This window comes from Paraburkholderia sp. NPDC080076 (genome assembly GCF_050281145.1).
Classification (GTDB): domain Bacteria; phylum Pseudomonadota; class Gammaproteobacteria; order Burkholderiales; family Burkholderiaceae; genus Paraburkholderia.
Genome location: NZ_JBNNWQ010000014.1, coordinates 115,344 through 172,306 on the forward strand (window position 1 = coordinate 115,344; position 56,963 = coordinate 172,306).

A 56,963-nucleotide genomic window follows, 5' to 3' on the forward strand; every position below is an offset into this window, starting at 1 on the left:
GGCATAGTTCGGATCTTCCTTGACGCCGGGGCCGCTGTTCGGATTCAGGATGGCGGTGGTCGGCACTTTGCGCGCCGAGGTCACGAGACTGTTCCAGTTCGCGACGCTGCCGGTGGCGTTGAAGTAGGACGGTACGACGAGACTGGTGGCCGTGCTGCCCGCCGCGAAGGCCGTGCCGTTGAGGCATCCCAGCAACAGACCTGCGATGAGTCCAACGCGTTTCAGACACCTGTCGGTGCGCCCCGCAAGGCGGATTCTTTCCGCCGATTCCAACGCGAAGACCGCACGCACACCCGCAACCGCACCCATTCCCCGATTTTCTTGCATGTAGCCTCCTGACGCGGTCTTTCGAAACCGCTGTCGATTGGCCCGCCGTGGACACGGCGGGCAACTGGCAAACTCCCGCAAGGGAGTCCCTGTAGTTTTGCGTCGCCGGATCGCTCCGGGTTTGCCCAAACTGCGCTAACGGCATCCCTTGAGTTTTCTTTAGGGGGCCGATTTATTTTTTTGTCGTTTGATTCGAACCCCATCCAGAGTAACCAAAAAAAATCGATTTCTTTTTGCGTTTCGGTATTTATTGCAGCATGCCGCGGTGAGCCGAGCTTGAACGCCGGTCGATTACGCCTGTTTGACGAGGATTAAAAATATTTGAAAGAGCGCAGAAAGAGTAGGGCAACGCCTCTGTCTCGCGCGATTTATTGATCGGAAGATTAAGAGCCAGCAAGATTGATCTGCCTGCTGCAGCGGTTTTCCAACACATTGCGGATCTCCTTGACGAATCGATTTTAAGCAGCCGCAACACTTCATATCGCTTGTGCTCAGGTGCGCAATCGTTTGCCTTTGAATTCAAGCGGATGCATTTACCACTATTTAACAATCCAGATTCCGCCGACGACATAAGCGAGCTTGAGACGCCACATGTCATGTGCTATCTTCCACCGCCTTACCAGTAATCAGACAAAAAGTCGGTATCGCATCCGGCGCAAAGTCAGTTTTGCGCGATGCAAATAATGCCGACGGGCCGGCTCGAAAATCCGCTAGCGGAAACATTCTCCCCACAAGGAGAATGCCGCTCGCGTTCAGACTGAACGGGGTAAAGATTTTGGCGATGAAGAAGCGGACCCGGGCATGCGCCGGCGGGGACTCTTGCGGGGTGGTCGGACGTGCGGGCGAACGATTTCTTACGCGCACCTTGATAGCGGTAATGCTTGGCGCGGCCGGTATTGCACCGCTTGCGACTCATGCAGTGACACAGACGGAGGCTGCACCGCTGCAGTCCGCTGCCGCGGCGACCAGCTCCAACTCTGCCGCGTCTGCCCCCAACCTCGCTTTCTTCTATGCCGCCAATCCGCCTGTCGGCGAATTGCAAGCATTCGATGCCGTCGTCGTCGATCCCGCCACGGGTTTCGACCCGGCCGCTCATCCGCTCGCGCATACCACCTGGATCGCCCGCACCACCGGTGCCGAGTCCGCCGGATCGGCCGACGCATTCCTCTCCAGCCAGATCGAACCGCTGTGGCAGCGTGGCTATCGTGGCTTCCTGCTCGACACGCCCGCGGCCGTGGCCGCCGCCGGCCGCATTCATGAAGCGCATCCGGACGCGCGCCTCGTGGCGGGCGGCGCCGACGTCATGCGCAACGCGCTGCCGGTTGCGAAGTCGCTCTACGCGGTAGTCGGCGATTCGCTGGTGCGTGGACTCGGCGACAGCGGCCAGCTTCTCGACGTCCCCGAATCGTTGCGCGCGCAACGCATTGCGGATGCGCGCGCATTCACGCAGCAAAGCGGCGTGCCGGTGGTGTCCGTGGAATATTGCGCGCGCAACGACCGGCAATGCGCCCGCGACACGGCGGCGCGCGTCGTGTCGGCCGGCATGCTGCCTTATGTGACGAGCAAGGCCCGCGACGTGGTCGGCATCGGCAAGATCGAAGTGCTGCCGCGCAAGATTCTCGTCGTGCAGGACCGCGACACCCAGGATCCGCTCGACCTGAGCGCGGGCGTGCGCGATCTGGCCACGCCGCTCAACTATATGGGCTACGACGTCGAGTACGCCGACTTCTCGTCGCGTCTGCCGGACGCCATCACGCCGGATCGCTACGCGGGCGTCGTCGCGTGGATCCAGCGCGGCGCGGTGCCCGATCCCGAAGCGTGGCAACGCTGGGTCGCGGCGCGCATGGCGGATCACGTTCCCGTCGCGTTCCTCGGCCAGTTCGGCTTCGACGCAGCCGGTTCGGCCGGCGCGGCGCTCGACCTGCAAGCCGTGGGGGGAACCCTGGCCGCGCCGGTCACGGTGGTCAAGAGCGATCCGATGGTCGGCTTCGAAATCAGCCCGAAGCCCGAGCCGCGCGATCTGCAAGGCGTGCGTGTGGGTTCGCGCAGCCAGCCGTTGCTGCGCGTCTCGGCCAACGGCGTGCTGCTCGATCAGGTCGCGCTGACGCCGTGGGGCGGCTATGCGCTCAGCCCATACACCGTGGCGTCGCTCGACAGCATCGAGCAGGAGCGTTGGGCGATTCAGCCGATGGCGTTCATGAAAGCGGCGCTGCATCTGCAGGACATGCCGTCGCCGAGCGTCACGACCGAAAACGGCCGGCGTCTGCTCATGTCACACGTGGACGGCGACGGCTTCGCCTCGCGCGCCGAATTTCCCGGCCCCGACTATTCCGGCGAAGCGTTGTATCAGCAGATCTTCACCCGCTATCAGGTGCCGATGACGCTCTCGGTGATCGAAGGCGAAGTCGGCCCCAAGGGCCTGCATCCGGATATCTCGCCGCGTCTCGAAGAGATCGCGCGCAAGATGTTCGCGCTGCCGCATGTCGAGATCGGCACGCACACGTATTCGCATCCGTTCCAATGGGAGCAGGTGGACAGCAAGACCGGCGCGCAGGTGGACCGCGGAGGCGGCGACGCGGCGTTCTCGCTGAACATTCCGGGTTATCACTTCAATATCGACCGTGAGATCACCGGTTCGATCGACTACATCAACACGCGGCTCGCGCCGCCCGGAAAGAAGACCGTGCTGCTGCAATGGTCCGGCGATTGCCGGCCGCCGGGTTTCGTCGTGCGCAAGGTGTACGAGGCCGGCGTCTACAACTTCAACGGCGGCGACACGGTAATCACCAGGTCAGCCAATAGCTGGACCAATATCGCGCCGATCGGCGTGGACAAGGGGCCGGGCGCGTATCAGGTGTATGCGCCGAATCAGGACGAGAACGTCTACACGAACGACTGGCAAGGTCCGTTCTATGGCTTTACGCGCGTGCTCGAAACCTTCTCGATGACCGACCGGCCACTGCGCTTCAAGCCGATCGACATTTACTACCACATGTATAGCGGGACCAAGGTCGCCTCGTTGCGCGCGCTCGACCAGATCTTTTCAACCGTGCTCAAGCAGCCGGTGATGCCGGTCTACGTGAGCGAGTACATCCGCAAGGTGCTCGACTGGCACACGTTCGCGGTGGCGAAAGAGGTGGGCCCGCAGGCGAGCGACTGGATCGTGCGCGGCAACGGCGAGGTGCGCGAGTTGCACTGGCCGCAAGCGGCCAAACCGTCGCTCGATAACGCGTCGGGCGTGACTGGCTTTGCAGCGGGACCTGACGGCACGTATATCCATATCGACGGCGGCAACGCCCGCTTTGCAATCGGCAGCGCGGCGGCCACACAGGCGGCGCCGTATATCGGCGAAGCCAACGGTTTCGTGCGCAACTTCCGGCGCACGGCGCAGGGCGTGCGTTTCGAATTCGCCGGTCACTACCAGCCATTCGTGAAACTGGCCAACGCGCAGCAGTGCAAGGTCAGCGTCAACAAGCAGGCTGTCGCCACGCGTCGCGACGGCGAGTTCCTGCGTTTCGATACGCCGGCTGACGTCGGACAGAAACTGAACTACCAGTCCGTCGAGGTCGCCTGTGGCCGCTAATCGCCCTCGCATCGCGCCCATGTGGCTCGTCCTGCTGCTCGCGGGCGTCGTGCTGATCACGCTGTATCTCGTGCATCCGCGCGGCGGCCTGCGTAGCCGGATGACGTCGACCGACGCGCCGAGCGATCTCAGCATCGCCTACCTCGAAGCATGGCTGCGCGTGCAGCCCGATAACACGGAAATCCTCTCGGTGCTCGGCACGCAGTATGTGCGGCTGGGCCGCAACGAGGACGCGCGCCGTATCGCCGCCCGCATGGAAGCGATTCCGAGCGATCACATGCGCCGCGCGGCGCAGTTGCTGCGTCTAACGGTCGATACGCGCGAGACGTTTGCGCTGCCCGCCAACGATCCGGGCCGTGATGCCGCGCTCGCCCGTTTGCGTACGCAGCTCACGAATGCGGCGGCGCTGACGTGGTCGAATGCCGACCTGCAGATGCTGGCGGAAGCAGCCGCCTCGGTGAACGCGCAACAGCTCGCCGGCCAACTCTATGCGCGCCTCGCTGAACAGGACCCGGCGCAGCAAACGCGCTGGAACCGCGAAGTGGTGCGCTTCGCCATGTACGGGGGCGACTATCGCGGCGCGGCCAACGGCTGGTTCCGACTGCAAGCGAGCGCTGCGACCTTCGATGCAAAGCGTCAGTGCTTTCTCGAAGGTATTCGGGCCTTGCAATCGGGCAATCTGCTAGATGAGGCGCTCGCGGCCGCCAACGAACACGGCGCCGCGTTCGCGCACGATCACGAAACGCTCGTCGTGTTGCTGAATCTGGCGCGCGCGGCGCATCGTCCGGATCTCGTCGACCGTTACGCGAAGGCGCTGGCCGGCTATGCGCGGGCTCAGCCTGATCAGGACGGCGCGCTGCGTCTCGTCGCCTTCATCCGCGAACGCTCGCGTGAAGACGGCTCGCAAGGGCAGTACGCGTATATGGATGGTCCGCAAGGCTGGGCCGGTGTAGCCATGCACACTCGCACGCACGGCTCGCGCGATGTGCGTCTCGTGCGCGTCGCGGTGTCCAGCGCTGCGTCTGCGTCGGCGGCCGCGGCGTCGAGTCCCGCAGCAGCTGCGCCTGCGGCGCCGTCTGCCGCATCGAACTCCGCAGCCGCATCGAACGACGTCCCGAGCCTCCTTTACCAGTCCTTCCTCGAATCGAGCGATCTGCCGAACGCACAGCGAGTCGCTACCGAGCAGGTCAGCAAGAACCCAGGCTCGCCACTCTGGACCAAGCGCCTTGCTCAGGTCGCCGAATGGAACCATGCGTCGCCGCTCGCCTTGCAGATGTGGCTCGCTTACGCACAGACCACGCACGATCCGGAAGGCTGGAAAAACGTCATGCGCCTCGCGCCCATGCTCAACGACGACAATGCCTATCTGGCGGCGTTGATCCAGGCATCGAATGCGGCGCCCGGCGATCTCAAGCTGGTCGACTCGGTGGTTGCGGCATACGAGCGTCTCGGCCGTCCGGACGACGCGCTGGCTTTCCTGCGCGGCCGCCAACGCAATTCGCCGGCTGAAGCAATCGATTCGCGCCTGGGTCAGCTCGCCGAGCGCTCCGGTCAGGACGACGAAGCGCTGACCTACTATCGCAAGCTGAATCAGCTCTATCCCTCGAACACGCAATACGCGCTGCGCACGGCGAGCCTTTTGTATCGCCACGGCGACTACAAGGGCGCGCTCGACACGCTGCTCGCCGCGCGCCGGGGCGCCAAGGACGACGACGTGCTGTTCTGGCGCAATGCCGCGCAACTCGCGCGTCTATTGCAGCGTGACGACATAGCGAACGACGCCTACAAGCATCTATTGGCGAGCGGCCAGGCCACACCCGAAGACCTGAGCGCGATGACGTACTTCTACGACGCGTATCCGGTCGACGCGGCTCGCACGTCCGAGTTGCAGTTCCGCCGCGACCACTCGCAGCGCGCGCTGCAGAGCGCGATTCACTATTACACGGATGCGGAGCAATACGACCGCGTCGACGCGTTGCTCAAGAGCCTGACGCCCGAACAACTGACGGCTGGCGAAGCCGACCCCGCGTTCCTGCGCGTGCGGGCCGAATACTATCGCCAGACCGATCGTCCGCTCGACGCACTGCACGATCTGCAGCACGCGGTGTCGCTGCCCGGCGCGACGCTCGACTTGCGCGCCGCGCTGCTCTGGACGCTGGTGGACTACGGCAGCGAAGCGCAATTGCGCGAGGCGGTCGCTGAATGGCGCGATGCGCCCGCGCAGGCGCCGGCCTTGTGGGGCCCGCTGGCCGCCGCGCTGATGCGTCTGAACCGGCCGGAAGCCGCGTTGAAATATCTGCGTCTGCAGTCGGCGTCGATGTCGCGCGATCCGTTGTGGCAACTCACCTACGCCGAAGCGCAGGAAATGGCGGGGCGCAGCGATCTCGCGTGGTCAATCCGTCGCAACGTCTGGCGTCAGATGCAGCAGGAAGAGGCCGAGGTTCGCGCCAACAGCGCGCAAGGGCAGATCGTGCTGCGCACGCGCGCTTCACAGGGCAGCGAAGTGCGCGAGCAGATGCTCGGCCGCCAGGTCACGCTCGCGTCGATCTTCGAAAACGCGGACGTGTCGAAGGCTTTCCTGATCGATCTGCTCGCCAGCGACGCAGGCCGCAACGACAACACCGAAGCGCGCCGCACGCTGCTCGGCGACGCGGCCGGCCTGCCGCCCGCGCAACCCGTGAAGGCGCACGTGGCTGCGAAGTCGCCGGATCAGGCGCAGTTGACTTCGTCGGTGGCGCGCGACGTGGCGCTCGCCTGGGCGATGTCGCATGAAGCGAATCCGTTGGCAAAGCGCTGGCTGGCTCGCCAGTACGCCAATGTGCTGGTGCAGCCTTCGGAGCAGTTGATCGCGATCGCGCTTGCTGAAAACGACAAGCCCGCGATGGAGCGTCTGCTCGACCAGCAAGGCGCGCGTTTGCCGCTCTACAACCGTATCGACGCATCGATCGCGGTGGATCGTCCGGGCGCGGCTGAAAACCTCGCGTTTCAAGGCCTGGAAGGCGCGCCCTACGATTCGGAACTGCATAGCCGGCTGGAGCAGACCGCGTTGACGTGGCCGCAATCGCTTGACGCGACGGTGAACAGCTTCGTCGAACATCCGCTCGATTACGTCGAGCAGACGTTAGCGGGCAGCATCAAGATTGCCGATTTCTACATGGTCGGCGTGAACGGTGTGCAGCGCTTCCAGCACTCGACGGACGAGTCGCAACTGACCAACGTGCCGTCGGTGGATCGGTCCGTGGAATTTTTCGCGCGGCGTCAAACGTACGACACGGCTTTCATGGTGACAGCCGGCCGCCGCGAAGCGCTCGACAGTTTCTATAGCGTGGCGGTGGCAGCGGAGTGGGGCAGGAACTCGCCGTTGTCGGTGGCCGTCAAGGCAGGCCGCAATCAGACGGCGCGTGAATCGCAGGCACTGCTGGTCGGCGGCATGAAGGACAACGTAATCGGTACGGTCACGTATCGCATGACGCAGAATCTATACGCCACGGGCAGCGTCGAAGCGGATCGTTTCTATAGCCAGGCACGCAATTACCTCGGCAGCGGCGTGCTGTCGACGGGCGAGATCGGCTATCGGATCCGCACGAACTATCCGGACTACACGTTCCGCCTGGTCGGCGCGCATGGCGACTACGGCGCGAGCGGCAACGCCGACGCCCTGATTTCAAGGCTGATCCCGGCGGCCGCCGGGCCGGTCACCGCGTCGACTTTCATCCCGCAGACATACTCGCAATACGGCTTTTTCTTCGGTTTCGGCAACGATCTGATCGACCAGTACACGCGCGCGTGGCGGCCGTTCCTCGACGTGGGCCTACAGCACGACTCGAATCAAGGCTGGGGGCCGGCGATCAGCCTGGGGCTCGCGGGCACGATCTTCGGCGGCGATCACGCGGCAATCTACTTCTCGCATCAGCGCGTGTCGCATCTCGGCACGCCCGTGACCCAGATCGGGGCACGGTATAGCTGGTTTTATTGAACCTGATTTCGAATACATATCCAAAGGAGCATTCTTCATGGTCGGCATTAAACGATTGGTTCGTACGAGCGCCTGGTGTGCTGCGGCAACCGCGCTGGCTCTGATGGTAAGCGCATGCGGCACGGTGCGTCAGACCTCGGGCCCGGCACTCTCGCGCGGCGACAAAGTGGCGGTCGTGTCGATCGCCAACTACACTGAAACGCCGGACGCGGGCCATAGCGCCGAGTCGATCGCGGCCAACACGCTGCGCGCGGGCGGTATCGCCGATGTGCGCATCGCGCCGGCCGATTCGAGCCGCAATGCGATGTTCGACACCACGCAGCGCGCCGACGGCGACAAGGCGCTGGAATGGGCGCGTTCGCAGAACGCCCGCTATGTGCTGTCCGGCGCTGTCGAAGAATGGCGCTACAAGACGGGCGTGGACGGCGAGCCGGTGGTCGGCGTGACCTTCGAATTGATCGACGTGTCGAACGGCGCCGTGGTGTGGAGCGCGACGGGTACGCATACGGGCTGGAGCCGCTCGGGTCTGTCGAGCGTGGCGACTTCGTTGATCGGCAAGGTTCTGTCGCCGTTGCAAGCGCGTCAATAAGGACGCCGGTAAGCATATCCCCAAGGTTGCGGCTTGCGCCCGAAGTGCGGGCCGCAAGCTGAAACCCGACATGTGAAAAGGAAATGGCCGTGAATACCGCAGCCGTGGAAAACAACCCGGGCGCCTCGAAGCCGCGCCATGCGCATCCGTTCGGCAATCTCGGACGCGTGCGCCGCTTGCTGGCGCCCGCGGTGGCACGGCCGTTCGCGATCGTTGAAACTGTCGTGCTCGTGCTGGTCGTGCTGGCCGTGGCCCGCTGGCTTCATCCTGAAGACCCGTTGCTGCTGCACGCCGGTTTTCCGTGGCTGTGGCTGGTGCCGTTGCTGGTGGCGTTGAGATATGGCAGCCTGCTCGGTCTGCTGAGCGGTGCTTTCATGCTCGGTGCATGGACGCTCTTTTATCAGCACGGCGATCCGTTCCCCACGCTATATTTCGCGGGCGGTTTGATCCAGACGATTCTCGCCGGGCATTTCGGCGATACGTGGGGCAGCCGCGCCGGGCGCGCGTCCTCGTTGAATGACTACCTGAACGACCGTCTCGTGGCGTTGACCAACAGTCACTATCTGATGCGGCTCTCGCACGAGCGGCTCGAAAAGGACCTGCTGTCCCGCCCGACCACGTTGCGCGATTCGATTACCGAGTTGCGCCGTCTCTCGGTCGCCACCGATACGGCGCTCGCCGTGCCGGCGGCGGGCAAGGAAAGCGACCCGCTGGGCGGCGCGAGCGGTCTGCTCGAATTCGTCGCGCAGGCCTGCCAGATTGAAGTCGCGGCGCTGTATCCGGTGCATCACGGCAAGCTCGGCACGCAGGCCATCGCGCAGATCGGCGACGCGTTCGAACTCGCCATGCACGACGAACTCATCACGCATGCGCTCAACACGCTGAGCGTCGCGCATCTGAAGAACGAAAACACGGTGGTGCCGGTCAGCCAGTACCTGGTCTGCGCGCCGCTGGTGTCCGCGGACGGTGAATTGCGCGCGCTGCTCGTCGTCAAGCGCATGCCGTTCCTGTCGCTCAATTTCGACAACCTGCAGCTGTTGCTGGTGTTGCTGGGCTATTACGCAGACGGCGTCGAGCATTCCGCGTTCGTGCAACGCATTCTCGACCGCGTGCCGAATTGCCCGTACGAATTCGCGCTCGACCTGAGCCGCCTCACGCGTCTCCAGCAGAAGGCGGGCGTGGCGTCGTCGCTCGTCGCACTGGCGTTTCCGCGCGATGAAGAGGGCGACTCGCTGTTCGAGCACGTCATGCGCCGCCGTCGTTCACTGGACGTGATGTGGCCGGTGCAGACCGCGAAGCAGTCGGTGCTGGTGAATCTGATGCCGGCCACCGACACGACCGGTATCGACGGTTATCTGGCGCGGATCGAAGCCAGCCTGACGGCCCAATTCAACACCGACCTCGAACACGCGCGCGTCGGCGTTCACACGCTCCACCTCGAGGGCGACGAGCCGGGCGCGGCGCTGATGCGTCTTCTCAAACGAAGCGGCCTCGATGTCTAAGACCCTTTCACTCATCGTCAGCATGCTCGCGGCCGTGGTGGCCGTGATCGTGCAGTATCTGGCGATCGCGAGCCTGCTGCAACCGGCCGGCGCGATCGATCCTTTGCTGCGCTTTCTCGCGCTGCAAGCGGTGGCGGGACTCGCCGAAGCGGTCGCGTTCCGCGCGTGGTTGCCGGCGAATTATCGCGAGCCCCGCGTGGTGTCGTTCGTGTTCCTGTGGCTCGCCTGCACCTTCGTGCCGCTGTTCGGCGGCCTCGTGGTGCTGATTAGCTGCCTCTGGGCAGCGCTCTTTCCGGGCGACAAGGACAGCGATCAACTCGCCGATGTACCGCGGCCGGAATTCGTCACCTACCTGGTGTCGCGTGTGTCGCACGGCGGCGGCGCGCGGCTGCAGGCGCGTCTTGCCAACACCCAGGTGTCGCCCACCGACCGGCTGTCCGCGCTGGTGGCGATCCAGAGCATGCCCACTCGCACGACGGGCACGTTGCTGCGCGAGTTGCTTGCCGACCCACTCGAAGACATTCGCCTGATCGCTTACGGCACGCTGGATCACGCCGAAAACGAAATCATGCAGAAGATCTTCCGGACCAGCAAAGCGCTCGAAGCGACCGACAGCGACGTCGAACGCCATGCGCTCAACCGCATGCTCGCCGAGCTCTATTTCGAACTCGTGTACCAGAATCTGGTGCAGGGCGCGGTCTATCGCCATACGCTGCAACAGGCCGACCGCTACGCGCAGGCAGCGCTCGAAACCGATCCGGGCGACGCCGCGCTGTGGCTGATTCGCGGCCGTCTCTCGCTGGCGAGCGGCTTGCCGAATGCCGCGCACGAATACATCGGGCGAGCGCTCGCACTCGGTTTCCCGCGCGAACGGCTGGTGCCGTGGCTGGCTGAAGCCGACTTCCTGCGCGGCGACTACGCTCGTGTCGAGCAGCTTCTCGCATCGCTGGGCAATGCCGCCGCGTTGCCCACACTCAAACCGGTTGTGAAGTACTGGTCATGATGAAAGAACTCCCGATCCGCCGTGCCGCCGATGCCGATGTCTGCCTGCTGCTCGAAGGCACGTTCCCGTTCGTGCGAGGCGGCGTGTCGAGCTGGGTCAATGAAATGATCCGCTCGTACCCGGCAACCCGTTTCGCGATTGTCTTCATTGGCAGCCGGGAACAGGACTACAACGGTGCTGCTTACGCGCTGCCGGACAACGTCGTGCATATCGAAACGCACTACCTGTACGAGCAGGCCGTTGCGGACTTCCAGCCGCGCGCCGTCGATGGCGACGCCGCGGCCTTTGCCCGCTCGCAGAAATTGCATGACGCTCTGCGCGATCCGCGCAACGGCCGGGACGTGAGTGCGCTGATGGCCGACGTGATTCCGATGCTCGGGACCAACGGCGCGCTGAGCGAGGAACAATTCCTGTCGAGCCGCGCCGCCTGGGACACGATCGTCGATCAGTATCAGAAGTACTGTACCGATCCTTCGTTCACCGATTACTTCTGGACCGTGCGCATCATGCACAAGCCGCTGTGGCAGCTCGCGCGCGTCGCTGAAAAGCTGTTGCCGGCGAAGGTGTACCACACGGTATCGACGGGATATGGCGGCTTTCTCGGCGCACTGGTGCATTACCGCACGGGGCGCCCGCTGCTGATCTCCGAGCACGGCATCTATACGAAAGAGCGCAAGATCGACCTGCTGCAGAGCCAGTGGATTCGCGACAACCGCGGGGTGTTCGAGCGCGATATCTCGCGCGTCAGCTATTTCCGCGAACTGTGGGTGCGTTTCTTCGAAGCGATCGGCAAGCTCGCGTACGACGCGGCGGATGAGATCGTCGCGTTGTACGAGGCGAACCGCCAGCGTCAGGTCACGGACGGCGCGCGCGCCGAGCGCACGCAATGCATTCCGAACGGCATCGACGTCGACGCGCTCGCGCCGCTGGTCGCCGAGCGCAAGCCGCGCTCGCACAAAGTGGTGGCGCTGATTGGGCGCGTGGTGCCGATCAAGGACATCAAGACCTTCATTCGCGCGATCTTCATTGCGTCGCGCACCATGCCGGATCTCGAAGGCTGGATCATCGGACCGGAAGAGGAAGATCCCGCTTACGCGCTCGAATGCCGCGCGTTGGTGGAGAGTCTCGGGCTGAGCCGCAACGTGAAATTCCTCGGCTTCCAGCGTATCGACGACATGATGCCGAAAATCGACGTGATCGCGCTGACCTCGATCAGCGAGGCGCTGCCGCTGGTGGTGCTGGAAGGTTTCGCGGCCGGCGTGCCGGCCATCACGACGGACGTGGGTTCGTGCCGTCAATTGATCGAAGGCGTGGATGAGGAAGATCGCGCGCTCGGCTCGGCGGGCATGGTGGTGCAGCTCGCGGACCCGGCGGCGTTCGCCCAGGCGGTGCTGTCGCTGCTCGCCGACGAAACCCGCTGGCAGGCCGCGCAGCAGGCCGGACTCGCGCGCGTGCGCCGCTACTACACCAAGAAGCAGATGATCGACCGCTATCGCACGCTGTATGAGCGCCTCGCCGCCATGCCGGACCGTGACCGTAACGGCACGGCCGCCGATGCGGCGCGCTGCCCGATGCACCACGGCACCCAATCCAAGGCGGACCCGCGCGTGCAGCCGGCGCAGCCCGTTCAATCGCAGGAGACACGCTGATGGCGGGTATCGGCTTCGAATTACGCAAGATCATGCGCCGCGACACGCTGACCGGCGTGGCGCGCGCCTATGCCTACGCGGGCCTGATCAGTTCCGGTCCGCTGATCCTGTCGATCTTTGGGATCCTGATCATCGGGCTGATCAGTCTCACCTCGGTGATTCCGACCTTCGCGATCGTGCAGTTTCAGGTGTCGGTCACGTATCTGATCGCGCTCAGCCTGATTCTGACCGGGCCGCTGCAACTATCGTTCACGCGCTTCATCTCAGACCGGCTATTCGAAAAGCGCGACGACCTCGTGCTGTCGAACTATAACGGCGTGGTGCTCGTGTCGTCGGTGCTGGCCAGCGTGGTCGCGGTGATCGCGATGCTGGTGGGTTTCCGCGAGGAACCGCTGATCTACCGCTTGCTGATGATTACGGGCTTCGTCGTGGTCAGCAACATCTGGATCGCCGTGATTTTTTTGTCGAGCGTGAAGCAGTATCGGCAGATCCTCGTTGTGTTCGCGGTGGGCTATGCGTGCGTGGTGTGCCTTGCACTCGCGTTGAACGGCTATGGACTGGTCGGCTTGCTTGGCGGCTTCGTGGCGGGGCACATCGTGCTGCTCGCCGGTCTGTCGGGCTTGATCTACCGTAACTACCGCAGCGAGCGTTTCGTTTCGTTCGAGGTGTTCGAGCGGCGCTTCGCCTACCCGAGCCTCGCGCTGGTCGGCCTGTTGTTCAACATCGGCGTGTGGCTCGACAAGTTCATGTTCTGGTATGCGCCGGGCACGGGCACGCACGTGATCGGACCGCTGAATGCGTCGGTGATTTACGACATTCCGATTTTTATCGCCTACGTGTGCGTGATGCCCGGCATGGCAACGTTTCTCGTGCGCATCGAAGCGGACTTCGTCGAGTACTACGACGCCTTCTACGACGCGGTGCGCAGCGGCGCGACGCTGCGCCATATCAACGAGATGCGCGACATGATGGTGGGCAGCGTGCGTGCCGGTCTGTACGAAATCATCAAGGTGCAGACGGTCGTGCTGCTGCTGATCATCGCCTTCGGCGAGCGCGTGCTGGGCTCGCTCGGCATTTCGCCGTTGTACATGCCGCTGCTCGTCGTCGACGTGGTGTCGGCGAGTCTGCAGGTGTTGCTGCTGGGTCTGCTCAACGTGTTCTTCTATCTCGACGGGCGGCGCGTGGTGCTGCGGCTCACCGGCGCATTCGTCGTGCTGAACGGACTCTTCACCGGCATCACGCTCAGGCTCGGGCCGGATTTTTACGGCTATGGTTTTGCGCTGGCGCTGCTGGTCGTGGTGGTGGCATCCGTGAAGGTGCTCGACCGCAAATTCATGTCTTTGGAATACGAAACGTATATGTTGCGGGGTTGAACCCAAGGCGTCGCTGTTTGCGACTCAAGATCGTGTTCGTGCTGCCGTTCTAAGGTGGCGACATCCCGGCGCGTTTGACGAGCGTGAATCGGCGCGCCGACACCCTTGGCCTCACACCGTTCGACTTCGGATTCCACCATGCATCAGTATGATCCTGGCTCGCTTCGGCGGCCCGCGCGCGCGCGCCTTGCCGCCGACGTCCGTTACGGCCGCCGCATCGCGCAACGCTGGATCGGTGCGGCTGCGATCGTCGCGTCCTGCAGTCTGCTGGCAGCCTGCGGAGGCGGCGGCAGCGGTACGGGCAGCACGAATGGCACAACGGTGTCGTCGACGAGTTCGGCCACCGGCAGCGCCACGAACTCCAGTAACGCCGGTAATTCCGGCAACTCGACGGGTTCGACGAACTCGTCCGGTTCGGGCAATTCATCGACGAATACCAATTCCGGCTCGAGCACCACGCCGACGATCTCGACGGCGCGCGCCTTGCCGGCGTCGCCGGTCTGGGCCGTCTATTACGGCCAGGGCAACGCGGTCAACATCGCCCACGCGGCGGCCACGTTCAAGCTGATCGTGATCGACGCGGATCCCGGCAACGGCGCGCCCGCCTTCTCGGCCGCGCAGATCGCCGCGTTGAAGGCGAATGGCGCGAAGGTGCTCAGCTACCTGAATTTCGGTGCCTGCGAGAAATCGCGCACTTACTGGAACACGGTCCCGTCCGGCTTCGTGTCGTGCGGCGCGAATACCTCGGCGCAAATCAGCAGATATTCGGGCTTCCAGGAATACTGGATGAATCCCGCCAACGCCGACTATCAGAACCTGATCGTCAACTACGTCGCGCCGCGTCTCGCGGCTACCGGTGTCGACGGATTCATGCTGGATAACTTCGAAATTGTCGGCCACGGCGCCAATGCGTCTACGGCCCCATGCGATGCAGCCTGCGCGCAAGGTGGCCTCGATCTCGTCAAGCGACTGCGCGACCGCTATCCGGATCTGGCGATGGTGCCGAATGCGGCGCCCGTGCAGGCCATCGGCGGGACGACGGGCGGTGTATCGTTTCCGTGGCTGATCGACGGTGTAATCGCGGAACAGGTGTTCTTGCCGTCGACGAGCACGTCAGTCGTGCAGTTGTTGAAGTCATGGCAAAGCACCGAGCAGAATCTCGGCCGCAGCGGTTTCTTCGTGGGATCGCTCGACTACACGCCGTCATGCACGGCGAGTTCGACCGCGCAAACCGCGTGGACGGCGGCGCAGCAAACGGGCTTCAGTGCTTCGATCTCGACTGTGTCGCTTGATAGTATCTGCTGGTGGTCGTTCCTGCCTGTGGGTAGTTAGGACGACAGCCAGAAACGGGCGACGTTGCCCGAACAACATGAAAGAGGAACCGGCTTTGTCCGAGCACGATCACGATCACGACCGACGTTTCACCTTGCGCGCGCTACTGCGTCGTGTCAGCCGGTTCGCGCGCATGGCCGCGCTCGGCGCGCTGGCTTCGGTGGCGCACGCGCAGAGCGCGGCGGACGCGCCGGCGGGACCGTCGGTGGCGCTGTACTACGGCGCGAATCCTCCCGTCGAAGAACTGGCCGCATTCGATGTCGTGGTGGTCGACCCCGACGCGCACTTCGATCCGCGCGCTCACGCGAAGGCGCATCAGGCGTGGTTCGCTTATGTGAGCGTCGGCGAGGTGAACCCGCACCGCGCGTATTACAGCGCCATGCCGTCCGCGTGGCTGCCGGGCGTCAACGAAGCGTGGGCCTCGCACGTGATCGATCAGACGGCCGCCGAATGGCCGACGTTTTTCGTCGACAAGGTGATCGCGCCGTTATGGAAAAAAGGCTATCGGGGCTTTTTCCTCGACACGCTCGACTCCTACCATCTGATCGCCAAAACCGATGCCGCGCGAGCCGCGCAGGAAGCTGGACTGGTGCGCGTCATCCGCGCGATCAAGAAGCGTTATCCGAAGGCGAAGCTGATCTTCAACCGCGGGTTCGAGGTATTGCCGCAGATCCATGATCTCGCCTACATGGTGGCGTTCGAATCGCTGTACCGCGGTTGGGATGCCGGCAAGCAGCGTTATACGGAAGTGCCGCAGGCCGATCGCGACTGGCTGCTGATGCAGGCGGCGACCATCCGCGATCAATACAAGCTGCCGGTGCTGTCCATCGACTATTGTCCGCCCGCCGACGACACGTGCGCAACCGCCACCGCGGCACGGATTACGCAAGCCGGCTTCGTGCCCTACGTCACCGACGGCGGACTCGCGACCGTCGGCGTGGGCGCGGCCGGGACCCGCAATGAGCGGCCGTGACACTCCAATTGAATAACTATAAAAGGGAATTTCGCATGGACTTGAAAGGCACGATTCTGGTAACCGGTGGCGCGGGCTTTATCGGTTCGCATACCTGTGTCGAATTGCTGAATGGCGGCTACGACGTGGTCGTGGTCGACAACCTGGTGAACAGCAACCGCGAGTCGCTCAAACGCGTCGAGCAGATCGCGCGCAAGCGCGTGGCGTTCTACGAAACGGATTCGCGCGATGAAGCGGCGTTGCAACGCATTTTCGACACGCACGCGGTGACTGGCGCGATTCACTTCGCGGCGCTCAAAGCGGTCGGCGAATCGGTCTCGAAGCCGATCGAGTATTACGACAACAACCTCGGCAGTCTGCTCACCCTGCTCTCGGTCATGCGCGCACGCGATGTGAAGCAGTTCGTGTTCAGTTCGTCGGCCACGGTGTACGGCGTGCCGAAGACCTCGCCGATCGACGAATCGTTTCCGCTGTCCGCCACCAATCCGTATGGACAAACGAAGCTGATCGCCGAACAGATCCTGCGCGATCTGGAAGTATCCGATCCGTCCTGGCGCATCGCCACGCTGCGTTATTTCAATCCGGTCGGCGCGCACGAGAGCGGTCTGATTGGCGAAGACCCGGGCGGCGTGCCGAACAACCTGATGCCGTATGTCGCGCAAGTCGCCGTCGGCAAGCTGGAGAAGCTGCGCGTGTTCGGAGGCGACTACGACACGCCGGATGGCACCGGCGTGCGTGACTACATCCACGTGGTGGATCTCGCGCGCGGACACCTTGCCGCGCTCGACGCGTTGGTCGAGCGGGATGCGAGCTTCGTCGTGAATCTCGGCACGGGGCAGGGCTATAGCGTGCTGGACGTGGTGCGCTCGTTCGAAAAGGCGTCGGGCAAGCCGGTGCCTTATGAAATCGTCGCGCGCCGTCCGGGCGACGTCGCGTCCTGTTTCGCCGATCCGGCCGCGGCGGACAAGCTGCTCGGCTGGCGCGCGCAATACGGCATCGAACGCATGTGCGCCGACCATTGGCGCTGGCAATCGACCAATCCCGCCGGTTACGCCTGAAGCTCGATTCGATTCGGGGCGGCTCGCCTCATCCGATACAACATCACGTGGGAAAGCAAATTTATGTGTGGCATTGTCGGCGCGGTAGCGCAACGTAACATCGTCCCGGTTCTGATCGAAGGACTGCGGCGTCTGGAGTATCGCGGCTACGACTCGTGCGGTGTCGCCGTGCTGGCCGAAGCCGGCCCGCGCCGCGCGCGCAGTACGGCGCGCGTCGCGGACCTCGACGCGCAGGCACGCGAGACGCATCTCGAAGGCGGCACGGGCGTCGCGCACACGCGTTGGGCGACGCACGGCGCGCCGGTCACGGACAACGCGCATCCGATTTTCTCGAAGGACGAGTTGGCGTTGGTGCATAACGGCATCATCGAAAACTACGAGCCGTTGCGCGAGATGTTGCGCGCAAAGGGCTACGTGTTCGTTTCGCAAACCGACACCGAAGTGGTCGCGCATCTCGTGCATAGCCTGTATCGCGGCGATCTGTTCGAGGCGGTTCGCGAAGCCGTGAAGCAGCTGGACGGCGCGTACGCGATCGCGGTCGAGCACAAGGCGCATCCGCATCTGGTGGTGGGCGCGCGGCAAGGCTCGCCGCTCGTCGTCGGCATCGGCGAAGGCGAGAATTTCCTCGCGTCGGATGCGCTGGCTTTGGCCGGCGAGACCGAGCGCTTCATCTTCCTGGAAGAGGGCGATGTGTGCGAGCTGACGCTCGAGCGCGTGCGGGTCGTGAGCCGCGACGGCGCGGACGTAGCGCGCGAAGTGCGCACGGTGGCCGCGTATGGCGGCGGCGTGGAACTCGGCCCATACCGGCATTTCATGCAGAAGGAAATCTTCGAGCAGCCGCGTGCGATCGCCGATACGGTGCCGCAAGGCGAGTCGCTCGATGCGTCGCTGTTCGGTGAAGCGGCCGCCGCCGTGTTTGCGGATATCGACAGTCTGTTGATTCTCGCGTGCGGCACCAGCTATTACTCGGGACTGACGGCCAAGTACTGGCTCGAATCGATCGCGAAGATTCCCACTCAGGTTGAAATTGCCAGCGAATACCGCTACCGCGATTCGGTGCCGAATCCGAAGGCGCTGGTGGTCGTGATTTCCCAGTCCGGCGAAACGGCCGACACGCTCGCTGCGTTGAAGCATGCGCAGTCGCTTGGGCATCAGCACACGCTGTCGGTCTGCAACGTGGCGACGAGCGCGATGGTGCGGCTGACGTCGCTGTCGTTTCACACGCACGCGGGCCGCGAGATCGGCGTGGCGTCGACCAAGGCGTTCACCACGCAACTGGTCGGCCTGTTCGTGCTTGCCGCGACGCTGGGCAAAATCCGCGGCACGGTGAGCCCGGAACAGGAAGCGGACTATGTGCGCCAGTTGCGCCATTTGCCGGCCGCATTGAACGCCGTGCTGGCGCTGGAGCCGCAGATCATCGCGTGGTCGGAGAAGTTCTCGGGCAAGGAAAGCGCGCTGTTCCTCGGACGCGGTTCGCACTATCCGATCGCACTCGAAGGCGCGCTCAAGCTCAAGGAGATTTCCTATATTCACGCGGAGGCTTATCCCGCCGGTGAGTTGAAACACGGCCCGCTGGCGCTCGTCACCGATGCGATGCCGGTCGTGACGATCGCGCCGAACGATGCGCTGCTCGAGAAGCTGAAGTCGAATCTCCAGGAAGTGAAGGCGCGCGGCGGCGAGCTTTATGTGTTTGCGGATGCGGACACGCGGATTGGCAGTGAGCCGGGGATTCACGTGATCAGAATGCCGGAGCACTATGGGCCGTTGTCGCCGCTTTTGCATGTGGTGCCGTTGCAATTGCTCGCTTACCACACGGCGTGCGCGCGTGGGACGGATGTCGATAAGCCGAGGAACCTGGCGAAGTCGGTTACGGTGGAGTGAAGGGTTAGCGGCGGGGCGGTCGGCGGCGGCGGCTCCCCGTCGGCTCTGCTGTTGAATGGTTGCCTGCCAAAGCTTGCTCAGAGCTTTGACCATTGTTCACGAACCGCAGGGCGACCGCATTCTCCTCTTCCTTACTCCTTGGCGTCATGACCCGAGCGCAAGCTGTTCGGTGCGACGATCATTGGATTGCGCAAAGACCTGTATGGATGTACAGTATCTTGCATGGGATTTCGTCGTGCCACCATGATTGTGGCGGCGTGATCGGTGGCGCATAGGGAGAGAACATGTTTCGATTTTTGGGCTTGGGCGCTCTGCTGTTCGCGGTGGCTTCGACGGCCATGGCCGGCGCACACTACGTCGAAGTCTGGAACCCGCCGGAAGCACGAGCGAGCATGCCGCATCGCGCGGTCGTTGCCCATCGACCTGCCGGTGGTCGGCACATCGTTCCTCGTGCCGTGAAAGCGCGCGCGCGGCCTGCATCGGCGCCAGTTGCCAGGCTCGTCGCGAAAACGGACCGGCGGGAAAACGTGCCTGTTCATGCGCCGGACATGTCGGAGATTCCGCGGCAGATCACGCCCGAGGGCAATGTGCTGCGGGTGGATTCGCGCGGCATGACGGCTGAGGTGACGCGCTGATGGAGTCCCAGACCTATCACGGCTACACCGTCTGGGGTCACGCCATCTTGCAGCAGGAGGACATCCTGCAGCCCGAACGCTACGCCGCTAGCGGGACCATTACGCTCGCCGGCAAGCTGATCGAAGCGTCGGGCATTCTCGCCCACTTCGATACTGAGGAAGAAGCGCAGCGCGCGGGCCTCGAGTGGGCGCGTGCCTGGATCGATAGCCACGGGTGAGCGGCAAAAAAAAGCCGGCGATAGCCGGCTTGAATGGTCCTGGTTTTCGGAGGCTTCCAGAGCCTGAGAGAAGGTGAGGGCTGCGTCTGACGGTCACTGAGACAACGTCCCAAACGCACGACGCACCCTCAAGTCAAGATGCTGCGACTGCTTCGATTAAGAGACGCTTAAGCAGGCGTGGAGCGGCTGCATGAGCGTTGAGGTTCCCGAACCGCTCGTGAGCCAGAATCTTCACTTCGCCGCACGAGCGGCCGTGATAATAGCCGCGGCAACTTCAGTCGGCTGCGACAGCATCGCAACGTGGCTCGCATTGACCTTGACCAGCGTGGCGCCGATCTGTTGCGCCATCGCGGCCTGCAAGGGCGCGGGGATCATGCGGTCCTTCTCAGTCAGCACGTACCACGACGGCTTGCTGTGCCACGCCGCGCTCGCCACCTTGTCGTCCGAGCAACCGGCAAACCAGGGGCCTTGTGTGGCCGCTACGATACGGGCCTGGGCCGGCGGGAGGTCCTGCGCGAAGTCTTTGATGATCCCGTCTGTCGACAGCGTCAGATAACCGGCGGAGTCCTTCTGCAACTCCGTCGCCCATGAAGGCGCGGGCTTGCCTTTGAGGATGTCGTTGATCGACTGACCGTTATCCGGCGCAAACGCCGCGACATAGACGAGGGCCTTGACCTTGTCGTCGTTGCCTGCCTGAGAGATCACCGCACCGGCCCACGAGTGGCCCACCAGAATGACGGGCCCGTTCTGTTGTTCAATGACGCGTTGCGTCGCCGCTGCATCGTCGTCGAGTGATTTGAGGGAGTTTTGCACCGCCACCACGTGCAGACCTTTTGCCTCCAGGAGCGGAATCACTTTGTTCCAGCTCGAACCGTCGGCGAATGCTCCGTGCACCAGGACGACGTTTTTGCCTTTCAGATCGCCGTTCGGCGCGGCGGCGCTTGCCGGCGTGACAGCGGCCAGCGACAGCAAGCCTCCCAGCATCAACGTGGCAGCCAGGCACTTTTTCAGCAAGGTATTCATAATGTTCATCCTCTTCGTCAATTTCGTTGGGTAAGAAACAACTTGCGGATTGGAGGATGCGCCGATCGGCCGATTTCCTGTATCGGTCGAATGACCGAGCCGACACAGTCCGGCTGGACGCGCGAGTACTGACAACAAGGTCGAAAGCTATGCATGACGTTTCTGCAATCCGGGTGCTGGACGCAGTCAAGGCCCTCGCGTTTATTGGCGACCTCAGCATGGGGCAGCCCACCGACCATTCGCCGCGCACCGCCTGGCTGGCGGCGCGACTCGCCGCCGAGGCCGGTCTGGACGGCACGCAATGCGACGTAGTCAAGGAAGTGTCTCTTCTGAGGTGGTCCGGCTGCACGGCAAACGCGGCCGGTTTTTCTGACTGGCTGGGCGACGACATCGGCGGCCGCGCGGCCATGCTTGCCATGCGGCCGGACTGGACCGGGACCGGCGAGTCGCCGACGCAAGTGGGCGCCGCGATCACGCCGCTCGCCCAGATACACTGCGAGGTCTCGGGCGAGGTGGCTCGTATGCTCGGGCTCACTCTTGCGACTCAGGAGGCGCTTCGACGTATTTTCGAAAGTTGGGACGGCGGAGGTTTCCCTGACCATCGGCCGGGGCGCGATGTACCCGCCGCGGTGTTCATCGTCGCCGTGGCCGGGGATCTCGAGATCCTGAGCCGGGTCTACGGTATCGAGCGCGCGCAGATGCTGATCGCGCAAAAGGCCGGCCGGCAATACCCGTCGGAATTGGCACAGCTCGCCTCGGCTCGGGCGGCCGCGTGGCTCGAGGAACTCGGGGATTCGATCGCGCGGCGGCGTGACGAGTCGGGCTGCACGCAAGCGCTGCAACTGGTCAGCGCGCCGGAGATCGTCGCCGACGTGATCGACCTGAAGCTGCCGTGGATGACCGGCTATTCGCGGCGAGTAGCGGAGACGGCTGGCGCCTGCTGCGCGCATTTAGGCCTGAGCGACGATGCGCGGCGCTGCACGTACACGGCGGGGCTGCTCCATGGCATGGGACGTATGGCGGTCCCCAACGCCATCTGGAATACGGCGGGCGAGCTTTCTCCGGCAGCATGGGAAAAGGTTCGCCTTGTGCCCTACTGGACCGCGCGTGCGGGCAAACAGATCGAGGGTCTTGCTCGCGAGTCGGAGATCGCTTCTTTCGCGTACGAGCGTCTCGATGGTTCGGGCTATTTCCGCAGCAGCGCCGGCGACGCAATTGGACGCGAAGCGCGGGTGCTTGCGGTTGCTGCCGCCTGGGTGGCGCTGCGCTCAGCGCGCCCCTGGAGGCCGGCATTTTCGCCGGAGCAGTCCGCGGCGCTGCTCAACGAGCAGGCGCGGGCGGGGCGTTTCGATACAGAGGCGGTCGAGGCAACCGTTTCCTCGGAACTCGGCGATGGTCCCGCATTCGGCGAACGTGCGCGCAATCCGAAAGCAGGGTTGCTGTCGCCGCGAGAAGCGGAAGTGCTAAAACACATCAGCCTGGGGGCGAGCAACAAGGAAGTCGCCCGCATTCTCGAACTGAGCCCCAGTACCGTGCGCACGCATGTGGAAAGCGTCTTTCGCAAGCTCGAATGTTCTACCCGTGCCGCGGCCACGTTGAAGGCCTCCGCGCTCGGGTGCATCTAGGCGGGTGCGCTGCGTACGGGTTTGCAGTGGCGCGGACACCCGTACTTTCTAAAGTTTTTGTGTTCCGGCAACACCACCTGACGGCAACCGCGCTGGCGGCGCTCACCGAAACTGCGTTACCGCGAGCAGCAGCACCATGCTGCCGATCGCGCCATCCAGCACGCGCCATGCTGTCGCCCGCTTGAAGAGCGGCGCGAGCGCCCGTGCGCCGTAGCCCAATCCGATAAACCAGATTCCGCTGACCGCCATCGCGCCCAGCGCAAAAGCGATCCGCGCGCCTTCGGGTTCGCGTGCGCCGGCCGTGCCGATCAACAGGAACGTGTCGAGATAGACGTGCGGATTGAGCCACGTGAAGGCGAGCGTCATCAGAATGATCGGCACGGCGCGCTGCACGGGCGCCGCGCTGACGTCCCCGCCTTCCAGCACCGCATGCCCAGGCCGCACCGCGCGGCGCAACGCGCTGATCCCGAACCACGCAAGATAGGCAAGCCCGACATACAGCATGGCGTGAACGAACACAGGATAGCGCTCGACCAATACCGATGCGCCGCCGACGCCCGCGCCGATCAGAAGGCAGTCCGACAATGCGCACAGCGCGACGATCTTGCCGACATGCGAGCGCATGATGCCCTGACGCAGCACGAAGGCGTTTTGCGCGCCGATCGTCACGATCAGGGAGGCGCACAAGGCGGCGCCGTGAGAAAAAGACAGCCAATTCATAATCGATCCAGTAGACGGGAGAAGCGAACGAGGCTAGTCTGCGGGTTTGCTGCTCATAAGAGAAGCTAATTCACTTAATGCCGATTAAGGAACGCTAATGCTCGACTATGCGTTGCTCGATGCGCTGGCCGCCGTGGTACGCCACGGTTCGTTCGACCGTGCCGCCAGCGAACTGAATGTGACACCGTCCGCGGTATCGCAACGGGTCAAACTGCTGGAAGAGCGCGTGGGCAGCGTGCTGGTGAAGCGCGGCCAGCCCTGTGTCGCGACCACCTCGGGCGCGCTGCTGTGCCGCCACACCGAACGCGTGCAATTGCTCGAAGCGGAGCTGACCGGCCGCCTGCCGGCGCTGCCCGGCGCGCTGGTCGAACCGTGGCCGGCGCTGCGCGTGGCCGTCAACGACGACAGCGTCGGCACCTGGTTTATCGACGCGGTCGCGCAATTTTGCGTCGAGCGGGAGATGCTGCTCGATCTGGTGATCGACGATCAGGACCACACCGCGCAGCGGATTCGCGACGGTAGCGTGCAAGGCGCCGTCACCACGCAAGCCGAGCCCGTGCAGGGTTGCCGCTCCACGCGTCTTGGGCGGATGCGTTATCTGGCGGTCTGTTCACCGGATTTTCTCGCACGTCACTTTGCCGACGGCGTCACGCGCGAGAGTTTGCGGCGTACGCCGTGCGTCGACTTCAATCCCAAGGACCAGTTGCAAAAGCGCTTCATGCGCCGCATCACGCGCGCGGACATTGATCCGCCGTTGCATTGGATTCCGCACGTCGCCGGTTTTTTGCGCGCCTGCGTCACGGGCCTCGGCTGGGGCATGTGTCCGGAACGCATGATCGCCCCGCATCTGGCCAGCGGCGAACTGGTGGAGATCGCGCCCGGCAAGCATATCGATGTCGATCTCTACTGGCAGAGCTGGCGTTTGTCGATCGACTGGCTCGACGACTTCGGCGCGGTGTTACGTAAGCGGGCAACCGAGTTTTTGGACTGAACATCCGCAATGCGTAATCAGGCAGTTGGCCCGTGCCGGTACTCGATCCGCACACTGCCGGTTCGCGCATCTGCCATGAAACTGTCGATCACGCGCCGCACGTCGTAGTCAATATAATCGGCCTGGGTCGCGTCGAGAATCAAGGTCGCGCCCGGCGGAATCTGCCCGAGATAACGTTTCAGTTGCGGCGTGCAGAAGAAGCTCGCGTTCTTGCGCAAGGTCAGCACGTAGTGATCGCCGTCGCGCGTGAAGCTCATCGCGCGATGCAGGTTGCGTTCGACAACAAGTACCACGCTCAGCGCGAAGCCGATTGCAATGCCGCTCAGCAGATCCGTCAACAGCACCCCGGCGATGGTGCCGATGAACGGCACGAACTGGCTGCGTCCGGCGCGGCCCATTGCGACGAACAGCTGCGGCTTCGCGAGTTTGTAGCCGGTGTGGATCAGAATCGCCGCGAGGCTGGCGAGCGGAATCATATTGATCACGCCGGTGAGCGTGAGCGTGGCGATCAGCAGCACGAGGCCGTGTGTCATGCACGAAACACGGCTGCGGGCACCCGCATGCACGTTGGCCGCGCTGCGCACGACCACGGCGGTGAGCGGCAGCGCGCCAATCAGACCGGCAAGCAGGTTGCCGACGCCTTGCGCCTTCAGTTCACGGTCGGGCGGCGCTCTGTGATGCGCGGGATCGATCTGTTCGAGCGCTTCGAGACTCAGCAAGGTTTCCAGACTCGCGACGATCGCGATCACCACGGCCACGCGCCACACAGCGGGGTCGAGCCAGTGCGCGAAGCCGGGAAACGTGAGCGCGTCGCGAAACGCATCCCATGATCCGATCGCGGGCATCGCCACACGTTGCACGGACGCGATCGCGTTGCCCGGTGCGAGAGAGTCGGCGAATCCCGCGACCGCGATGCCGATCAACACCACCACAAGCGGCGCGGGAGCCGCGCGTACGAGCCGCCAGCGCTGCAACGTTGGCGTGTTCCACGCCACGAGTATGGCGATCGACGCGATCGCGAGGAGCGGCATGACCACGGAGACGCCGTCGCCACCGATGCCCGCGGCCAGCGGCAACTGGTTGGCGATCAGCAGAATGCCGATCGAGGCGAGCATGCCGGTGATCACCGGCACCGGCACATAGCTCGCCAGCCGGCCGGCGCGCAGAAAGCCCAGCATGATCTGCAAGGCGCCCGCGATCACGAGTGCGCTCAGAAACGCGGCGAAGCTGCCGAGCGTGGCCAGCGCATCCACGACAATCACGACGAGCCCGGCAGCCGGTCCACTCACGCTCAGCCGTGAGCCGCTCAGCAACGCGACCACAAGGCCGCCGATCACGCCGGCCAGAATGCCGGCGAATGGTGCGACGCCGGAAGCCTGCGCGATGCCCAGGCATAGCGGCAACGCAATCAGGAAAACGGTGATGCCCGCGAGCAGGTCGCTGCGCCATGCATACGGGCGAGGCGCGGGGCTGCTGTTGACTTCAGGTTGTTCAGAGGTGAATGGAATCATCGTAAAGCTTGCCTCCAAGCTGGGGAGTCGAAAAAAACGCCGCGCTTATCGGCGGCGTTTGTCGTGCGCGGTTACAGCAGCGCGGGCGATTGGGACGAGTCGGTCTGCTCGCACGTATTGCGACGGGTTGGTGCAGCGGCGGTCAGCCCATCGCGGCTTCGGTTGCAGCGTTGCTGTTCGCGGTCCAGGGCGTGTCGGTCAATGTTTTCAGACGCCCTTCGAGCATCGAGAAAATCCAGCCGTGAATCTGCACGGGACGCCGCGCACGCTGAATCAGCGGCATGGCGTGCAGCGCCTGAACCTGTGCCAGCACATTGAGTTCGGCGAGCCGATCCACGCGTGCCTCGAAGCTCGGCAGCTCGCGCAATTCGGTGGTGTGCAGCGCGCACAGCCGGCGAATTCCCCCAATGCGCCGATTGACGTTCGGCAGTTCGGGCACGGGTGGGCGCAGCGCCGCCTGCACGCCGCCGCAGCAGTGATGGCCGCAGACGATCACATGCTCCACCTGCAGTGCGGTGACCGCGTATTCGAGCACGCTCGAGAGGTTGTCGTCGTTGTCGGCGACGAGATTCGCGATATTTCGATGCACGAAGATCTCGCCGGGCATCGCCCGCGTAATCGCTTCCGGCACGCGGCTGTCGGAGCAACCGATCCACAGCACGTTCGGTTGCTGATTGCTGGCGAGGCGCCGGAAATACGCGGGATCACGGTTGTTGATTTCGTCGGACCAGGCGAGGTTTTCGACGAGCATGCGTTTCGGGTATGTCATGAACGAGCTTCCGTTGATGCGACGATCGCGTTGTGAATTGCATCTGTATCTGTTGCCGAACGAGTGTCAGTCGTTCTCGGCCCAGTAGCGTTGCATGGCTGCATGGCGGGCTTTATTCGCGTCGATGCTCCGTTGACTCGGCGGATAGTCGGCCTCGGTGTTGGGAATGAGACCTTGCCGCTGAGCCTCGATTAACTCCTGACGCACCTGTTCGCGGGATTTCCCCATCTGTTGCGGCTGGCCCGCGAGGGTGCCTTGTGGTTGCGAGGTGAAGGTGGGAATGCTGTTGTTGTCGGTTGCTACGGCGGTGGTGGCGAGTGTGCTCAGAATCAGGGCGGTTGCGTAGTGTTTCATCGCGTCCTCTGCAAGTTGATTGGGATGTCTGATCAATGTTGATCAGACAGGGATATTGTGCATAGCAGGGGATGAGACCGTGGTGATCGCCGCATGATAGTTTTGTCATCGTGCGGGCGTGTGCTTCGCTCAACTGATCGGCGGATGCTTCGGGAAGCGCAAGCTGAACGTGGTGCGCACGTGCGGCACGCTTTCCACGCTGCATTCGCCGTGATGTTCGTCCATGATCGACTTGACGATGGCAAGTCCGAGGCCCGTGCCGCTTGCCGAGTTGTGCCGCGATGGATCGACCCGGTAAAAACGGTCGAAGATGCGCTCCAGATGCGGTCGCGCGATGCCGGCGCCGGTGTCCGACACCGAGAGGTGCGCATAGCGCCTGCGTTCCGCGCACTGCACGTCGACGGTGCTGCCGCGCGGCGCGTGGGTCAACGCGTTCGAAATCAGGTTGCTGAGCGCCCGTTGCACCATCAGCACATCGCCTTCGAAACGCGCATTGCCCAATACGACGATTTCGACGCCGGCATCCGCCGCCATGATTTCGTAGTAGCCGGCAATGCGCAGCGCCTCGCTGCGCCCGTCGACACATTGCAGCGTCAAGCGGTGGCGAATGCTGTCCGCGCGCGCGAGAAACAGCATGCTGTCGATAAGACGCGCGAGGCGCTGGAATTCGTCCACGCTCGATTCGATCACGCCGCGGTATTCGTCGGCGGAACGCGGTTGCGAGAGTGCCACTTGCGCTTCAGCCAGCAGATTCGTGAGGGGAGTCCGCATGTCATGCGCAAGGTCGGATGAAAATTGCGTGAGACGCGTGAACGATTCATGCAGGCGCGCCAGCATGCGGTTGAAGGCACGGCTCAGCTCCTTCAGTTCGCCAGGCATGTCGCGCTCGGGCAATGGTTCGGCAAGATGGCTGCTGGAGATCTGCTCGGCGCGCGCCGTCAAACGAGCCAGCGGCCGCAGTCCGAAACGGGCGATCGACCACGCAAGCAGCGCATTCACCAGCGTCCCCGTCACGATGACGACCAGCACGTTGAGTGCGTAGGCGCGCAGTAACGCGCGTTCGCCGCTCGCGTCGTATTGCACGACCACGCGCACTTGTGTGCCGGATGGGTCGCCGAGCAGCGCCATTGCCACCAGAAAGCGCAGCGGCAGTTTCTCGATCGACACGCGCACGGGTGCGACGCCAGCGCGCACGGTCATGGTCTCCGCATTCGGCCAGTAGCCGTTGGTGCGAATGAGCGGTGCGCTGCGCGAATCGAACAGTGCGATATCCAGGTTCTGATGTCCGTATAGCTGGTTGTGCCACGTCTCACGATCAGCGCTGACCGCCTGGATGCTGGGCATGGTGTGCAGGCGCAATTGCAGCGCGGCGAGCGTGGTGGTCATCTCGCGCGCCGACGCGACTTCGATGCGCGTTTTCAGGCCGTGATACAGCAATACGCCATTGAATATGAGTAGCAGCGAAGTCGAAAGGGCGAAGAGTATTGACAGCCTCGCACGCAAGGTGCGCGGCACGAGCCGCGCGGGCGGCCTGAAGCGCAGCGTTGTCGCGCGCAGGCGCAGCGCCGCGAGTAGACGTCGGATCATGACTGCGATGGGCCGCGCTCTTCCAGTACGTAGCCCATGCCGCGCACGGTGTGAATCAGCTTGGGCTCGTAATTGTCGTCGACCTTCGCGCGCAGGCGGCGGATCGCGGCGTCGACGACGTTCGTGTCGCTGTCGAAGTTCATGTCCCACACCTGGGACGCAATCGTCGAACGCGGCAGAATTTCACCCTGACGACGCATCAGCAGCCATAACAACGCGAATTCCTTGGCCGTGAGCAGGATCATGTCGCCGTGGCGCGTGGCCTTGCGGCGCGTCAGGTCGAGCACCAGATTCGCTACCTGCAGGGAAGCGGCGTCGCGCGTTTGCCCACGTCGCAGAATCGAGCGCACACGGGCCAGCAGTTCGGCGAAGTCGAACGGCTTGACGAGATAGTCGTCGCCACCCATGTTGAGGCCGCGCACTTTGTCGTCCACCTCGTCGCGCGCGGTGAGCAGCAGAACCGAAGTCGAATGGGTGCGGCGCAGGTTTTTCAGCACCGTCCAGCCGTCCTGGCCGGGCAGCATGACGTCGAGGACGATCAGGTCGTAGTCCTCCGTCAGCGCGCGGTGCTGGCCGGTCACGCCGTCTTCCACCCAGTCGACGATAAAGCCCGCTTCGGTCAAACCTTTGCGAAGATACGTGCCGGTTTTGATTTCGTCCTCGACGATCAGGATACGCATGATTTTCTCTCAGTGCCGCGAGTCAGCGGCCGATGCGTGCATTAGGCGCGCATGACGTGGAGGCATTCGCTGCATCGAGCCCGTGATCGACTGCAGGCAGCGAACTGGAAGTCCGCGGCATGGTGCGAGTCATCGCGGAGAACACCTCGAGCGAGAGCAGGCCTCGCGTGAATAACGGCTCGTCCTGGCCAGTTGACTTTGCATATGCGGAGGGGCAGGCTGGTTTGCCGCCGTCGAACAGCCCGTCAGGCTGAATCCACCAGAACGCCAGCGAACTGAGTGCAATCACGAGCAGCGCTGCTCCCAGAGAGACCGGATGATCGATGCGGAGCCGTTCCCAGCGTGCCGGGACGCTTGCACTGAAATGCGTGATGCGCATCGTCAGACTTCGCATTCGTTGAAAGTGCCGCATACGGTTCAATTTGAAGATAGAACGGGTCCATCGTACGGATACCTGATCGATGCGAACATGAACGCAACATGACAATTCCGTCACATAGCTTGCGTGCATGTTTTATTGCGGTGCGTCGCACGCATGACAGGATCGTCATGGCACGCTCATGTTCAGGGAGCCGCTTCGATCTAGCATGGGGGCTCAATCAAACGGAATCGGAGAATAGATCGTGCGGAATGCGAAGTGGTTTGCGGGAGTCGTGCTGGGCTTTGCGTGGATGAGTGTGTCGGTGGCGAGCGACGGTGTTTCGTCGCTTGACCCAGCCACGGGGCCGCGTGTGGCTTACGAGGCTCAGGAGCAGGTGCAGCAAAAGCCGCAACAGGTGCAGGGTGGAGAAGAGCGTGCGGTGCGGAAGGCGCGGCAGGCGCCGCAGGGAAAGACCCGCGAGGAGGTGAAGCGTGAACTGGCCGTCGCGCGCGCGGCGGGTTGCATGGACGTGTCGGACAGCCAGTATCCGCAGCCGTGTCCGTTGCCGGACGGCGCGCGTTCCGTGGCGGACGCGTTTCAGATGCGCTAGGTTGAAGTAGGTGGCAAGCCGCTCACTTGCCGAACCGATCGCATCTATCGGCGCGTGAGCGGCAAAGTTTTCTCTAGTGCAAACGGATCACCGGATGCACGCGTCTGCGCAACCAGTGGCTCGCCGTATCGAGCGCCATGCGCGCGAAACCGGTCAGTGTCATGACGTGCCGCCGATAGATGAGCTTGTAGACCGCAGTGGCGAGCCAGCCATCGACAAACACCGGCTGCGTCAGCAAGCTGTTGCTGAGGCTGCCTATGGTGCCTTCACGCCCGAAGCCGACCAACGTGCCGGCGTCGCGGTACACGAACTCGGGCAACGCTTCACCTGCAATCCGGCACTTCAATGCGCGCGCGAGAAACAGCGCCTGTTGATGCGCGACCTGCGCGCGCGGTGCGAGGAATGCGCCGGCGTCGTCGGCGGGGCAGGCCGCGCAGTCGCCGAGGCCGAAGATATTCGGATCGTTCGTGCATTGCAACGTGCGATTCACCTGGATCTGCGCGTTGCGATTCACCGCGATGCCGTCTAACGTGCGCAATACGGGTGGTCCCGAGATGCCCGCTGTCCAGATCGCGATGTCGCTGGCGAGAGGGGCGCCGCCGTCGGTCAGCACGGCATCGGCGCGCACTTCGGTGACACGCGTGGCACTTAACACTTCCACGCCGAGACTGGCGAGCATCCGCTGTGCGCGCGCTGAAATCGTTTCGGACAAAGCGGGCAGCACACGTCCGCTGCTTTCGATCAAACGAATGCGGAAGTCGCGCACCGGATCGAGTGAAAACGGGCTGTAGCGATTCAGCAAACGCACCGTGTCGCGCAACGCGGCGGCGAGTTCGACACCCGTCGCGCCGGCACCGATGATGTTGATCGACACCGGTGTAGCCGCATGCGCGGTCTGCGCCCGGCGCGCATGGTTCGCGCGCAGACAGGCATCGAGCAACTTGCGGCGGAATGCTTCCGCATGTGCGACCGATTCGAGCGGCAACGCATGCTCCGCGGCGCCGGGCACGCCGAAATACTGTGTGACGCTGCCCATGGCCAGCACCAGCGTATCGAAAGCGATCTGCCGTGCCGGCAGAATTTCGCGGCCGTCTGCATCGTGTAACGCGCTCAGCGTGATATGCCGCTCGGCGCGATCGAGCGCAGTGAGTTCGCCCTGTTCGAATTCGAAGCCGTGCCGTTGCGCCTGCACCGCATATTGCAGTTGATGGGTCGCGGGATCGAGTTGACCTGAAGCGGCTTCGTGCAGCAGGGGCTTCCAGAAGTGCGTGGGCCAGCGGTCGACCAGCACGATCTGCGCGAGGCCGGCACGCCCGAGCGATTCGGACAGGCGCGTGGCGAGCCCGAGTCCACCCACACCGCCGCCGACGATCACGACCCGATGCGCCGCCGAATTGTCCATGCGTTGCGCGGATTGCGCGTGGTGCGCCCGCTGCGTTGTTGCGCTTGCCTGTTGATCGATTGCGGCCATGATTTCTTTCCTCCTGACGTTATTCGTGCCGGGCCGGTGCTGGCGCCGCGCGGAGCGCGATTCCAAACATTCCCCGGCTCATCTGTCAGGCCAGTATAGAATCGGCGAAAACCGCAGCACAATTTAATGTTTATACGGAACATATAGGTTTGCACTTATGTTAAAAGCCGCGACGTTTCGTCAGTTGAAGGCCTTGCATACGATTGCGAAGCTCGGCAGCGTGTCGCGTGCGGCCGAGGAATTGCGGCTCACGCAGCCGGCCGTGTCGCTACAGGTGCGGCTGCTCGAAGAGGCCGCGGGCGCGCCGCTGTTGCAGCGCGTGGGCCGTGGTGTGCAGTTGACCGCGGCCGGTGAGATCCTCGCCCGTTATGCGCTGGAAATCCTCGACCTGTGGAACGGCGCGGCCGACGATCTGGCCGCGTTGCACGGCGAGCAGGGCGGCACGCTGCGCATCGGCGCGATCACCACGGCCGAGTATCTGATCCCGCCGTTTCTGGTGCGTTTCACCGAATTGCGTCCGCAAGTGAAGGTGCAGTTCAAGGTCGGCAATCGCGCGGACATCATCCGCATGCTGGCGACGCACGAGATCGATCTCGCGGTGATGGGCAGCGCGCCGCGCGAATTGCGCACGGCGGCGACCGCGTTCGCCAAGCATCCAATGGCGTTCGTCGCCTCGCCCGCGCATGCGCTGATGAAGAAAAAGCGTTTGTCGCTCGACGATCTGCAAAGCGCGAATCTGTTCGTGCGGGAGCGTGGTTCGGGCACGCGTTCGACCGTCGAGAATCTGTTTCGGCTCGCGGGCCTCAAGCTTCATATCGGCTCCGAGTTGTCGAGCAACGAGGCGATCAAGCAGTTGGTCGAGGCGGGATTGGGTATCGCGTTCCTGTCGCTGCACGCCTGTTCGCTGGAGTTTCAGGCGGGTTTGCTCGCGCTGTTGCCGATGCCCGCCAACCCGATCGAGCGCGACTGGTATGTGATGCATGTGTCGGATAAACGTCTGCCGCATGTGGCCGGGCTGTTCCGCGATTTCTTGATCGAGCACGGGATGTCGGGCGCGGTGCCGGTGCCGCTGCCGACTGTCGCTGCCGCAAAAAAACGCCGCCAGACGCGCCAGGCGGGCGGCGCGGACGCGACATAACGCGTGCGGATTCTCGCTATTCGCTTCGACGTTTGCGCTGCGCGAAGCCTGCGGGAAGTCCCTAAGCGGCCTTTCTGGACGCCCGCAGAGCCTTGCCGGGCGGTGCTTGCCGGTTACATCGCCGGCGATCGAAGTAAAGGTTGGGCGGACGATATTTTTGCCCGCGCCGATTGTCTTTACAGTGGCGTCCAGACATCTGAGAAAAGTGGACGCCGCATCCCTGTGGCGAGCCATTGTGATTGACCTGGCCGTTACAGGAGTCGGAGACAATGAGCAGCAACAGCATCACTCAAGTCGAAACATTCGGTTTCGAACGCATTCCGGATCGCTCGCGCTATGCGCGGCCGATCGATCTGTTCCGCTTGCTGTTCGGCGGTTGCAATACCTTTTCGACCTCCGTGCTCGGCAGTTTTCCGGTGCTGCTCGGTTTGTCGTTCAAGGCGGGTGTCTGGTCGATCGTGCTCGGCGTGCTGATCGGCTCGTGCATTCTTGCGCCGATGAGCCTGTTCGGTCCGCGTAACGGCACCAGCGACCCGGTCTCGTCGGGCGCGCATTTCGGCATTCATGGGCGGATCGTCGGCTCGTTTCTGGCGGTGCTGACCGCGGTCGCGTTTTTCTCGCTGGCGGTGTGGAGTTCGGGCGATGCGCTCGTGGGCGGCGCGAATCATCTGCTCGGTTTGCCGGTCAACTGGATGACGCTGAGCTTCGCATATGGTCTCTTCGCGGTGCTGGTGCTGACCGTGTGCGTGTATGGTTTCCGCTTCATGCTGTGGGTCAACAAGATCGCGGTGTGGGCGGCGAGCATTCTGTTCGTGGTCGGTCTGTTCGCGTTCACCAAGTCGTTCGATGGCGCCTACGCCGGCAAGGTCGCGCTCGGCTCGGTGGGTTTCTGGCCGGCCTTCGTGAGCGCCGTGCTGGTTGCGATGAGCAATCCCGTATCGTTCGCCTGCACGCTCGGCGATTGGGCCCGCTATATTCCGGAGAACACGCCGAGAAAGCGCACGATCCTCGCGGTAGTGCTCGCGCAACTGGCCACGTTCGTGCCGTTCTTCTTCGGCCTCGCCACGGCGACGATCATCGCCAGCAAGGCGCCGGATTTCATCGCGTCGAATAACTATGTGGGCGGTCTGCTGGCGATCTCGCCGAACTGGTTTTTCCTGCCGGTGTGTCTGATCGCGATCATCGGCGGCATGTCGACGGGCACGACCGCGCTGTATGGCACCGGCCTCGACATGTCGAGCATGTTTCCGAAGTTCCTGAACCGCGTGCGCGCCACGTTGCTGATCGGCAGCCTCGCCATCGGCTTCATTTTTCTCGGCCGCTTCGCCTTCAATCTGGTCGAAAGCGTGTCGACGTTCTCGGTGCTGATCAACGTCTGCAGTTGCCCGTGGATGGTGATCATGATCATCGGCTTCGTCACGCGGCGCGGTTTCTATCTGTCCGACGACTTGCAGGTGTTCAATCGCGGCGGCCGTGGCGGTCACTACTGGTTCACGCACGGCTGGAACTGGCGCGCCATGGGCGCATGGATTCCGAGCGCGGCGATCAGCCTGTGCTTCGTGAATCTGCCGGATCAGTTCGTCGGTCCGCTCGGCCAGCTCGCCGGTGGCCTCGACATCAGCATGCCGGTTTCGCTGACGCTGGCAGCCGCGCTGTATATCGCGTTGTTGCAGTGCTTTCCGGAGCCGGACGGCGTGTATGGACCGCAAGGCCGCCGTTGGCTGCGCGGCGGTTCGCAGCGCAATGTAACCGTGCATCCCGTGGTGCCGGCGACTAAGCTTAAAGCGGCCACGCAGCGGCGGACGAAACCGCAACGCGCCGTGGGTGCGGAACGCGAGCGCGAGGCGGAGCTGGACACGCAGGACGCAGGTTGAAGCGCACGCCGATGTGCGCGGCTTCGTGCCGTACAAGCAATGGTATTTAAATTGAGTAGGCAAACAGGATGAGCGAGTCAGTAAAGCGCGCGTTTGAAGGGGTAAAACTGTTTCCGTTCTGGCTGGACAATCCGCGCGCGCCGGCTGTCGAACGGGAATTGATCGGTCCGACCACGGCGGATCTGGTCGTGGTGGGAGGCGGCTTCACCGGTCTATGGGCCGCGATCCAGGCGAAAGAAGTCGACCCGTCGCTCGACGTCGTGCTGGTCGAGGCGGGCAAGGTGGCTTATGGCGCCTCGGGCCGTCCGGGCGGCATCATCTCGACTTCGGTGATGCACGGCCTGCCGAATGCGACGCGCGTCTTTCCGCAAGACCTCGACGTGCTCGAAAAGCTGGGCCAGGAGAATCTCGACGGCTTCAAGGAGTCGTTGACGCGCTATGGCATCGAGGCGGATGTCGAATGGAACGGCGAGATGACTGTTGCGGTCGATCCGGGCCACCTCGGTCATCTGAAGGGCGATTACGAGTTGCATGTCTCACACGGGCACGACGTGGTGCTGCTCGACAGCAAGGGCGCGCGCGAGCAACTCGATTCACCGCTTTTCGCAGGGGCGATGTGGTCGCGCAATCGCAGCGGCACGATTCATCCGGCGAAGCTCGCGTGGGGTTTGAAGGCCGCCGCGCTGAAACTCGGCGTGCGTCTGCATGAACATTCGCCGATCACGCGCCTCGAAGATTGCGGCGCGAAGATGATCGTGCACACGCAGTCGGGCCGCATCGAAACGCCGCGCGTGCTGCTCGGCACCGGCACGGCGGATGTCGGCGTGACCGACATCAAACGCCGTGTGATGCAGGTGCGCGATCACATCATCGCGACGGCGCCGTTGAGCGAAGAACAGATGACGCGCATCGGCTGGAAGAATCGCCAGGGCATTTACGACACGCGCACGCAGCTCAATTATTTCCGGCTCACGAAAGACAACCGCATCATCTTCGGCGGCCGCGTGAGCTATCACTTCGGCGGCAATCCGAATCCCGCTGCCGATCGCGACGAAAGCACCTATTACAAGCTAGCCGAAGCGTTCTACCGCACCTTCCCGCAACTCGATGACGTACGCTTCACGCATGCGTGGGGCGGCCCGATCGACTACTGTTCGCGCGGCGCCGTGTTCGCGCGCCGCTATCACGGCGGCAAGAGCGTGTTCGTCGCGGGTTATACGGGCTTTGGCGTGGCGGGCAGCCGCTTTGGCGCGAAGATGGGCCTCGACATGCTGTGGCATCGCGAGACGGTGATCACGTCGCTCGATATTTCGCGCAAAGGGCCGTCGTATATTCCGCCGGAACCCGTGCGCTGGATCGCCGCGAAGATCACCTTCAACGCGTTCGACGGCGCCGACGATCGCGGCGGCTGGCGGCGTCTATGGATCAATTCGATCAAGGCGCTGGGTTTTCCGATGTAGTTGATGGCGTCCGCGCAATCGTGGCGGACGCTTTTTTTGCGTTTTTTGGTTTCTTCGCCAGAATAAAAAAACCGCACCTCAATGGGTGCGGTTTCCGGTGAAGCAACGGTGCGATGCAGTCAGAATCAACCGCAGTACACGATGCTGTACTTCTTGGTCGCCACCGGCATATGCCACGTGCCCGAGAAGCCTTTGTGCAGGATGAAGGCGTCGCCGGCGGCATAGCGTTCGCTACGGCCGTCGTCGCTGGTAATCACGACTTCGCCTTCGATCAGCACGCACACTTCGTGAATCGGCAGGTCGGCCAGCTTCAGCGTGCCCGCATCGCATTGCCACACGCCCGCGGACAGCATGTTGGTGGCGTCGGAGAAAGCATTGAGGGCGTGCGGTGCCTTGGCGCCTTCGAGAATGACGTCGGCCGGATCGTGCAGGGCTGGGTTCAGGCCGGATGCGCCAGGGCCTTTAGCGTCGATGCGGGTGAAAGTGATGTTGCTCATGTGTCTCTCCTGGTTGATTGGATCGAGGTCGCTATCAGTGTGAATCGATGCGAAAAATGGATCGAAGCCGGAGTCTGAGCCAAAGCCGCGTAGCGATGAATTTCGATTTGAAGACATTCAGATTGAGTGGCGTCGATGTAAAGCAGGCGATGCCGCCGCGGGTGCGATTTGCCCCGCATCTGACCTGAAACTTTCATGTAGAGGACAAGCCCCATGCAACACGCCAAGCAGTTTTATATCGACGGTCAGTGGGTCGACCCCGTCGACCAGACCAACGCCGCCACACTCGACGTGATCGATCCGTCCACCGCCGCCGCGTTCGCGCAAATCTCGCTGGGCAGCGCGGCGGATGTCGATCGCGCCGTCGCGGCCGCGAAGCGCGCATTTCCCGCCTACAGCGACACGGCGATCGCGCAGCGCATCGATCTGCTGCAAGCGATCCTCGACGTCTATCGCAAGCGCTATGACGACATGGTGCATGCAATCAGCCGCGAGATGGGCGCACCGCTGCAGTACGCGAACGACGCGCAGGCATGGACCGGTGTCGCGCATCTGGAAACCATGATCCGCACGCTCGATACCTTCGAGTTCGAGTACGTGAAGAGCGGCATTCTGATCCGCAAGGAAGCGGTCGGCGTGTGCGGGCTGATCACGCCGTGGAACTGGCCGGCCTTGCAGATCACCACCAAGGTCGCACCCGCGCTCGCGGCCGGCTGCACGATGGTGCTCAAGCCTTCGGAACTGGCGCCGCTGTCCGCCATTATCTTCGCCGAGATCCTCGACGAAGCGGGCGTGCCGGCCGGCGTGTTCAATCTCGTGAACGGCGAAGGCCGCACCGTGGGTGAAGCCATGTCGTCGCATCCGGACATCGACATGATGTCGTTTACCGGTTCGACGCGCGCGGGTGTGCAGGTCGCGAAGGCCGCGGCGGACACGGTCAAGCGCGTGCATCAGGAATTGGGCGGCAAATCGGCCAACCTGATTCTCGAAGACGCCGATTTGAAAGAAGCCGTGACGCGCGGCGCGCGTGCGTGTTTCGACAACAGCGGCCAATCGTGCGATGCGCCTACGCGCATGTTCGTGCCGCGTGCGCGCGAAGCCGAAGCGCTGGCGTATGCGAAAGAAGCCGCCGAAGCGTTGAACGTCGGTCCCGCGGACGCGAAGGGCACGGACCTCGGCCCCGTGATCAGCGAACAGCAGTTCGACAAGATCCAGCGGCTGATCGGCGTGGGCATGGAAGAGGGCGCCACGCTGGTGGCCGGCGGCCCGGGCCGCCCCGAAGGATTGAAGGGCGGCTACTTCGTGCGTCCGACGGTATTCGGCAAGGTCACGCCGGACATGACGATCGCGCGCGAGGAAATCTTCGGACCGGTGCTGTCGATCCTCGCGTACGACTCCGAAGACGAAGCGATCGCGATGGCCAACGACAGCCTCTATGGTCTCGCGGGCTACATTCAATCCGGCTCGATCGAGCACGCGCGTGCGGTGGCGAAGCGCCTGCGCACCGGCACGATCTATCTGAACTACGCTGACTACAACCCCGAGGCGCCGTTCGGCGGCTTCAAGCAATCGGGCAACGGGCGCGAGTACGGCGAGTTCGGTCTGGAGGACTTTCTGGAGATCAAGGGCGTGGTCGGTTACGCGGATTGAATCCGCACAGCGCCGTGAGGTAACAACACACTAAAGCAGCAACTCGATCGAATGAAATAGCCGGCGCTGCTCGGGATCTTGCGAGCGCGCCCCTTCATCGATCACTTCACGCAGGCATTCGAGAAAGCACGCGGCCGCCGGACTCGTCGGCGCGCCGCGGCGTGAGGTGATGCTGACGATGGTTTCATCGACCGTCTCACGCAATGGCAGCGCCCACAGCTGCTCCTTCGCGAGCGTCACTTCCACGAGCGGCCACGGAAAGATGCTGAGCATGTCCGTGTGGGCGAGCAGACCCAGCACGACCGCCAGCGAGTGCGCAAGCAGAATGGTGTGCGGCACCTGCATGCCACGCTTGCGGAACACATTGTCCGAGATCGACTCGCGACTCGCCGGGTCCCAGTTCAATATCCATTCCGCGTCTTCCAGTTCGAGCAGCGTGCGGCAGCCGGCCTTCGGATGATCGCGCCGCGCGACCACGGCCGAGTGCGTGGAAAACAGCGGCACGTTGTGAAACTCCGATTGCGGCGACGCGGGTGGCGGCCGTCCGATCGAAAAATCGAGGCTGCCGTCGCGCAAACGCGGCTGTACGACCGCGAGCAAGCCTTCGAAAAACTCCAGTTGCACTTCAGGCATGCGCTGCCGGAAGCGCTGCACCGTGGGCGGCAAAAACGTCAACGCGACCCACGGCGTGACGCCGATCGACAGTTTGCCGGCCGCCGCGCCGCGTAATGCTTCGATCTCGGCTTGCGCCCGTTGCAGTTGCCCCAGCACCACGCGCGCATGCACGACCAGCGCGCGGCCGAACTCGGTAAACGCGACGCCGCTCGCGCTGCGCACCACCAGCGGCGCTTGCAGATCGGCTTCCAGTTCGCGCATCGCCTTGGTCACGGCGGCGGGCGAGAGCCCGAGCGAACGCGCGGCGGCCCGGATACTTCCAGTATCGGCAATGGCCGCTAAGGTGCTGAGTTGATGCAGTTTCATCTGACAGGTAGGCGTGAGGGTGGCAACCACGAGTTGCTGCCGTAACGATTTTACGCCTGCCGCTGGATTATCGGCGTCGTTATGCTGGGTTCACGCTTTCAATGACGGAGACACGACGTGAACACCATGGCCATTCCGGCGGGCATCGCCGAACTCGAAGACGAAATGATCGCGCTGCGCCGCCAGATCCACGCGCATCCCGAGCTGGCTTATGAAGAGTTCGCCACCGGCGATCTGGTCGCCGAACGCTTGCAGGAGTGGGGCTATACGGTGCATCGCGGGCTCGGTGAGACGGGCGTTGTCGGGCAATTGAAAGTCGGCGACGGTACGCGCAAGCTCGGGCTGCGCGCCGACATGGACGCATTGCCGATTCATGAAACCACCGGCCTGTCATATGCGAGCAAGCTGCCCGGCAAGATGCACGCATGCGGCCACGACGGCCACACGGCTATGCTGCTCGCCGCCGCCAAACATCTGGCGCAGGAAAAGTGCTTCGACGGTACGTTGAATCTGATTTTCCAGCCCGCCGAAGAGGGCTTGGCCGGCGCGAAAAAAATGCTCGAGGACGGCCTGTTCGACAAGTTTCCATGCGACGCCGTGTTCGCGATGCACAACATGCCCGGCCATCCGACGGGCAAGTTCGGTTTCCTGCCGGGCTCGTTCATGGCTTCGTCGGATACGGTGATCATCAAGGTAACCGGCCGCGGTGGCCACGGCGCGGTGCCGCATAAGGCGGTCGATCCGGTGGTGGTGTGCGCGCAGATCGTGCTGGCGTTGCAGTCCATCGTATCGCGCAATATCGCGCCGCTCGATATGGCGATCATCACCGTCGGCGCGATTCACGCGGGCGAGGCACCGAATGTGATTCCCGAGACGGCCGAAATGCGTCTCTCGGTGCGTGCACTGAAGCCCGAGGTTCGCGATTATCTGCAGGAGCGCATCACGGCAGTGGCGTGCGGCCAGGCGGCCGTGTTCGGCGCGCAGGCGCACGTGGACTATCAACGTCGCTATCCGGTTCTCGTCAACGATGCGGAGATGACCGGGCTGGCGCGGCAAGTCGCGCTCGACTGGCTGGGCGAAGGCGGCCTGATCGCCGACATGCAACCGCTCACTGGCAGCGAAGATTTCGCGTTCCTGCTCGAGCGTTGCCCCGGCAGCTATCTGATCATCGGCAATGGCGACGGCGAGGGCGGCTGCATGGTCCACAACCCGGGCTACGACTTCAACGACGATTGCCTCGCCACCGGCGCCGCCTACTGGGTGAGACTCGCGCAGACGTTTCTGGCCTGAGGCCACAGCGTTTGCATAAGCGGGCAAAGCCGCCGCGCATTAGCAGGAAGAACATCACGGAGACACAGATGGACTATTCCGCCACACCGCAACCCGCAGGCACCGACGCGTTGAGCATGCAGAGCACGCCGGCCGCGCAGCCTGTCGAACGCACGAGCCACGCCAAGGCGATTGCCGCGATCACGCTGGGCAACGGCCTCGAGTTTTTCGACTTCACGATCTATAGCTTCTTTGCGACGATCATCGGCAAGCTGTATTTCCCGGTGGAAGGGCAGCTCGCGCAACTGATGCTGGCGGTCGGCACCTTCGGCGTCGGGTTCATCATGCGTCCGGTGGGCGGTATCGTGCTCGGCGCGTATGCCGATCGCGCGGGGCGCAAAGCCGCGATGAGCCTCACGCTGTGGCTGATGACGCTTGGCTCCGCGATCATCGCGTTCGCGCCGACTTATGCGGCGATTGGTGTTGCCGCGCCGCTGCTGGTCATTCTCGCGCGGTTGATTCAGGGCTTTGCGCTGGGTGGTGAGGTGGGGGCGTCGACGTCGCTGTTGCTGGAGTATGGGAGCAACAAGACGCGCGGGTTTTACGGCAGTTGGCAGTTCGTGAGTCAAGGGCTGAACACCGTGTGCGGATCGTTGCTGGGTGTCGCTTTGGCGGCGGCGCTTTCGACTGCGGCGCTGGAGAGTTGGGGGTGGCGCGTGCCGTTCGTGATCGGTATGGCGATGGGGCCGATTGGTATTTATATTCGGCGGCATCTGAATGAGACGCTGCCTGGTGTGGAAGATGGCGCGGCGGTTTCGCAGCCGGGTTCGCAGCCTGCCTCGCAGCCGGTGCGCAAGCTGTTTCGCGAGCATTCGCGCGTGATTACGACGGGCGTGTTGACGACGATCGGTGGCACGGCGGCGAACTACATCGTGCTGTTTTATCTGTCGACCTACGCGATCAGGATTTTGCATTTGCCGATGTCGTCGGCGCTCTGGGCTGCGTGGACCGCTGCGGTTGTGACGGTGATCTGTTCGCCGTTTGCCGGGGCGTTGTCCGATCGTGTTGGGCGTAAGCGCGTGTTGTGGATCTCGCGGGTGTTGCTGATCGTGGCGGTGTATCCGGCGTTCATGATTATCAATGCTTCGCCGACGGTGCCGGTTTTGTTGTCCGTGGTCGCCGGATTGGCTGTGCTCGTTGCGTTCACCGCTGTGCCTAATATCGTCATGCTGCCGGAGATGTTTCCTCGTGAGATTCGTGCTACCGGGATGTCGATTGTTTATTGTCTCGGGGTTTCTATCTTTGGTGGGTTTGCGCAGTTTTTTGCTACGTGGTTGATTCAGATTTCGGGGAGTAATCTCGCGCCGGCTTGGTATCTGATTGGGTGTGGGGTGGTTTCGTTGTTGCCGTTGCCGTTTATGCGGGAGACTGCGGGGCGGGATATTGGGTAGTGGTTTTTTGGCTGTGCTTTTTTGGGGTGTTGGCCTTTTCTTGTGTTGTTAGTGGTCTATTAGCGTTGCCCCTGTGCGGGGCGGCACCTACTTCTCTTTGCCGCCGCAAAGAGAAGTAGGCAAGAGAAAGCGGCTCAAACCGCTAGCTTATAAGCGGGTCCCTCGCGCAGTCGCGATAGTGGTGCATCTGGAATCTGTGTCCTCGCGAAATTCGCGTCAGTGACAAGGCCGTCATTCTTCCGGCGGCGCTGCACGCGCCGAAGCGGTTGTTCAATGAACACTGGCTGCATCTTTGCGGATGCGGTTCTCGGGGTCTTGAGTATTAGCGCCATCCCGTCGCCGATGCGCCTGTCTTCGCTTAAGCGGCGCGGTTCTTCGCTCACTCATGCTTAGGATAACGTTCTAGCTTATGCCGACGACCAAGAACTGTTCGTGACAATCCGCATGTGTCACCAGGGCCGAATCGTCATGGGGGTCGCCAATCGTACGACTTCGCGGCTCGCCTATGCCGCATTGAAAGAGCCATGACGATCGCCATCAACTCCGGAGACGACGGCTGGCGACGAATAGGAATTCTGGTCTCAGAACGAAATAACCGCCTCGCACGCGGCATGAATGCCGCGCGATTCGTTGGCAGAAATCGAGCAGGCGCGCACAAACCGCCATATAGAATGAAACCAATAGCCCAGCAACGTGCGGCTTGAAGTACCGCTTCGGCGCGCGCAGCGCTGCCGGAAGAATGACGGCCTTGTCACTGACGCGAAATTCGCGAGGACACAGATTCCAGATGCACCACTATCGCGACTGCGCGAGGGACCCGCTTATAAGCTAGCGGTTTGAGCCGCTTTCTCTTGCCTACTTCTCTTTGCGGCGGCAAAGAGAAGTAGGTGCCGCCCCGCACAGGGGCAACGCTAATAGACCACTAACAACACAAGAAAAGGCCAACACCCCAAGAAGCACAGCCAAAAAATCACCAGACAGGCAAAAACCCCTGCCCATTCACCGCACCGCCGACTTCCCCCCATCCGCCACCGGCCCTTCATCCTCTGCCGCCGCATCGCGAGTCTCCGGCATCGCCGCCCACACCAGCAACACAGCCAACGCTCCAGCCGCAGCCAATCCAAAAAAGCTCACAGCATTGCCAAAGTGATCGGCGACAAACCCAGCAGCGGTAGTGCTCAACGTAGCCCCGATCCCAGCCGCCAAGCCGAACAATCCAATACAAAGGTTATAACGCCCCTTACCGCCGGCCACATCGGCGGCAATCAACGGCAGCATCACGCCAAACACCGCAGCACTCAACCCATCGAGCATCTGCACCGGCACGAGCAAATAAGGGCTGCTGATCCCGGCAAACAACAACGCCCGTATCGGCAACGCCGAAAACCCGAGCAGCAGAATCGGCCGACGTCCCCATCGCTCGGCCGAGCGTCCGACCCACGGCGACATCATCGCCACGATCGCCTGCGGCACGATGATGCACGCGGCAATCACGAGCTGCACGTTGTCACCCATGCCGGCCGTCACTTCGCCGGCGGCGAGATTGAGCATCGCCGCATTCGACAAATGGAACAGCACGATACACGCCGCGAACAACAGCATCCGCTTGTCGCGCAGCAATTCGCGCAGACTCTCGCGCCGCTCGATCTGCTGCGGCGTCGGCGCGGACTTCGGCAGTTCGACGGTGTCGGTGCGCTGGATCATCGTCAGCGCGAAGAGCGCGGGCACGGCGAGCGCGGCGGTCAGCCAGAACACCGCGCGCGGCGAATAGTATTCGCCGAACACGCCCATCAGGCCGGCCGCGACGGCGCTGCCGATCGACGCCCAGCGCGCATTGCGCCCCAACCGATCGCCGAGATTCGCTCGCCCCACCAGCGCGAACGAGATCGCGGCAAGCGCCGGCGTCAGCATGCAGCTCGCGAAGCCGTGGAAGACCTCGGCGGCGATCACCGGCAGCACCGTCGGGCTGACGGCCAGCAGCACCGCGCTCAGGATGATCGCGATGATTGCCCAGGCCGCCGCGCCTTTCTTGTTGCGCAAGGCATCGACGGCGGCGCCGCCGGGCACCTGGCTCACCATCGCGCTGATGGTGCCCACGGAGAGCGCCATGCCGATCTCGCCCTGCGTCCATTTATGCGAGGCGAGATAGGACGCGATGAACGGTCCAAAACCCGTCTGCACATTGGCGACGAAAAAATTCAGCCAATCGAGCGCGCGCAAGCTGCGCGCCGTTACCAGAGTGCGGCCTATCATCGGGCCGCCCGTGCGTTGGAAACCGCCGTGGACGTGGCCGCGGCAGCCGGCGCCGCAACCGCGGCGGGTGCGGAAGCAGGAGCGGGCGCAGGCGCAGGCGCGGGCGGTGGCGCCGGCGACACCGCGCGTATCGGTTTGTCGCTGGCGTATGGCGGTGTCGCGTTGATCTGCGCATCGCTCAAATCCATCAGCGGATGCAGCTCCTTGTCCTTCGTCACGAAGCGCAGCGCCGACCAGTTGGCGGCAATCGTGCGCCGTTCGGTGCTGACCATGCCGTTGACGTCGAGCACGACCGCCTGCGGCTGCGCGTTGGCGTCGATCAATACATCGATCACGCGGCCGACCTTGGCGCCGTTCGAGCGCTCGACGGTTGCGTCGATCAGCGGCAATTGCACGGCAACCGAGGCGGCTTTGGCCGCGTTCGCCGGGACCGCGGCGGCATTCAGTGTGATGGGGGCGGCCTTCGCCGTTGGCGTGAAGCGGAACGCGCTCCACGGGAAGTTCACCTTGCGGTCGCCGACACCCAGGAAGCCTTGCAGGTTCACGACCATCTCACGCGGCTTGCCGCCGGCGTCGGCGATCAGATCGACCGCGCGTCCGACCACTTTGCCATCGGGCTTCTGCACTTCGCTGTCGAGCAGCGCGCGCGCCTCGTTGCGCTCGATGGTGCGCAGCACGATCAGCGGCGGAGGCGGCGGCGGGGGCGGCGGAGGCGCCGTGACAACAGGCGGCGGGGGCTCGACCTTGTGCGGCTTGACGACCGGCTTCTTCGGCTTTTTCGATTGTTCGGGTTCGGCCGCTTCGGTCTCGACCGGTTCGGGCGCGGACGCGACCACCGGCGCGCTGGCCGGCTCGACGGGCATCACCGTGGCGTCGACGATCGGCGCCTGCTGCGGGCCCCACAGCAGGCTGCAACCGGACAGCGCGAACAGCGCGAACACAGCAAGAATCAAGAGACGCCAGGCAGGACGCGAAAAACCGCCGCTCATCAAGAAGGACTCCATGGGCCGGTGCGGACGGGCGCAGTGAGCCGCCGCAGTTAAAACAGGTACGGGCCAGAGTGTAACCCGCGACGTCGGGCGGCCCCGTTTTTGCAGGCGATCTGACAGGTTGGCCCAAGCACGGTTCATGCCGCGCTCCGCCGTTTCGCTCGCTCATCGAAGTCCATTTTCACGCGTGAAAACCCTCAAAACCCTTTCAGATCTTCATGACAAACCGTAGGTGTAAACACGCGGACCGTGAAGCTGGTTTGCCGTCCCCTAAAGGATATAAGCATCGCGACATGTCAGGCATGCCATCCATGCGATGGGAGATATATTTGTGTTGCCCTACATTTCGAGACAGCGAATAAGACCCCAACCCACACTAAACCAACGCAACGAGACGAACCTGATGACGACCGAATCGACGGCCGTTTCAGCACGCTGATAAAGGAGGCACTCATCATGATGGAACCCCACGCCCAACCGATTTCTGAAGTCGGCGCCGAATCATTCGACGGAAAGGGCTTTCTCGACCGCTACTTTGAAATTTCCTCACGCGGCAGTTCGCAGCGTCAGGAAATCGTCGCGGGCATCACGACCTTCCTCGCGATGGTCTATTCCGTCTTCGTCGTGCCGGGCATGTTCGGCAAAGCGGGCTTCGACACCAGTGCGGTGTTCGTCGCCGTGTGTCTGACCACGGCTTTCGGCTCGCTGCTGATGGGCGTGTGGGCGCGCTTGCCGATCGCGATCGGCTGCGCGATTTCGCTGACGGCGTTCACCGCGTTCGGCCTCGTGCTCGGCAAAGGCCTGCATCCGAATGTCGCCCTCGGCGCGGTGTTTCTGATGGGTGTCGTGTTCACCGCGATCTCGGTGACGGGCGTGCGTTCGTGGATTCTGCGCAATCTGCCGACGGGCATCGCGCATGGCACGGGCATCGGCATCGGCCTGTTCCTGCTGCTGATTGCCGCCAATGACGTGGGCCTCGTCGTGAAGAATCCGGGCGCTGGTTTGCCGGTCGCGCTGGGCAATATCACCGCCTTGCCGGCCATCATGTCGGTGGCGGGTCTGGCGGCCATCTTCGGTCTGGTGCGCCGCCGCGTGCCGGGCTCGATCCTGATCGTGATCGTGGCGATTTCGGCGATCGCCTTCGTGATCGATCCGGCCATGTCGTTTCACGGCGTGTTCGCGGTGCCGTCGCTCAGCGCACCGGGTCACGCGTCGCTGATCGGCGCGATGGACATCAAGGGCGCCTTGTCGATGGCGGTTCTGCCTAGCGTGCTGGCTCTCGTGATGACCGCGGTGTTCGACGCCACGGGTACGATTCGCGCCGTCGCTGGACAAGCGGGCCAACTCGATGAAAACGGCCGCATCATCAACGGTGGCCGCGCGCTGACGGCCGACTCGCTGAGCTCGATTTTCTCGGGCCTGCTCGGCGGCGCGCCGGCAGCGGCGTATATCGAATCGACGGTCGGCGTGGCGGCAGGCGCGAAGACCGGCATGGCCGCGGCGGTGGTCGGATTGCTGTTCCTCGTGGTGATGTTCTTCTCGCCGCTCGCGGCCCTCGTGCCTTCGTACGCGACGGCGCCCGCGTTGATGTACGTGGGTCTGCTGATGCTCTCGAACGTCAGCAAGCTGCATATGGACGACATGGTCGACGCGATGTCGGGTCTGATGTGCGCGGTGTTCATCGTGCTGACCGCCAACATCGTGACGGGCATCATGCTCGGCTTCGCGACGCTGGTGATCGGCCGCGTGGTCAGCGGCGAGTATCGCAAGCTGAACGTGGGCACGGTTGTGATCGCCGTCGTGCTGGTCGGTTTCTATCTCGGCGGCTGGGCGATCTGATCGTCACGTCATAGGCTCGGGCATTGCCTGGGCCTAGCCGGGTTGCAGTATCGATCTGTTGAATCTGTGCTGGAAAGCGAGAGCGGAGTGGTGCGATTCTGGCCGCTTCGCTCGAGCCTGTAGTCGGTTGTTCTCCACCTTTGACGCGGCGCGTTGCAGAGGCTATCTGCGGCACGCCGCGTATCTTTTTTGCCGCGCTCCCCCTTTACTTTCCACGCGCTCTACGAAAGTGCGTACCTGTTCTTGACATCCTTCGCTGCGTTTCTATACTTAACCTCATGGTTAAGTTTAACGAAGCGCTACTGGATCGCACCTTTGCCGCGCTGTCCGACCCGACACGGCGGGCGTTGCTCGCGCGTCTATCGTCGAAAGATCTGTCGGTCAGTGAACTCGCCGAGCCGTTTGCGATGTCCTTGCCTGCTGTGATGAAACACCTCGACGTGCTGAGCGAGGCGGGTCTCATCACACGCAACAAAACCGGCCGCACGGTGGCGTGCCGCCTGTCCGCCGGGCCGATGGAAGAAGCCATGGCGTGGCTTGGCCGCTATCAGCGCTTCTGGTCCGAATCACTCGATCGTCTTGCCGCTTTCGTCGAAGAGGAACAAGCCCCATGTCCACCCAGCCCAGCCTCACCCTCCAGCGGCGTCTCAACGCCGCGCCCGCCAAAGTCTTCCGCGCCTGGACGGAACCGGCGCAATTCATGACATGGATGCATCCGGGCGGCTCGGACGTGGTGCGCGCGGAGCTGGATGTGCGGGTCGACGGGCGTTACGTGATCGTCTATCGCAAGCCGGACGGCAACGAGGTCGAGGTCGGCGGCCGGTATCTGGAGGTGGTGCCCGACCGCAAGCTTGTTTTCACATGGGTGTGGCGCTATAGCCCGGAGCATGAGTCGCAGGTCACGCTGCTGCTGGAACCGGACGGCGACGCCACATGGCTCACGCTCACGCACGAACGTCTCGCCGACGATGCGCAGTGTGAGGATCATCGCCGCGGCTGGACCGACGGGATCGATTCGCTGGAACGCTACGTGGCGTGATGTCGTTTGTATTCGTTAGTCTGCACGACGCAGAGAAGGAGACGCATATGGAACCGCAACACCGTACTGGGTCGAGAGAGGAATGGCTGGCCGCCAGCAGGGCATTGTTAGCCGAAGAAAAGGCGCACATGCGCGCCGGCGACGAACTCGCGCGCAAACGCCGCGCGCTGCCGTGGGTGAAGGTCGACAAGACGTATACCTTCGATACGCCGCAGGGCCGCAAGACCCTGGCCGATCTGTTCGACGGACGCAGCCAGTTGATCGTTTATCACTTCATGCTGGGCGCCGATTGGGAAGAGGGCTGCGTCGGCTGCTCGTTCCTGTCGGATCACATGACCGGGATCGTCACGCATCTCGAACATCACGATGTGTCGTACGTGACGGTGTCGCATGCGCCGCTCGCGAAGATCGAGGGTTTCAAGAAGCGCATGGGCTGGACTTTCCCGTGGGTGTCGTCGGCCGGCAGCGACTTCAATTTCGACTATCACGTGTCGTTCACGCCCGAACAGTTGGCGAGCAAGAAAGCGTTTTACAACTTCACCGAGCAGGACGTCGGCATCGATGAGCAACACGGCCACAGCGTGTTCTACAAGGACGAGAAGGGCGACGTGTATCACACGTATTCCTGCTATGGACGCGGCGATGAACGCTTCATCAACACCTACGCGCATCTGGACGTCACGCCGAAGGGCCGCAATGAAGACCGCAGCCTGACCGACTGGGTCAGACATCACGACCGCTATGAAGTGAAGACGCAAGGTGGCTGCGCCGCGTGCGGTTGACGGACCGCGGCGCTAGCTCAGGCTCGCGTTGAAAAGCGGGGACGTCATGCACCTTGGCGTCCCGCTTCGTAAAACAGCGCGAACAGTTCCGACTGTGAATTGACGTTCAGCTTCGTATAGATGTGCTTCTTGTGCGCGCGCACGGTCTCGAACGAGATCGTCAGTTTCTCCGCGATGGCGCGCGTCGAAAATCCGCTCAAGGTCAGCATCGCCACTTCCACCTCGCGTGCCGTGAGCGATGCGCGGCCACCCGACGATGCGACCTGTTCGAAGCGCGCGGCGTACGCGGGGGTGTCCGTGGGTGCTAGTGTTTCCGTTGCCGTTTCGGCGCTGGCCTCGGTCAGGGCCGACCGCGTCGCATCGAATCCCTCGTATGGCAAGCGCTGTCGCAAGAGCGCAATCACCCACGGTGCGCACAGCGCCAGCACGGCCAGATCACGCTCGCCATAGCGATGCGTCGCGCCCAGCGAAAAGGCGAGCGTGTGCCGCGCGTCGATCATGTAGTTGAAGTGCACCTCGTCGCCGACGATATTCTTCCTGAAGTACCGCTGGTAGTAATCGGTCATCGAGAAGTTGTCGGGCGCGACATCGGCCAGCGTGACGAAGCCCGAAGCGGGCGTCTCGGTAGCGGCGATATAGAACGGATCGAGTTGATAGAGGGCGGCCAGATAGTCCTGAAACATCGCATCCACGGTCCCGTCCGGCGTCGGCGATTCGGCGCACACGAGCGGCGCTTCGCCGGGTGTGAAGCGCAACGCGACCCAACTGTCGAAGGCCACATAGCGTTCGAGCGCACGTGTGAGGCGGGTCCAGAAGTGCGCGCTATCGAGGGCTTCGATAACCGCGCCGATCTCGCGATGAAAGGCCAGATCGCGCCATTCGAGTTCCATGCGTGCTCCGATGAGGGTAACCCAGCAGGGTAATTACGAACAAAAATATGTCTGGTAATAATAGGCCCAACCTGATCGCGCGGCGGCTTAAAACAGCCGCTATTCAACGCGAAGCGAACCGGCATGGACGGCAACTAAATTGCATGGGACCCGAGTCAGCACTGACTCGGGTCGACAGGAGACACAATGCTTCAACTCGAACTGGCACAGATTCCCGTCGTGGATGGCGCCGTGGGCGTCGGCGGCGCGAACGTGCAACGCGTGCTGCAAATCATCGGCCAGCGTTCGGCCGGAACCGATCTGATCGTGTTTCCCGAGACGACGCTGTCGGGCTTTCCGACGCGGCATAACGTCGGCGAAGTGGCGGAAACCATCGACGGTCCTTCGCTCACCGCCGTGCGCCATGCGGCGCGTGAAGCACGCGTGGCGGTGGCGGTGGGCCTCGCCGAGCGCGACGGCAGCCGCTTTTTCAACACCACGGTGCTGGTCGACGAGCGCGGCGAGATCGCGCTGCGCTATCGCAAGACGCACCTGTGGGCGTCGGACGTCGGCGTGTTCGAACCGGGCGACCGCTATGAAGTATGCAGCTTCAAGGGCATGACCGTCGGTCTCTTGATCTGTTACGACATCGAATTCCCCGAAACAGCGCGAGCGGTCGCCTCGCTAGACGCCGATCTGCTGATCGTGACCAATGGCAACATGGACCCGTTCGGGCCGGTGCATCGGCGGGCCATCGTGGCGCGCGCCATGGAAAACCAGATGTTTGCGGCACTCGTCAATCGTATCGGTCCGGGCGACGACAACCTCACGTTTCCCGGCGAATCGGCGCTGATCGATCCGTTCGGCGATGTGGTGTGCGACGCCGGCCAGCAGGAAACCGTGCTGCGCGCGACGCTGGATCGCGCGCGTCTCGAAGGCGCACGCGAACACTACCGTTACCTGCACGACGCGCGCATCGCACTCGATCTCGCCACCGAAGACGGCGCGCAGGGCCAACGCGCGCGCGTGATTCGCTCGCGCTGAAGCAAACGCTCAGACAGATAGCGACCGGGCGCGTGCCGCTTTGGCGGCGGCATGCACAAGCCCGGCAAATCAGTAAAGACATCGGCGCGAATCCCGCGCTGCCAGCAAGTCCGATCGATCCGGTTCGACTGGGGCGCGTGCCATGCCGCGCCCGGGGCGACGCCTGTCCATTCGCAAGAGGAGACACCGTATGACTTCATCATCATCCGCCGCTGAACCCACGGCCCCGCGCAGCGCGCATCTGAAGCGCACGCTCGGCCTGCCTTCCGTCCTGCTGTTCGGCCTCGCCTACATGGCGCCGCTGATCGTCTACGGGACGTATGGCGTGCTGGCGAGCGCCAGCCACGATACGGCGGCGCTCGCCTATCTGATTGCCCTGGTGGCGATCGTGTTCACCGCGCTCAGTTACGGCAAGCTCGCGCGGCTTTTCCCGGTGGCCGGTTCGGCCTATACGTACACGCGCAAGAGCTTCAACCCGCATCTCGGCTTCATGATCGGCTGGGCCACCTTGCTGGATTATTTTTTCCTGCCGATGGTGATCTGGCTGATCGGCGCGGCGTATCTGAGCGCCGCTTTTCCGCATGTGCCGAGCTGGATCTGGATCGTCGCTTTCATCGTGCTGACCAGTGCGCTGAACATTCTCGGCATCGAACTCGCGAACCGTTTCAACATCGTGCTGATGGTGGTGCAACTGGCGATCGTCGCGTTGTTCGTCGTGCTGTGCTGCCACTATGTGACGGCGGCCGTCGGGCCCGGCGGCCTCATTTCGGCCGAGCCGTTCTTCAAGCCGCAGGTGCCGCTCTCCGCGACGATGGCGGGCGCCGCGATCGCCGCGTATTCCTATCTCGGCTTCGATGCTGTCTCGACGTTGACGGAAGAAACCATCGCCCCTGAGAAGACCATGCCACGTGCCATCGTGCTGATCGCCCTGATAGGCGGCGCGATCTTCGTGATCGCGGCATACACGGTGCAACTCGCGCATCCGGGCGCGGTGTTCAAGGACCCGGATTCGGCGGCCTTCGAAGTCGCGCGCAAAGTGGGCGGCGATATTTTCGTCACGGTGTTTCTGGCGGGCCTGATTCTCGCGCAGTTCGCCTCGGGCATCTCGGCGCAGGCGAGTGTGGGACGTCTGTTGTATGCAATGGGCCGAGACGAGGTGCTGCCTAAACGGATCTTCGGTTTCGTGCATCCGAAGTTCAAGACGCCGGCGCTGAACATCGCGATCGCGGGCGCCATCGGTCTGGTCGCCTTGAAGCTCGATGTGGCGACTTCGACGTCGTTCATCAACTTCGGTGCGTTCCTTGCGTTCACGGCTGTCAATCTCTGCGTGATCCGCCAGTTCTTCAACGCGAAGGGCAGTGCGAATGCAATGGGTGTGATCGGCGGCCTGCTGTTCCCGCTGGCTGGCGCGCTCGCGGACGTCTGGTTGCTGGTGAGTCTGGAGAAGACGGCGCTGGTGCTCGGCGCGGTGTGGTTCGTGTTGGGCTTGTGCTATCTCGGCTGGATCACGCGCTGTTTTCGTCAGGCGCCGCCGGAAGTCGCGGTTTGATGGAACGGCTTGCGCTCATGGGTGAGCGCGGCCGTAGTGGGAGTGACGCCGCCGCGCGTGGCGTCACGCTCGAAGCGCTCGTGTTCAAAGCGACATGTCGAAGGCGGGTCTGAGGAACAGTTCGATCGCCATCACGACGAGTCCCATCGCGGCAGCCGACAGCGTCAACGTACCGTATTCGTCGTAGCGTGCATCGTAGAGACACGCCACGACGAAGAGAATCGCCAGCAGATTGGTTAGCCAATCGAAATTCAGCGCCAAAGTCATCGATCAAATCCGGGCTCATGTGCGGCTCGGATTGTCGAATCGCACGATCAGGTGAGCGCGATTCTATCGAGTCGAGCTTACGGATTCGCAACGGCGACGCTTACACTAATTACGCCCGGAAGAAGTCCTCTCGGGGTGTGCCCTGGAGGGCACACCAAAGGAAGATCCCCTCGGCTTACGCCGCGGACGAAGTCCGCTCGGGGGACAGCATGTCGTGCTCGATCCAGTCGATCACTGAGGTGCGCTTCGGCTGCCACCCCAGCAGCTTGCGCGCGCGCTCGCCGCGTACGCGGCTATTCGAGCCGAGGCCGTACGAGGCCATTTCATAACCCCATTCCTTCTGCGCTTCTTCGAGCGGCCAGTCTTGCGGCTCGCCGAGTTTCATCGCGCGCGCAATCGCGGCACTCATGTCGCGGAACGATGCTTCGCCGCTTTCGACGAAGTAGAAGGTACCCGCCGGCGTCTTATCCAATGCGAGGCGATACAGTTCGGCGACATCGTCGATGAACACGTTCGACCAGATGTTGCCGCCGCTGCCCACATGACGCACCACGCCGCTCTTTTGCGCCTGACGCACGAGGCGCGGCAACTGCACACTCGCGCTGCCCGGCACCGCGCCATGACCGTAAATCAGCGTGTTGCACAACACGGCCGAGCGGATGTTCTGCTGCGCGGCATCGAGCACCAGTTGATCGATGGCGACGCGCGCGGCCTTGTCCGCGGTCGGCTCGGGCAGCGCGTCCTCGTGATAGATGCGCGCCTGACCCGCTTCGCCGCCCGATGCATCGCCGACGATGCTCGAACCGCTCGTATGCAGAAACGTTTTGCCGGAGCCCGCGAGCCCGTCGATCAGCGCCTTGACCGCGCCTTCATGATCGCTGCTCGCGGCATTGATGACGGCGTCGGCGGCTTGCGCTTCGGCGCTCAGCAACGCGCGGTCGTCGAGCGTGCCGATCACGGGTTCGATGCCGAGGCGTTGCAACTGGGCGCTATGGTCGGGGTTGCGGATCAAACCGCGCACGGTATGGCCGGCGCGCGCCAGATGCGCTGCAATCGAACCGCCGATAAAACCGCTTGCGCCAGTGATGAAAATCTTCAAGACGTTCTCCTTGATGAGAAACACGATGACATGCACGCAGTATCCGCCGACTTGATTCTCGCAAAAACCGTGTTAGTCTCAAATCAATCTTGATTTGAAATCAACAATGAAAACATCCACCGACGAGTTGCTGGTGTTCGTCACGGTGATCGACAGCGGCTCGATCACCGCGGCTGCGGAGAAATTGGGCCAAACCGTCTCCGGCGTGAGCCGCGCGCTCACGCGCCTCGAAAAGAAACTCGATACCGCGCTGGTGCGGCGCACGACGCGCCGTCTGCAACTCACCGAAGAGGGCGAGACCTTCCTGCAGCGCGCGCGGGCGATTCTGGACGCGATGGAAGAGGCCGAGGAGTCCGTCACACGCGGACGCGAGCGGCCCTCGGGGCGCCTGCGTGTCGATGCGGCGTCGCCCTTCATGCTGCATTGCGTGGCGCCGCATATGACGGCGTTTTCGGCGCAGTATCCGGAGATCAGGCTGGAGCTGACCAGCAATGAACGGATCGTGGATCTGCTGGAGCAGAAGGTGGATATCGCGATCCGTATCGGCGAATTGCAGGATTCGACTCTGCATGCGCGCGCCCTCGGCACCAGCAAGCTGAGAGTGCTCGCGAGTCCGGCGTATCTGGCCGAATATGGCGAGCCTAAATCGGTGGAGGCGTTGCGCGAGCATCGGCTGATCGGCTTCACAGCGCCGGAGCATCTGAATCGCTGGCCGTTGCGGGAAGGGCGCAAGGGCGGTGCCGAGTCGCTGAAGATCGAACCGGCGATCACCGCTTCGAGCGGCGAGACGTTGCGGCAACTGGCGCTGTCGGGTTGGGGCATCGCCTGTCTCGCCAATTTCATGAGCGCGGCCGATGTGCGCGAGAAGCGTCTCGTGCCGATTCTCGGCAACGCGCTGGTGGACGAGCGGCAGCGGGTGAGCGCGGTGTACTACCAGAGCGCGTCGCTAGCGGGGCGCGTGCAGTGCTTCCTGGATTTCATCGCGGCGCGCGTGAAGCTTTAGCCACGCTGTCCCATTACTCGCCCAATAAGAAGGAGCTCGCGGCTCGCCTGAGCACGCGGGCTTTTTTGCGTCACAAAAAGCCTTTCCTATAACGCTCTTATAGGCAGCGAAGCGCGCCCGTTCGCCAGTGAAATCTTTTTGTCCGTCTCGCGCCTGCAATTTTGAACGTGTATATACAAGTTGAGGCCCACGCCGCCTGGAAGGCGATCCGCAGCGCGCGGCCGCCGGAAATCGCCGCAGTGGCAAGATCCAAGCCAAGCGTGCATCCCGCCCTAATGGAAACCCCTGGGGCAAAACCTCAAAAAACAAGTTGTATATACAAGCCGACGTCGCTAGACTTCTCTCAAATTGTATAGACAGGACGACAACCATGATGAATCTGAAGCCCGGCCACCTGACTCTCCCGCAACTGCGCCAGATCGCTCGCGAACACGTCGCGTTGCAACTCGATCCCGCCAGCCACGCCGCGATCGACGCCTGCGCGCAAGCCGTCGCCGATATCGCCGCGAAGGGCGAGCCGGCCTACGGCATCAACACGGGCTTCGGGCGCCTCGCCAGCACGCATATTCCGCATGACCAGCTCGAACTGCTGCAACGTAATCTGGTGCTCTCGCATGCCGTCGGCGTGGGTGAGCCGATGTCGCGTCCGGTCGTGCGTCTGTTGATCGCGCTGAAACTCTCGAGCCTCGGCCGTGGTCATTCCGGCATCCGCCGCGAAGTGATGGAAGCGCTGATCACGCTGTACAACGCTGACGTGCTGCCGGTCATCCCGGTGAAGGGTTCGGTCGGCGCATCGGGCGACCTCGCGCCGCTCGCGCATATGTCGGCAACGCTGCTCGGCGTCGGTGAAGTGTTCGCGAAGGGCGAGCGCATGCCGGCCACCGAAGGTCTCGCGCTCGTCGGCCTCAAGCCGCTCACGCTGCAAGCCAAGGAAGGTCTGGCGCTGCTGAACGGCACGCAAGCTTCGACCGCGCTCGCGCTCTACAACATGTTCGCCATCGAAGACCTGTACCGCACCGCGCTGGTGTCGGGCGCGTTGTCGGTGGACGCGGCAATGGGTTCGGTCAAGCCGTTCGACGCGCGCATTCACGAACTGCGCGGCCACCAAGGTCAGATCGACGCGGCCGAGGCGTACCGCTCGCTGCTGCAAGGCTCGGGCATCAACGTCTCGCACGCCGATTGCGACAAGGTGCAGGACCCGTACAGCCTGCGCTGCCAGCCGCAAGTGATGGGCGCGTGTCTGGATCAGATGCGTCACGCCGCGAACGTGCTGCTGCTGGAGGCGAACGCCGTCTCCGACAATCCGCTGATTTTCCCGGACACCGGCGAAGTGCTGTCGGGCGGTAACTTCCACGCGGAACCCGTCGCTTTCGCCGCCGACAACCTCGCGCTCGCCGTCGCCGAAATCGGCGCGCTGGCCGAACGCCGCATCGCGCTGCTGATCGACGCGACGCTGTCGGGCCTGCCGCCGTTCCTCGTGCGCGATGGTGGCGTGAACTCGGGATTCATGATCGCTCACGTCACGGCCGCCGCGCTCGCCTCGGAGAACAAGACGCTCGCGCATCCGGCTTCGGTCGACTCGCTGCCCACTTCCGCGAACCAGGAAGACCACGTGTCGATGGCGACGTTCGCTGCGCGCAAGCTCGGCGACATTGCTGAAAACACCGCGAACATTCTGTCGATCGAGTTGCTCGCCGCCGCGCAAGGCGTCGACCTGCGCGCGCCGCACAAGACCAGCCCGAGCCTGCAGAAAGTGATGGACGCGGTGCGCAAGGACGTCGCGCATTACGAGCTCGACCACTACTTCGCACCGGATATCGCGGCGGTCACGCGCCTCGTGCAGGACGGCACGATCGCGAAACTGAGCCCGTTCTCTTTCGTGTCCGAACAGTAAGTCTCAACGCACATCAAGCCAATGAACGCACCGGCCTACCAGGGCATCAAGGACTTCATCCTCGCGCGCATTCATGCGGGCGAATGGGGTGAAGGCGACCAGGTGCCCTCCGAAAACGAGCTCGCGCGCGAATTCAACGTGGCGCGCATGACGGTCAACCGCGCGTTGCGCGAGCTGACCTCGGAGCAGGTGCTCACGCGTGTGCAAGGGTCGGG

48 protein-coding genes and 1 riboswitch (2 of these 49 cut by a window edge) are annotated in these 56,963 nt (G+C 63.2%); of the genes, 31 read left to right on the top strand and 17 right to left on the bottom strand.

The genetic code is table 11. From position 1 onward, the window contains the following. A protein-coding gene (locus tag ACQKRQ_RS37385) for a spherulation-specific family 4 protein (RefSeq protein ID WP_427482653.1) crosses the window boundary here: on the bottom strand, positions 1-327 show its start. It extends 546 nt beyond the left edge of the window; the window shows 327 of its 873 coding nt (coding positions 1-327); it begins with the start codon at positions 325-327; the stop codon falls past the left edge of the window. Between the two features lie 56 nt (positions 328-383). Further along, positions 384-463, bottom strand: a riboswitch (cyclic di-GMP riboswitch). A gap of 741 nt (positions 464-1,204) precedes the next feature. Between ACQKRQ_RS37385 and ACQKRQ_RS37390 the strand changes: the two genes are divergently transcribed. From ACQKRQ_RS37390 to ACQKRQ_RS37450, 13 genes are all read left to right on the top strand, one after another. Continuing rightward, positions 1,205-3,910, top strand: a complete 2,706-nt coding sequence (locus tag ACQKRQ_RS37390) for a sugar ABC transporter (protein WP_427482655.1) — start codon at positions 1,205-1,207, stop codon at positions 3,908-3,910. Positions 3,911-3,929: 19 nt separating this feature from the next. Next, entirely contained in the window at positions 3,930-7,886 is a 3,957-nt protein-coding gene (locus ACQKRQ_RS37395; RefSeq protein ID WP_427482657.1) for a tetratricopeptide repeat protein, read from the top strand. A 37-nt stretch (positions 7,887-7,923) separates the two neighbouring features. Then, positions 7,924-8,475, top strand: a complete 552-nt coding sequence (locus tag ACQKRQ_RS37400; RefSeq protein ID WP_427482659.1) for a penicillin-binding protein activator LpoB — start codon at positions 7,924-7,926, stop codon at positions 8,473-8,475. An 89-nt stretch (positions 8,476-8,564) separates the two neighbouring features. Further along, a complete protein-coding gene (locus ACQKRQ_RS37405) occupies positions 8,565-9,977 on the top strand; it encodes a PelD GGDEF domain-containing protein (protein ID WP_427482661.1) in 1,413 nt (470 codons plus the stop codon). Beyond that, entirely contained in the window at positions 9,970-10,980 is a 1,011-nt protein-coding gene (locus tag ACQKRQ_RS37410; protein ID WP_427482663.1) for a hypothetical protein, read from the top strand. The genes ACQKRQ_RS37405 and ACQKRQ_RS37410 overlap by 8 nt, the downstream gene beginning before the upstream one ends. After that, positions 10,977-12,629, top strand: a complete 1,653-nt coding sequence (gene pelF, locus ACQKRQ_RS37415; RefSeq protein WP_427482665.1) for a GT4 family glycosyltransferase PelF — start codon at positions 10,977-10,979, stop codon at positions 12,627-12,629. Before ACQKRQ_RS37410 ends, pelF begins: the two co-directional genes overlap by 4 nt. Further along, entirely contained in the window at positions 12,629-14,002 is a 1,374-nt protein-coding gene (pelG, locus tag ACQKRQ_RS37420; RefSeq protein WP_132375106.1) for an exopolysaccharide Pel transporter PelG, read from the top strand. Before pelF ends, pelG begins: the two co-directional genes overlap by 1 nt. A 138-nt stretch (positions 14,003-14,140) precedes the next feature. Next, entirely contained in the window at positions 14,141-15,334 is a 1,194-nt protein-coding gene (locus ACQKRQ_RS37425; protein WP_427482667.1) for an endo alpha-1,4 polygalactosaminidase, read from the top strand. A gap of 37 nt (positions 15,335-15,371) precedes the next feature. After that, positions 15,372-16,307 (top strand): endo alpha-1,4 polygalactosaminidase, encoded by a 936-nt coding sequence (locus tag ACQKRQ_RS37430; protein WP_427482669.1) that lies wholly within the window; start codon positions 15,372-15,374, stop codon positions 16,305-16,307. Positions 16,308-16,342: 35 nt separating this feature from the next. Next, positions 16,343-17,365 carry a UDP-glucose 4-epimerase GalE gene (gene galE / locus ACQKRQ_RS37435; protein ID WP_427482671.1) on the top strand — a complete coding sequence of 341 codons (1,023 nt, stop codon included), beginning with the start codon at positions 16,343-16,345 and terminating at the stop codon, positions 17,363-17,365. Positions 17,366-17,428: 63 nt separating this feature from the next. Continuing rightward, the gene (gene glmS, locus ACQKRQ_RS37440) at positions 17,429-19,246 is read left to right on the top strand and encodes a glutamine--fructose-6-phosphate transaminase (isomerizing) (RefSeq protein WP_427482674.1); all 1,818 of its coding nucleotides are present in this window, start codon (positions 17,429-17,431) and stop codon (positions 19,244-19,246) included. 284 nt (positions 19,247-19,530) lie between these two features. After that, positions 19,531-19,881: a hypothetical protein gene (locus tag ACQKRQ_RS37445; protein ID WP_427482676.1), complete on the top strand. Its 351-nt coding sequence runs from the start codon at positions 19,531-19,533 to the stop codon at positions 19,879-19,881. Further along, on the top strand, positions 19,881-20,099 hold the full coding sequence (locus ACQKRQ_RS37450; RefSeq protein WP_132375102.1) for a hypothetical protein: 219 nt from the start codon (positions 19,881-19,883) through the stop codon (positions 20,097-20,099). The genes ACQKRQ_RS37445 and ACQKRQ_RS37450 overlap by 1 nt, the downstream gene beginning before the upstream one ends. 231 nt (positions 20,100-20,330) lie before the next feature. Here ACQKRQ_RS37450 and ACQKRQ_RS37455 read toward each other — a convergent pair whose 3' ends face one another. Continuing rightward, complete coding sequence (locus tag ACQKRQ_RS37455) at positions 20,331-21,122, bottom strand: alpha/beta fold hydrolase (RefSeq protein WP_427482677.1); 792 nt, start codon at positions 21,120-21,122, stop codon at positions 20,331-20,333. Between the two features lie 149 nt (positions 21,123-21,271). On the opposite strand from ACQKRQ_RS37455, the gene ACQKRQ_RS37460 reads away from it, so the two are divergent. Continuing rightward, positions 21,272-22,747: an HD domain-containing phosphohydrolase gene (locus tag ACQKRQ_RS37460; protein ID WP_427482679.1), complete on the top strand. Its 1,476-nt coding sequence runs from the start codon at positions 21,272-21,274 to the stop codon at positions 22,745-22,747. A 102-nt stretch (positions 22,748-22,849) separates the two neighbouring features. On the opposite strand, the gene ACQKRQ_RS37465 is transcribed toward ACQKRQ_RS37460, so the two are convergent. After that, positions 22,850-23,467, bottom strand: coding sequence for a LysE/ArgO family amino acid transporter (locus ACQKRQ_RS37465; protein ID WP_132375099.1), 618 nt, complete (start codon positions 23,465-23,467; stop codon positions 22,850-22,852). A gap of 97 nt (positions 23,468-23,564) precedes the next feature. On the opposite strand from ACQKRQ_RS37465, the gene ACQKRQ_RS37470 reads away from it, so the two are divergent. Next, a complete protein-coding gene (locus tag ACQKRQ_RS37470) occupies positions 23,565-24,458 on the top strand; it encodes a LysR family transcriptional regulator ArgP (RefSeq protein WP_132375098.1) in 894 nt (297 codons plus the stop codon). Positions 24,459-24,475: 17 nt separating this feature from the next. Here ACQKRQ_RS37470 and ACQKRQ_RS37475 read toward each other — a convergent pair whose 3' ends face one another. The 6 genes from ACQKRQ_RS37475 to ACQKRQ_RS37500 form a co-directional block, all read right to left on the bottom strand. Next, positions 24,476-25,969: a SulP family inorganic anion transporter gene (locus ACQKRQ_RS37475; protein ID WP_427482681.1), complete on the bottom strand. Its 1,494-nt coding sequence runs from the start codon at positions 25,967-25,969 to the stop codon at positions 24,476-24,478. A gap of 142 nt (positions 25,970-26,111) precedes the next feature. Beyond that, positions 26,112-26,738 carry a carbonic anhydrase gene (locus ACQKRQ_RS37480; RefSeq protein WP_132375096.1) on the bottom strand — a complete coding sequence of 209 codons (627 nt, stop codon included), beginning with the start codon at positions 26,736-26,738 and terminating at the stop codon, positions 26,112-26,114. A 66-nt stretch (positions 26,739-26,804) separates the two neighbouring features. Next, positions 26,805-27,092, bottom strand: a complete 288-nt coding sequence (locus ACQKRQ_RS37485) for a DUF4148 domain-containing protein (RefSeq protein WP_132375095.1) — start codon at positions 27,090-27,092, stop codon at positions 26,805-26,807. A gap of 129 nt (positions 27,093-27,221) precedes the next feature. Continuing rightward, positions 27,222-28,679, bottom strand: coding sequence for a heavy metal sensor histidine kinase (locus ACQKRQ_RS37490; RefSeq protein ID WP_427482683.1), 1,458 nt, complete (start codon positions 28,677-28,679; stop codon positions 27,222-27,224). Then, positions 28,676-29,359 carry a heavy metal response regulator transcription factor IrlR gene (gene irlR / locus ACQKRQ_RS37495; RefSeq protein ID WP_132375094.1) on the bottom strand — a complete coding sequence of 228 codons (684 nt, stop codon included), beginning with the start codon at positions 29,357-29,359 and terminating at the stop codon, positions 28,676-28,678. Before irlR ends, ACQKRQ_RS37490 begins: the two co-directional genes overlap by 4 nt. Positions 29,360-29,381: 22 nt before the next feature. Continuing rightward, on the bottom strand, positions 29,382-29,738 hold the full coding sequence (locus ACQKRQ_RS37500; protein WP_427482685.1) for a hypothetical protein: 357 nt from the start codon (positions 29,736-29,738) through the stop codon (positions 29,382-29,384). A 244-nt stretch (positions 29,739-29,982) separates the two neighbouring features. Here ACQKRQ_RS37500 and ACQKRQ_RS37505 point away from each other — a divergent pair, with 244 nt between their 5' ends. After that, positions 29,983-30,330 carry a DUF4148 domain-containing protein gene (locus tag ACQKRQ_RS37505; protein WP_427482687.1) on the top strand — a complete coding sequence of 116 codons (348 nt, stop codon included), beginning with the start codon at positions 29,983-29,985 and terminating at the stop codon, positions 30,328-30,330. Between the two features lie 73 nt (positions 30,331-30,403). Here the strand turns inward: ACQKRQ_RS37505 and ACQKRQ_RS37510 are convergent, their stop codons facing one another. Beyond that, complete coding sequence (locus ACQKRQ_RS37510; RefSeq protein WP_427482779.1) at positions 30,404-31,732, bottom strand: NAD(P)/FAD-dependent oxidoreductase; 1,329 nt, start codon at positions 31,730-31,732, stop codon at positions 30,404-30,406. 226 nt (positions 31,733-31,958) lie between these two features. On the opposite strand from ACQKRQ_RS37510, the gene ACQKRQ_RS37515 reads away from it, so the two are divergent. The 3 genes from ACQKRQ_RS37515 to ACQKRQ_RS37525 all read left to right on the top strand — a co-directional run bounded on the left by ACQKRQ_RS37515 (position 31,959) and on the right by ACQKRQ_RS37525 (position 36,273). Beyond that, positions 31,959-32,939 carry a LysR family transcriptional regulator gene (locus tag ACQKRQ_RS37515; protein ID WP_408318947.1) on the top strand — a complete coding sequence of 327 codons (981 nt, stop codon included), beginning with the start codon at positions 31,959-31,961 and terminating at the stop codon, positions 32,937-32,939. 269 nt (positions 32,940-33,208) lie between these two features. Further along, positions 33,209-34,813 carry a purine-cytosine permease family protein gene (locus ACQKRQ_RS37520; protein ID WP_427482689.1) on the top strand — a complete coding sequence of 535 codons (1,605 nt, stop codon included), beginning with the start codon at positions 33,209-33,211 and terminating at the stop codon, positions 34,811-34,813. A 68-nt stretch (positions 34,814-34,881) separates the two neighbouring features. Next, positions 34,882-36,273 carry an NAD(P)/FAD-dependent oxidoreductase gene (locus ACQKRQ_RS37525; RefSeq protein ID WP_427482691.1) on the top strand — a complete coding sequence of 464 codons (1,392 nt, stop codon included), beginning with the start codon at positions 34,882-34,884 and terminating at the stop codon, positions 36,271-36,273. Positions 36,274-36,398: 125 nt separating this feature from the next. On the opposite strand, the gene ACQKRQ_RS37530 is transcribed toward ACQKRQ_RS37525, so the two are convergent. After that, positions 36,399-36,770 (bottom strand): cupin domain-containing protein, encoded by a 372-nt coding sequence (locus ACQKRQ_RS37530; protein WP_132375088.1) that lies wholly within the window; start codon positions 36,768-36,770, stop codon positions 36,399-36,401. 213 nt (positions 36,771-36,983) lie between these two features. On the opposite strand from ACQKRQ_RS37530, the gene ACQKRQ_RS37535 reads away from it, so the two are divergent. Continuing rightward, positions 36,984-38,420 carry an aldehyde dehydrogenase family protein gene (locus ACQKRQ_RS37535; RefSeq protein ID WP_427482693.1) on the top strand — a complete coding sequence of 479 codons (1,437 nt, stop codon included), beginning with the start codon at positions 36,984-36,986 and terminating at the stop codon, positions 38,418-38,420. Positions 38,421-38,450: 30 nt separating this feature from the next. Here ACQKRQ_RS37535 and ACQKRQ_RS37540 read toward each other — a convergent pair whose 3' ends face one another. Further along, positions 38,451-39,401 (bottom strand): LysR family transcriptional regulator, encoded by a 951-nt coding sequence (locus tag ACQKRQ_RS37540; RefSeq protein ID WP_132375086.1) that lies wholly within the window; start codon positions 39,399-39,401, stop codon positions 38,451-38,453. A 117-nt stretch (positions 39,402-39,518) separates the two neighbouring features. On the opposite strand from ACQKRQ_RS37540, the gene ACQKRQ_RS37545 reads away from it, so the two are divergent. Next, positions 39,519-40,691, top strand: coding sequence for a M20 aminoacylase family protein (locus tag ACQKRQ_RS37545; protein WP_427482695.1), 1,173 nt, complete (start codon positions 39,519-39,521; stop codon positions 40,689-40,691). Positions 40,692-40,759: 68 nt separating this feature from the next. Further along, positions 40,760-42,121: an MFS transporter gene (locus ACQKRQ_RS37550; RefSeq protein ID WP_427482696.1), complete on the top strand. Its 1,362-nt coding sequence runs from the start codon at positions 40,760-40,762 to the stop codon at positions 42,119-42,121. 999 nt (positions 42,122-43,120) lie between these two features. On the opposite strand, the gene ACQKRQ_RS37555 is transcribed toward ACQKRQ_RS37550, so the two are convergent. Next, a complete protein-coding gene (locus ACQKRQ_RS37555; protein ID WP_132375084.1) occupies positions 43,121-44,374 on the bottom strand; it encodes an MFS transporter in 1,254 nt (417 codons plus the stop codon). Beyond that, complete coding sequence (locus ACQKRQ_RS37560) at positions 44,371-45,363, bottom strand: PRC-barrel domain-containing protein (RefSeq protein WP_427482698.1); 993 nt, start codon at positions 45,361-45,363, stop codon at positions 44,371-44,373. The genes ACQKRQ_RS37555 and ACQKRQ_RS37560 overlap by 4 nt, the downstream gene beginning before the upstream one ends. Positions 45,364-45,819: 456 nt before the next feature. Here ACQKRQ_RS37560 and ACQKRQ_RS37565 point away from each other — a divergent pair, with 456 nt between their 5' ends. The 4 genes from ACQKRQ_RS37565 to ACQKRQ_RS37580 all read left to right on the top strand — a co-directional run bounded on the left by ACQKRQ_RS37565 (position 45,820) and on the right by ACQKRQ_RS37580 (position 49,023). Continuing rightward, positions 45,820-47,202: an NCS2 family permease gene (locus tag ACQKRQ_RS37565; protein ID WP_132375083.1), complete on the top strand. Its 1,383-nt coding sequence runs from the start codon at positions 45,820-45,822 to the stop codon at positions 47,200-47,202. Positions 47,203-47,480: 278 nt separating this feature from the next. Then, positions 47,481-47,906, top strand: coding sequence for an ArsR/SmtB family transcription factor (locus tag ACQKRQ_RS37570; RefSeq protein ID WP_132376937.1), 426 nt, complete (start codon positions 47,481-47,483; stop codon positions 47,904-47,906). After that, positions 47,903-48,241, top strand: coding sequence for an SRPBCC family protein (locus tag ACQKRQ_RS37575; RefSeq protein WP_243658172.1), 339 nt, complete (start codon positions 47,903-47,905; stop codon positions 48,239-48,241). The genes ACQKRQ_RS37570 and ACQKRQ_RS37575 overlap by 4 nt, the downstream gene beginning before the upstream one ends. Before the next feature lie 47 nt (positions 48,242-48,288). Then, positions 48,289-49,023 (top strand): DUF899 domain-containing protein, encoded by a 735-nt coding sequence (locus tag ACQKRQ_RS37580; protein WP_408280239.1) that lies wholly within the window; start codon positions 48,289-48,291, stop codon positions 49,021-49,023. A gap of 44 nt (positions 49,024-49,067) precedes the next feature. On the opposite strand, the gene ACQKRQ_RS37585 is transcribed toward ACQKRQ_RS37580, so the two are convergent. Then, positions 49,068-49,913 carry a response regulator transcription factor gene (locus ACQKRQ_RS37585; RefSeq protein ID WP_427482702.1) on the bottom strand — a complete coding sequence of 282 codons (846 nt, stop codon included), beginning with the start codon at positions 49,911-49,913 and terminating at the stop codon, positions 49,068-49,070. 186 nt (positions 49,914-50,099) lie between these two features. Here ACQKRQ_RS37585 and ACQKRQ_RS37590 point away from each other — a divergent pair, with 186 nt between their 5' ends. Together ACQKRQ_RS37590 and ACQKRQ_RS37595 are read left to right on the top strand one after the other, a co-directional pair. After that, entirely contained in the window at positions 50,100-50,936 is an 837-nt protein-coding gene (locus ACQKRQ_RS37590) for a carbon-nitrogen hydrolase family protein (protein ID WP_408318506.1), read from the top strand. A 190-nt stretch (positions 50,937-51,126) separates the two neighbouring features. Further along, positions 51,127-52,485: an APC family permease gene (locus ACQKRQ_RS37595; protein ID WP_427482704.1), complete on the top strand. Its 1,359-nt coding sequence runs from the start codon at positions 51,127-51,129 to the stop codon at positions 52,483-52,485. 84 nt (positions 52,486-52,569) lie between these two features. Here the strand turns inward: ACQKRQ_RS37595 and ACQKRQ_RS37600 are convergent, their stop codons facing one another. After that, positions 52,570-52,752 (bottom strand): hypothetical protein, encoded by a 183-nt coding sequence (locus ACQKRQ_RS37600; protein ID WP_012432554.1) that lies wholly within the window; start codon positions 52,750-52,752, stop codon positions 52,570-52,572. Positions 52,753-52,927: 175 nt separating this feature from the next. Beyond that, positions 52,928-53,851: an NAD-dependent epimerase/dehydratase family protein gene (locus tag ACQKRQ_RS37605; protein ID WP_427482706.1), complete on the bottom strand. Its 924-nt coding sequence runs from the start codon at positions 53,849-53,851 to the stop codon at positions 52,928-52,930. 106 nt (positions 53,852-53,957) lie between these two features. Between ACQKRQ_RS37605 and ACQKRQ_RS37610 the strand changes: the two genes are divergently transcribed. The 3 genes from ACQKRQ_RS37610 to hutC form a co-directional block, all read left to right on the top strand. Then, entirely contained in the window at positions 53,958-54,854 is an 897-nt protein-coding gene (locus ACQKRQ_RS37610) for a LysR family transcriptional regulator (RefSeq protein ID WP_132375076.1), read from the top strand. Between the two features lie 370 nt (positions 54,855-55,224). Further along, entirely contained in the window at positions 55,225-56,748 is a 1,524-nt protein-coding gene (hutH, locus tag ACQKRQ_RS37615) for a histidine ammonia-lyase (protein ID WP_207915640.1), read from the top strand. A 21-nt stretch (positions 56,749-56,769) separates the two neighbouring features. Then, positions 56,770-56,963 carry the beginning of a histidine utilization repressor gene (hutC, locus tag ACQKRQ_RS37620; protein WP_012432558.1) on the top strand. The gene runs 502 nt beyond the window's last position, so only the first 194 of its 696 coding nucleotides appear in the window; the start codon lies at positions 56,770-56,772; its stop codon lies beyond the right edge, outside the window.

Excerpts from the sequence above, each read along its gene's own strand:
- ACQKRQ_RS37390 (WP_427482655.1), top strand. The coding sequence starts at position 1,205 with ATGCTTGGCGCGGCCGGTATTGCACCGCTTGCGACTCATGCAGTGACA.
- ACQKRQ_RS37395 (WP_427482657.1), top strand. The coding sequence starts at position 3,930 with ATGTGGCTCGTCCTGCTGCTCGCGGGCGTCGTGCTGATCACGCTGTAT.
- ACQKRQ_RS37400 (WP_427482659.1), top strand. The coding sequence starts at position 7,924 with ATGGTCGGCATTAAACGATTGGTTCGTACGAGCGCCTGGTGTGCTGCG.
- ACQKRQ_RS37410 (WP_427482663.1), top strand. The coding sequence starts at position 9,970 with ATGTCTAAGACCCTTTCACTCATCGTCAGCATGCTCGCGGCCGTGGTG.
- pelF (WP_427482665.1), top strand. The coding sequence starts at position 10,977 with ATGATGAAAGAACTCCCGATCCGCCGTGCCGCCGATGCCGATGTCTGC.
- pelG (WP_132375106.1), top strand. The coding sequence starts at position 12,629 with ATGGCGGGTATCGGCTTCGAATTACGCAAGATCATGCGCCGCGACACG.
- ACQKRQ_RS37425 (WP_427482667.1), top strand. The coding sequence starts at position 14,141 with ATGCATCAGTATGATCCTGGCTCGCTTCGGCGGCCCGCGCGCGCGCGC.
- ACQKRQ_RS37430 (WP_427482669.1), top strand. The coding sequence starts at position 15,372 with ATGAAAGAGGAACCGGCTTTGTCCGAGCACGATCACGATCACGACCGA.
- galE (WP_427482671.1), top strand. The coding sequence starts at position 16,343 with ATGGACTTGAAAGGCACGATTCTGGTAACCGGTGGCGCGGGCTTTATC.
- glmS (WP_427482674.1), top strand. The coding sequence starts at position 17,429 with ATGTGTGGCATTGTCGGCGCGGTAGCGCAACGTAACATCGTCCCGGTT.
- ACQKRQ_RS37445 (WP_427482676.1), top strand. The coding sequence starts at position 19,531 with ATGTTTCGATTTTTGGGCTTGGGCGCTCTGCTGTTCGCGGTGGCTTCG.
- ACQKRQ_RS37450 (WP_132375102.1), top strand. The coding sequence starts at position 19,881 with ATGGAGTCCCAGACCTATCACGGCTACACCGTCTGGGGTCACGCCATC.
- ACQKRQ_RS37455 (WP_427482677.1), bottom strand. The coding sequence starts at position 21,122 with ATGAATACCTTGCTGAAAAAGTGCCTGGCTGCCACGTTGATGCTGGGA.
- ACQKRQ_RS37460 (WP_427482679.1), top strand. The coding sequence starts at position 21,272 with ATGCATGACGTTTCTGCAATCCGGGTGCTGGACGCAGTCAAGGCCCTC.
- ACQKRQ_RS37465 (WP_132375099.1), bottom strand. The coding sequence starts at position 23,467 with ATGAATTGGCTGTCTTTTTCTCACGGCGCCGCCTTGTGCGCCTCCCTG.
- ACQKRQ_RS37470 (WP_132375098.1), top strand. The coding sequence starts at position 23,565 with ATGCTCGACTATGCGTTGCTCGATGCGCTGGCCGCCGTGGTACGCCAC.
- ACQKRQ_RS37475 (WP_427482681.1), bottom strand. The coding sequence starts at position 25,969 with ATGATTCCATTCACCTCTGAACAACCTGAAGTCAACAGCAGCCCCGCG.
- ACQKRQ_RS37480 (WP_132375096.1), bottom strand. The coding sequence starts at position 26,738 with ATGACATACCCGAAACGCATGCTCGTCGAAAACCTCGCCTGGTCCGAC.
- ACQKRQ_RS37485 (WP_132375095.1), bottom strand. The coding sequence starts at position 27,092 with ATGAAACACTACGCAACCGCCCTGATTCTGAGCACACTCGCCACCACC.
- ACQKRQ_RS37490 (WP_427482683.1), bottom strand. The coding sequence starts at position 28,679 with ATGATCCGACGTCTACTCGCGGCGCTGCGCCTGCGCGCGACAACGCTG.
- irlR (WP_132375094.1), bottom strand. The coding sequence starts at position 29,359 with ATGCGTATCCTGATCGTCGAGGACGAAATCAAAACCGGCACGTATCTT.
- ACQKRQ_RS37500 (WP_427482685.1), bottom strand. The coding sequence starts at position 29,738 with ATGCGCATCACGCATTTCAGTGCAAGCGTCCCGGCACGCTGGGAACGG.
- ACQKRQ_RS37510 (WP_427482779.1), bottom strand. The coding sequence starts at position 31,732 with ATGGACAATTCGGCGGCGCATCGGGTCGTGATCGTCGGCGGCGGTGTG.
- ACQKRQ_RS37515 (WP_408318947.1), top strand. The coding sequence starts at position 31,959 with ATGTTAAAAGCCGCGACGTTTCGTCAGTTGAAGGCCTTGCATACGATT.
- ACQKRQ_RS37520 (WP_427482689.1), top strand. The coding sequence starts at position 33,209 with ATGAGCAGCAACAGCATCACTCAAGTCGAAACATTCGGTTTCGAACGC.
- ACQKRQ_RS37525 (WP_427482691.1), top strand. The coding sequence starts at position 34,882 with ATGAGCGAGTCAGTAAAGCGCGCGTTTGAAGGGGTAAAACTGTTTCCG.
- ACQKRQ_RS37530 (WP_132375088.1), bottom strand. The coding sequence starts at position 36,770 with ATGAGCAACATCACTTTCACCCGCATCGACGCTAAAGGCCCTGGCGCA.
- ACQKRQ_RS37535 (WP_427482693.1), top strand. The coding sequence starts at position 36,984 with ATGCAACACGCCAAGCAGTTTTATATCGACGGTCAGTGGGTCGACCCC.
- ACQKRQ_RS37540 (WP_132375086.1), bottom strand. The coding sequence starts at position 39,401 with ATGAAACTGCATCAACTCAGCACCTTAGCGGCCATTGCCGATACTGGA.
- ACQKRQ_RS37550 (WP_427482696.1), top strand. The coding sequence starts at position 40,760 with ATGGACTATTCCGCCACACCGCAACCCGCAGGCACCGACGCGTTGAGC.
- ACQKRQ_RS37555 (WP_132375084.1), bottom strand. The coding sequence starts at position 44,374 with ATGATAGGCCGCACTCTGGTAACGGCGCGCAGCTTGCGCGCGCTCGAT.
- ACQKRQ_RS37560 (WP_427482698.1), bottom strand. The coding sequence starts at position 45,363 with ATGAGCGGCGGTTTTTCGCGTCCTGCCTGGCGTCTCTTGATTCTTGCT.
- ACQKRQ_RS37565 (WP_132375083.1), top strand. The coding sequence starts at position 45,820 with ATGATGGAACCCCACGCCCAACCGATTTCTGAAGTCGGCGCCGAATCA.
- ACQKRQ_RS37570 (WP_132376937.1), top strand. The coding sequence starts at position 47,481 with ATGGTTAAGTTTAACGAAGCGCTACTGGATCGCACCTTTGCCGCGCTG.
- ACQKRQ_RS37575 (WP_243658172.1), top strand. The coding sequence starts at position 47,903 with ATGACATGGATGCATCCGGGCGGCTCGGACGTGGTGCGCGCGGAGCTG.
- ACQKRQ_RS37580 (WP_408280239.1), top strand. The coding sequence starts at position 48,289 with ATGGAACCGCAACACCGTACTGGGTCGAGAGAGGAATGGCTGGCCGCC.
- ACQKRQ_RS37585 (WP_427482702.1), bottom strand. The coding sequence starts at position 49,913 with ATGGAACTCGAATGGCGCGATCTGGCCTTTCATCGCGAGATCGGCGCG.
- ACQKRQ_RS37590 (WP_408318506.1), top strand. The coding sequence starts at position 50,100 with ATGCTTCAACTCGAACTGGCACAGATTCCCGTCGTGGATGGCGCCGTG.
- ACQKRQ_RS37595 (WP_427482704.1), top strand. The coding sequence starts at position 51,127 with ATGACTTCATCATCATCCGCCGCTGAACCCACGGCCCCGCGCAGCGCG.
- ACQKRQ_RS37600 (WP_012432554.1), bottom strand. The coding sequence starts at position 52,752 with ATGACTTTGGCGCTGAATTTCGATTGGCTAACCAATCTGCTGGCGATT.
- ACQKRQ_RS37610 (WP_132375076.1), top strand. The coding sequence starts at position 53,958 with ATGAAAACATCCACCGACGAGTTGCTGGTGTTCGTCACGGTGATCGAC.
- hutH (WP_207915640.1), top strand. The coding sequence starts at position 55,225 with ATGATGAATCTGAAGCCCGGCCACCTGACTCTCCCGCAACTGCGCCAG.